Source organism: Streptomyces sp. NPDC004838, assembly GCF_053600955.1.
The window spans coordinates 453,346-505,166 of the sequence record NZ_JBSGAW010000002.1; the positions used below are offsets into that span (position 1 = coordinate 453,346).

Sequence of the window (51,821 nt, forward strand, 5' to 3'; positions counted from 1 at the left end):
CCGGCTGTGCGGTCGGACAGACGGGAACACACCCCGGCAGGTCTCGCGGCAGCTGTTTCCGCTTCTCCTTCTCCACCGGCACGGGCGTCGCGCAGACGGGGACGTCGCACGGCTTCTCCGCCACCAGCGCCGGGTCGGCCGGGTCGGTCGGCGGGCATCCGGAAGACCTCGCCGGACCGTGGTCCACCGCGGTCGCGCTCAGCATCCCCAGCGCCCGGTCCGCGGAGACCACGGGGTACTCGCCCCCCTTCCGCGGCTTCGTCAACTGCCCGCTGCCGCCGACCACCTGGCCGTCGGCCCCGACCTGTATGCCGGTCGTCCAGCCGTGCGTCGGCAGCCCGCCGACCACCGGCTCGGCGTTCACCACCCGGATCCCGCCCATCACCTGACCGGCGTCGAGCGCGGCGTCGCTCTGCCCGAGCGCCTTCAGCACCGGCGCGGCGGCCCTTTTCGCGGCCGCCTCGCTCACCGGAGGGAGAAGGGGTTCGGCGTCGGGCGCGCTCCCGGTCGCGGTCGAGGCGCAGACATCGGCCTTCCGGCAGTCGTCACCCCGAGGCGAGGGGCCGAACCTGCTGTACGTCCACGTTCCCGGCGCGTCGGCGTTCACCCGAAGCGTCTCGCCCGAGCCGTCCCGGTCGGCCCCGGCCCTCCACACCGATCCGGCCGGCCGCACCGGGCCGGGCAGCCCGAGCGCCTTCGCCAGCCGGGCCACCTGACCTTCGGTGACCCTGCCCTCCGCATGGTGCACGGCGGCCCTGTCCGGGCCGTCCGGCAGCTCGCCCACGGCCCGGTACCGCGTCCCCCCGGCGGGGTCCAGCTCACCGGGCGCGACCCCCGGACCGTCGCCGGGCACGCCGCTGACCGAGATCAGGGGCAGCTTCGCGTCCCGCGCCCCGCTCCCGGCGTCCGCGCCGTCGTCGCCTCCGAAGCCGGCCGTCACGAAGTACGCGCCGCCCGCGCCCACGACCAGCACCGCCGCCACCACGGAGGCGACGAGCGGGGCGCGCCGACGGCGTCCGCTGTCCTCGTTGGTCTGGTTGCCGCTCACCGCACCGCTCCCTGCTGTCGCGTACCCCGCCCCGGATGCGGGGTCGCGGATGGGACGGAACGAGGGAGCACATGGTTCCCCGGCGCGGACCGGCGCATGCCGGGAGTCCGGGCCGGGGAACGGGCCGGGGGCCGGGCCGTGGGGGTTGAACGCCCGGCCGTCAGCCGCCGTATCCGTAGTCGGGCATCGCGTCGACCAGCCGGGCCGAGGCGGCCGACACGACGACGCCATGAATACGGGACGGCGGAACGGGCACGGAGACGGTCCGCGCGGGCACCGACCACTGCGGAGCCATCCGGGCGCAGTCGCCTCGCAGCTGAGCCAGGGTGAATTCCTGGTCGCGGGAGGCTCGAGAGGCGCTGGGGTTCGTCATATCCGCACCGTACGCATCGAGGAGCAACGGAAAGAAGACCTGCTATGAGATATTTTCTACCGTTTGGTCGTCGCTCTCAACCGGGTAGCGTTAAGGGTCATCGCCCCCTCCGCCACAGGAGCGCATCGCCGTGCGAATCGCAGTCACCGGCTCCATCGCCACCGACCACCTCATGACCTTCCCCGGCCGCTTCGCCGACCAGTTGGTCGCGGACCAGCTGCACACGGTCTCCCTCTCCTTCCTGGTCGACGGTCTCAATGTGCGCAGAGGCGGTGTCGCGGCCAACATCTGCTTCGGCATGGGCCAGCTGGGCACCGGCCCCGTACTCGTCGGCGCGGCCGGAGCGGACTTCGACGAGTACCGCGCCTGGCTCGACCGCCACGGTGTGGACACCGGTTCCGTACGGATCTCCGAGGTCCTGCACACCGCCCGCTTCGTCTGCACCACCGACGCCGACCACAACCAGATCGGCTCCTTCTACACGGGAGCGATGAGCGAGGCCCGCCTCATCGAGCTGAAGTCCGTCGCCGACCGGGTGGGCGGCCTCGACCTCGTCCTCATCGGCGCGGACGATCCGGAGGCGATGCTGCGCCATACGGAGGAGTGCCGCTCGCGGAAGATCCCCTTCGCCGCGGACTTCTCCCAGCAGATCGCGCGGATGACCGGCGACGAGATCCGGATACTGCTGGACGGTGCCACGTACCTCTTCTCCAACGAGTACGAGAAGGGCCTCATCGAGTCGAAGACCGGCTGGACGGAGCAGGAGATCCTCGGCCGCGTCGGCCACCGCGTCACCACACTGGGCTCCCGCGGCGTCCGGATCGAGCACGCCGGCGGGGACCCCATCGAGGTCGGCTGCCCCGAGGAAGAGGCCAAGGTCGACCCCACAGGCGTCGGCGACGCCTTCCGCGCGGGCTTCCTCTCCGGCCTCTCCTGGGGCGTCGGCCACGAGCGCGCGGCGCAGGTCGGCTGCATGCTGGCGACCCTGGTGATCGAGACGCTCGGCACCCAGGAGTACACGCTCCGGCGCGCCCACTTCATGGACCGCTTCACCAAGGCGTACGGCCACGAGGCGGCCTCCGAGGTCCAGGCCCGTCTCCCCTGAACCGGCCCGGTCGGGCCCGTCGGGCCCCGCCGGAGTCCGGAACGCCGTGACCGGGCGGGGTCACGCCCGACGGGGGACACACGGGAGAGGCGGGGCGGGGGACACACGGGAGAGGCGGGGCGAGGCGGGGGAGTGCAGCCCGTCTCACACCACGCGCCGCACCACATAGCGCACCCCGCCCCGCTCGCCCCCCTCCTCCTCTCCCACGAACTCCTGCCCCCGCATCACGCACCACGCCGGAATGTCCAGCCGTGCCGCCTCGTCGTCCGAGAGGACGGTCACGGTGCCGCCCACCGGCACATCCCCGATGACCTTCGCCAGCTCGATCACCGGAACCGGGCAGAGCTTGCCCAGGGCGTCGACCACCAGCGCCCCCGCCGAGGCCGCCGGGGCCGCCTGCGCGGAGACCGGCGCGACGGCGAGCCGCTCACGGACCGAGGCCACGACCCGAGGCAGGACCTCCAGAAAGCGGTCCACCTCCTCGGCCGGCGCGCCGGCGGGAAGCGACACCCGCACATTCCCCTCGCTCAGCACCCCCATCGCCCGCAGCACATGGCTCGGCGTCAGCGTGCTCGACGTGCACGAGGAACCCGACGACACCGAGAAGCCCTCCCGGTCCAGCTCGTGCAGCAGCGTCTCTCCGTCGACATAGAGACAGGAGAAGGTGACGAGATGGGGGAGCCGCCGTACGGGATCGCCCACCACGTCCACATCCGCCACCAGCTCCGGCACCCGCGCCCGGATCCGGTCCACCAGTTCCCGAAGCCGTGCCGCCTCCGACGCGGCCTCGGCCCGCACCGCCCGCAGCGACGCCGCCGCCGCCACGATCCCCGGAATGTTCTCGAAACCGGCCGACCGGCCCGACTCCCGCTCGTCCGACGGTTCCTGGGGCGAGAACCGGACACCTTTCCGCACCGCGAGAAGACCGACGCCTCCCGGTCCGCCCCACTTGTGAGCGCTCGCCGTCAGCAGCGACCAGCCCTCGCCCACGGGTCCCCACGACAGCGACTGCGCCGCGTCCACCAGCAGCGGAACCCCGGCCGCCCGGCACGCCTCGGCCACCTCCGCCACCGGCTGCTCCGTCCCGACCTCATGGTTGGCCGATTGCAGACACGCCAGCGCGGTGTCCGTCCGCAGCGCCGCCGTGAACGCGGACACGTCGACCCGCCCGAGCCGGTCCACCCCGATCTCGGCCGTCTCCTGCCCGTACCGGGAGGCGGCGTGCAGTACGGAGGAGTGCTCGACGGCCGAGACGACCACCCGGCGCCCGACGCGCCGGCGTGCCGCGACCGCCCCCGACACCCCGAGGTGAACCGCGCGAGTCCCCGAAGGAGTGAAGACCAGCTCGTCAGGGCGGCACCCGACCGCCTCCGCCGCCGCCTCGCGCGCCGCGTCCAGGAGCAGCCTGGCGCGCCGCCCCTCGCGATAGAGCCTGGCGGGGTCGGCCCATCCCTCGTCGAGTGCCGCCTGCAGGGCCTGGCGTGCGACGGGGTGCAGGGGAGCGGAGGAAGCGGCGTCGAAGTAGGACATCCGGCCACGCTACGACCCCGCCGGGAGCACCGCCCGAAGGGGGCGTCAGATGCCCGCCGGAAGGCGGTACTCCGGGGCCCGGGGGCCGGCGGTGAAGGAGGCGTTCCAGGAGTGTGAGATACACCGGAACCCGAGGTGTTTCGGGTGGAAATCCTGTGAAATTTCGGGGTGATTCCACCCCTTCGGGGAGTCGGACGGCGCGTTGGGCACCCTCCCCGCGCGACCCCAAATAGCGTCCAGTAGGGTTTGGTCCGCATAAACATCCAAACCCCTGCCCGCGTCAGGGCCGGCGACCGACCAGCGAGACGGCCGCACACCCCCCGCGCGGGCCGAGACTCTCGGGAAGGCGCTACGTGAGTCCCAACGGCTCCGACCGCTCGTCGCGGCGCCCGATGCGGCGGAAGCTGCCGCAGGTGCTGACTGCGGGCCTGATCCTGGTTACCGCCACCGGTTGCGAATACACCTGGGAAGACTTTCCCCGGCTCGGCATGCCCACTCCGGTCACGGAAGAGGCGCCCATCATCCTCTCCCTCTGGCAGGGCTCGTGGGCGGCGGCGCTCGTCACGGGCGTCCTGGTGTGGGGTCTGATCCTGTGGAGCGTCTTCTTCCACCGGCGTACCCGCACCAAGGTGGAGGTCCCCCCGCAGACCAGGTACAACCTGCCCATCGAGGCGCTGTACACCGTGGTCCCCCTCATCGTCGTGTCGGTGTTCTTCTACTTCACGGCGCGTGACGAGACCAAGCTCGTCTCCCTCTCCCCGAAGCCCGCGCACACGATCAACGTGGTCGGCTACCAGTGGAGCTGGGGCTTCAACTACATCGAGGACGTCCCCGGTGTGACGGGCGACGCCAAGAAGGACAAGAACCTCAAGGCCATCCCCGACAAGTGGCTGGACGACCTTCCGGCCAACGCGGGCGGCGTCTACGACGCCGGCATCCCCGGCACCCGGAACCCCCAGAACGGCAACCCCGGCCCCACGCTGTGGCTGCCGAAGGGGGAGAAGGTCCGCTTCGTGCTGACCTCCCGTGATGTGATCCACTCCTTCTGGGTGGTTCCCTTCCTCCACAAGCTGGACGTCATCCCCGGGCACACCAACGCCTTCGAAGTGACTCCCAACAAGGAGGGCACCTTCATGGGCAAGTGCGCGGAACTCTGTGGCGTGGACCACTCGCGGATGCTCTTCAACGTCAAGGTCGTCTCCCCGGAGCGCTACCAGCAGCACCTCAAGGAGCTGGCGGACAAGGGTCAGACCGGGTACATCCCGGCGGGCATTGAGCAGACGACCCCGGCCAAAAACGCGGAGAAGAACCAACTGTGAGCATCCTCAACCAATCCCAGGGTGCCGCCGCGGCTGACGACTCGTACGAGAACGAGCTGCCCGTCCGGCGCAAGCAGCCCGGCAACGTCGTGGTGAAGTGGCTGACCACCACCGACCACAAGACCATCGGTACGCTCTACCTGGTCACCTCGTTCGTGTTCTTCGTGATCGGCGGAGTGATGGCGCTCGTCATGCGCGCCGAACTGGCCCGTCCGGGCACGCAGATCATGTCGAACGAGCAGTTCAACCAGGCGTTCACGATGCACGGCACGATCATGCTGCTGATGTTCGCGACGCCGCTGTTCGCCGGATTCGCGAACTGGATCATGCCGCTGCAGATCGGCGCGCCCGATGTGGCGTTCCCGCGGCTGAACATGTTCGCCTACTGGCTGTACCTCTTCGGCTCCATCATCGCGGTCGCGGGCTTCCTGACCCCGCAGGGTGCGGCCGACTTCGGCTGGTTCGCCTACTCCCCGCTGTCGGACGCGGTCCGTTCGCCGGGTGTCGGCGCCGATATGTGGATCATGGGTCTGGCCTTCTCCGGCTTCGGCACGATCCTCGGCTCGGTCAACTTCATCACCACGATCATCTGCATGCGCGCTCCCGGCATGACGATGTTCCGGATGCCGATCTTCACCTGGAACGTGCTGCTGACCGGTGTGCTGGTCCTGCTCGCGTTCCCGGTGCTCGCCGCGGCGCTCTTCGCGCTGGAGGCGGACCGCAAGTTCGGCGCTCATATCTTCGACGCGGCCAACGGCGGCGCGTTGCTCTGGCAACACCTCTTCTGGTTCTTCGGCCATCCAGAGGTGTACATCATCGCCTTGCCGTTCTTCGGCATCGTCTCCGAGATCATCCCGGTCTTCAGCCGTAAGCCGATGTTCGGCTACATGGGCCTGGTGGCGGCGACGATCGCGATCGCCGGTCTGTCGGTGACGGTGTGGGCGCACCACATGTATGTGACGGGCGGCGTGCTCCTGCCGTTCTTCTCCTTCATGACCTTCCTGATCGCGGTACCGACCGGTGTGAAGTTCTTCAACTGGATCGGCACCATGTGGAGAGGATCGCTGTCCTTCGAGACACCGATGCTCTGGACCATCGGCTTCCTGATCACCTTCACCTTCGGTGGTCTGACCGGTGTCATCCTGGCCTCGCCGCCGCTGGACTTCCACGTGTCGGACTCGTACTTCGTCGTCGCGCACTTCCACTACGTCGTCTTCGGCACCGTGGTCTTCGCGATGTTCGCCGGATTCCATTTCTGGTGGCCGAAGTTCACGGGCAAGATGCTGGACGAACGGCTCGGGAAGATGACCTTCTGGACGCTGTTCTTCGGTTTCCACGGGACATTCCTGGTGCAGCACTGGCTGGGTGCGGAAGGTATGCCGCGGCGTTACGCGGACTATCTCGCCGCCGACGGCTTCACCGCGCTGAACACCATCTCCACGATCAGCTCGTTCGTTCTCGGCGCTTCGCTCCTGCCGTTCTTCTACAACGTCTGGAAGACCGCCAAGTACGGCAAGAAGGTCGAGGTCGACGACCCGTGGGGCTACGGCCGTTCGCTTGAATGGGCGACGTCCTGCCCGCCGCCGCGGCACAACTTCCTCACCCTTCCGCGGATCCGGTCCGAATCCCCGGCGTTCGATCTGCATCACCCCGAGTTCGCGGCTGTGGACCAGCTGGAGAACAAGGGTGACCACGCCCTCACCACCGGGAAGGACGCCGACAAGTGAAGATCCAGGGAAGGATGTTCCTCTGGCTGAGCGTCTTCATCCTCGCCGTCGCCATCCTGTACGGCGTGTGGTCGAAGGAGCCGGCCGGTACCACCGCGCTCTTCCTGGCGTTCGGCCTGAGCATCATGGTCGGCTTCTACCTGGCCTTCACGGCCAGGCGGGTCGACGCCATGGCCCAGGACGACAAGGAGGCCGGCGTAGCGGACGAGGCCGGCGAGGTGGGGTTCTTCGCCCCGCACAGCTGGCAGCCGCTCTTCCTGGCCACCGGCGGGGCGCTCGCCTTTCTCTCCGTGGCGGTGGGATGGTGGCTGATGTACTTCTCGGCGCCGATCATCCTCCTCGGAATCTTCGGCTGGGTGTTCGAGTACTACCGCGGTGAGAACCAGAACCAGTAGCACCCGCGCGGCCTGAGCGTCCCGCCCGACCGGCGGGGCGCTCAGGCCCGTCGATCCGGAGTCAACGAGGCGCGACACAGGCCCGGATCCCCTTCACTCGCGAGGGGGATCCGGGCCTCGCCCGTTTGCACGCACTCAGCGCGCCGTAGAGTGATGATCTTCATACCGTGTGCTTATGAACCAGAAGCCGCGCATTCACACCGTGCTCCGCTGCTGCGTGCTGGTCGTGTCCCTGGGGATGGTCGCGACCGCTTGCGGCGACTCCGATTCCCATCCGCTCTCCACGAAGCCGTTCGACGCGGCCGAGCAGGTCGCCTTCAACACCCCCAAGGACGGACGGGTCGATCCCGGCAAACCCCTCGAAGTTACGGTCAAGGGCGACGAGGGCCGCATCACCGATGTGACGGTCGTCTCCGACTCGGGGCATCACCTCGCGGGCGAGCTCACGGCCGACGGCAGCCGCTGGCGCTCCACCGGATCACTGTCCGCGGGCGCGAAGTACACCGCCAAGGTCTCCACGGAGGACGAGGACGGCTCTCCCGGCACCCGTAAGGTCACCTTCGAGACCTCCCCCGCCAAGCGGCTCCTCACGGTCAAGTTCGGCCCCAAGGCGGGCACCTACGGCGTCGGCCAGCCCGTCGTCGCGGAACTCAGCCTCCCCGTGAAGGACCAGGAGACGAGAGCGGTCGTCGAACGCGGGCTCAGGGTCGAGTCCACGCCCTCCGCCGAGGGCTCCTGGTACTGGGTCGACGACAAGAAGCTCCACTACCGGCCCAAGGAGTACTGGCCCGCGGGCGCGACCGTCAACGCCACCAGCAACCTCCAGGGCGTCAAGGTCTCCGACCAGCTCTACGGCGGCCCGTCCAAGCCGCTGAAGCTCACCATCGGGGACCGTATCGAGGCCGTCACGGACGCCGCGGCGCACACCATGACGGTCAAGCGCAACGGAGAAGTGATCAACACCATTCCGGTGACCACGGGCAAGCCCGGCTTCTCCACCCGCAACGGCGTCAAGGTGATCCTCGGCAAGGAGTACAACGTCCGTATGCGCGGTACCAGCATCGGCATCGCCGCGGACAGCTCGGAGGGGTACGACCTCACGGTGTACTACGCCGCACGGGTCACCTGGAGCGGCGAGTACGTCCACGCCGCGCCCTGGTCGGTCGACTCGCAGGGGTCGGCCAACGTCAGCCACGGCTGTGTCGGCATGTCGACCGGCAACGCCGCCTGGTTCTTCAAGACCGTGCGCGAGGGCGACCTCGTCGAGGTCGTCAACAGCTACGGCGAGGACATGGCCGCGTTCGGCAACGGCTTCGGCGACTGGAACATGCCCTGGGACAAGTGGCGCCAGGGCAGTGCCCTCGCCGCCGGGACGCGGGAAGGCAGCAGCCCCGCGGACACGGCGCGACTGCGCCCCCAGATCTGATGGGTGCCGCCCCTGCCGCTGTTCGCCGGGCCGTGGCACGAGAAGCCGTGGCACCAGATGGGGGAGAGGCACGAGAAGAGGTCCGGAGCCCCGCCCCGGACCTCCTGAAACCCCGCTCAGACCTCCAGGGCCAGCCTCGCGCGCAGCAGCGAGGCCAGTGCGGCCGCGAACTCCACCGGGTCCACGGGATGTGTCACGGCGGACTCCGCGCGGCTCCAGGTGGCCAGCCAGGCGTCCTGGGGACGGCCGATCAGGAGCAGCACGGGCGGGCAGTCGAAGATCTCGTCCTTGATCTGCCGGCAGACGCCCATGCCGCCCGCGGGCACGGTCTCCCCGTCCAGCACGCAGACGTCGACGCCACCGCGGTCGAGCTGGGCCAGCACGGCCGGCAGGGTGGCGCACTCGATGAACTCGACCTGGGGGACGTCGGCGGCCGGCCTGCGGCCTGCGGCCAGCCGCACCTGCTCACGGGTGTTGGCGTCATCGCTGTAGACCAGCACGGTGGCGGTCGGCTGCATGGTTCCTCCGCGTCGTTGGACCGGCCGGTGGATCCGAACCGGGATCCTTCGTTGGGTCAGGCGCCTCCGCCGGGGGTCTCCCCGGCGGAGCCAGGCCCTGAACGATGGATGCTACTCCGTCCCCCAGCGCGTCAACAGCGCTTCCGGCTGAGCCGCGATGGGCCGTTGGAGCTGGGAGGGAAGCACTGACACACCGAACGGCACCCCCCGGAGTGAGGGCGGGATAAGCGACCGACATAATGTCGGTCGTGGCGACAGCAACGACAGTAGAAATCGGGCACGCGCACCCGTCGGTCAATCGACCGAACCTCACCAGCGTCGGAACCATCATCTGGTTGAGTTCCGAGCTGATGTTCTTCGCGGCCCTCTTCGCGATGTACTTCACTCTGCGATCGGTGACGGGTGCCGACTTCTGGAGCGGGAGGGCAGACCTTCTCAACTTCCCCTTCTCGGCGACCAACACCACGATCCTGGTGCTCTCTTCCCTCACCTGCCAGCTCGGCGTTTTCGCCGCCGAGCGCGGTGATGTGAAGAAGCTGCGGACGTGGTTCATCATCACCTTCGTCATGGGCGCGATCTTCATCGGCGGCCAGGTGTACGAGTACACCGAGCTGGTCCAGCACGGGCTCTCGCTCTCCTCGGACCCGTACGGCTCGGTCTTCTACCTGACCACCGGTTTCCACGGACTGCACGTGGCGGGCGGACTGATCGCCTTCCTCCTGGTCCTCGGCCGCACCTACGCGGCCCGGAGATTCACCCATGAGCAGGCAACCGCCGCCATCGTCGTGTCCTACTACTGGCACTTCGTCGATGTCGTCTGGATCGGCCTTTTCCTCACGATCTACATGATCAAGTAAATGGGGGCAGGCGTTCACTGCCGAAGCGCACGCTTCGCGCAGACGCCGCCCGGAACAGACACAGTCCAGAAGCATCGACGCAGAAAATCCTGACACCGGGGTAATCCGTGAAAAAGCTCTCCGCACGACGACGCCATCCGCTGGCGGCGGTCGTCGTCCTACTCCTCGCGCTGGCGGCCACCGGGGGGCTGTACGCCGCGTTCGCACCCGCGGACAAGGCACAGGCTGATGACACCGCCCAGTCCCTCGCCATCGAGGAGGGCAAGAAGCTCTACACCGTCGGCTGCGCCAGCTGCCACGGAACCGGCGGTCAGGGCACCACTGACGGCCCGAGCCTGGTCGGCGTGGGCTCCGCCGCCGTCGACTTCCAGGTCGGCACCGGCCGGATGCCGGCCCAGCAGCCCGGCGCCCAGGTGCCGAAGAAGAAGGTCATCTACACCCAGGCCGAGATCGACCAGCTCGCGGCGTACGTCGCTTCGCTGGGCGCCGGCCCGATCACGCCCACAGCGAAGCAGTACAGCCCCTCGGGCGCGGACGTCGCCAGGGGTGGCGACCTCTTCCGTACCAACTGCGCGCAGTGCCACAACTTCACGGGCAAGGGCGGTGCCCTGACCAACGGCAAGTACGCCCCCACCCTGGAGGGCGTCAGCAACAAGCACATCTACGAGGCCATGCAGACCGGCCCGCAGAACATGCCTTCCTTCCCCGACGGGATCATGCCGGAGAAGGAGAAGCAGAACATCATCGCCTACGTCCAAGAGATGAACGACACCGAGGCCGAGAGCCCCGGTGGCCTGTCGCTCGGCGGCCTCGGCCCCGTCAGTGAGGGACTGTTCGCCTGGATCTTCGGACTGGGTGGGCTCATCGCAGTTGCCGTCTGGGTTGCGGCCCACACCGCTAAGGCCAAGAGGTCATGAGTAGCCAAGACATTCCAGAAGAGAACCTGCCCGAAGAGCAGGGAGCCGCGCACGGCGCGGCCGGCCACGGTGACGCCGTGGCCCGGCACGGAGAGGACTCGGCCGATCCCTTCGCCGATCCGGGGATGCCGGAGCACAAGCCGCGTATCCAGGACATCGACGAGCAGGCCGCCAGGCGGTCCGAGCGGGCGGTCGCGTTCCTCTTCACGCTGTCGATGCTGGCGACGGTCGGGTTCATCGCCTGTTACGTCATCTTCCCGGTCGACAAGATCGTCTACATCTGGCCGTTCGGTCATGTGAGCGCGCTGAACTTCTCGCTCGGTCTGACGCTCGGCGTCGCCCTCTTCGCCATCGGCGCGGGCGCGGTCCACTGGGCCCGTACCCTGATGTCCGATGTGGAGATCGCCGACCAGAGGCACCCCATCGAGGCGTCGCCCGAGGTCAAGGCCCAGGTCATGGCCGACTGGGCGGCGGGCAACGAGGAGTCCGGCTTCGGCCGGCGCAAGCTGATCCGCAACACCATGTTCGGCGCGATGGCGCTGGTGCCGCTCGCCGGCGTGGTCCTGCTGCGTGACCTCGGTCCGCTGCCGGAGAAGAAGCTCCGCTCCACGCTGTGGGCCAAGGGCAAGCAGCTCATCAACATGAACACGCACGAGCCGCTCCGTCCCGAGGACATCACCGTGGGATCGCTCGTCTTCGCCCAGCCCGAGGGCTTGGCGGAGGACGCCCACGACTGGCAGATCCAGATGGGCAAGGCGGCCCTGATGCTCGTCCGGATCCGTCCGGAGGACATCAAGGACAAGCGCGAACTGGACTGGTCGCACGAGGGCATCGTCGCCTTCTCCAAGACCTGCACCCACGTCGGCTGCCCGATCAGCCTGTACGAGCAGCAGACGCACCACGTGCTCTGCCCGTGCCACCAATCCACCTTCGATCTCTCCGACGGCGCCAAGGTCATCTTCGGCCCTGCTGGTCACCCCCTTCCGCAGCTGCGGATCGGCGTGAACGCCGAGGGCAACCTCGAAGCGCTCGGCGACTTCGAAGAGCCCGTCGGTGCCGCCTTCTGGGAGCGCGGATGAGTACTACGACTGACACCAAGCAGACCGCCCGCAAGGCGCCCGCCGGCGAGAAGGTCGCCGACTGGGCGGACTCGCGGCTGGGGATCTACTCCCTGGCCAAGGCCAACATGCGGAAGATCTTCCCGGACCACTGGTCCTTCATGCTGGGCGAGATCTGCCTCTACAGCTTCATCATCATCATCCTCACGGGTGTGTATCTGACGCTGTTCTTCAACCCGTCGATGAACGAGATCGTCTACCACGGCAGCTACGTCCCGATGCAGGGCGTGAGGGTGTCGGAGGCGTACGCCTCGACGATGGACATCAGCTTCGACGTACGCGGTGGCCTGCTCATCCGGCAGATCCACCACTGGGCCGCGCTGATCTTCGTCGCCGCGATGATGGTCCACATGATGCGCGTCTTCTTCACCGGCGCGTTCCGCAAGCCGCGCGAGGTCAACTGGCTGTTCGGCTTCCTGCTGCTCGTCCTGGGCATGTTCACCGGTTTCACCGGCTACTCGCTCCCGGACGACCTGCTCTCCGGCACCGGCGTCCGCTTCGTGCAGGGCGCGATCCTGTCCGTGCCGGTCGTCGGCACGTACATCTCGATGTTCCTGTTCGGCGGAGAGTTCCCCGGCCACGACTTCGTGCCCCGGTTCTACTCGATCCACATCCTGCTGCTGCCGGGCATCATGCTCGCCCTGCTGGTGGGCCATCTGATCCTGGTCATCTACCACAAGCACACGCAGTACGCGGGCCCCGGCCGCACCCAGACGAACGTCGTCGGCATGCCGCTGCTGCCGGTCTACATGGCCAAGGCGGGAGGCTTCTTCTTCCTGGTCTTCGGTGTGATCTCGGTGGTCGCCGCGATCGCGACCCTGAACCCGATCTGGGCGGTCGGTCCCTACCGCATCGACCAGGTCTCCACCGGCGCGCAACCAGACTGGTACATGGGCTTCGCCGAGGGTCTGGTCCGAGTGATGCCAGGCTGGGAGATCAACATCTGGGGCCACACCCTGGTGCTGGGCGTCTTCATCCCGCTGGTCGTCTTCCCGCTGGTCCTGGCCGCGATCGCCGTCTACCCGTTCATCGAGTCCTGGGTCACCGGCGACAAGCGCGAGCACCACATCCTGGACCGCCCGCGCAACGCCCCGACCCGTACCGCCTTCGGTGTGGCGTGGCTGGTCGCGTACTTCATCATGCTGGTCGGCGGAGGCAACGACATCTGGGCCACGCACTTCCATCTGTCGATCAACGCGATCACCTGGTTCGTCCGGATCTTCTTCTTCGCCGGACCGGTCCTCGCGTTCATCCTCACGAAGCGGATCTGCTTGGGTCTCCAGCGCCGTGACCGGGACAAGGTGCTGCACGGACGGGAGTCCGGCATCATCAAGCGCCTGCCGCACGGTGAGTTCATCGAGGTCCACGAGCCGATCAGCCAGGCGGATCTGCACACGCTCACCGCCCATGTGCAGCACAAGCCCATCGAGGTCGGCCCGGCGGTCGACGAGAACGGCGTCCGCCGCAAGATCGGCGTCGTCGAGAAGCTCAGGGCGAAGCTCAGCAAGGGCTACTACGGCGAGGGGAACCAGATCGTCAAGCCGACGAGCGAGGAGTACAAGGAGATCGCCGCGGCCCACGGTCACGGCGAGCACGAGGAGCTCCCCAGCGGGCAGGCGCGCCACTGACCGGCTGAGGTGATCCGACCCGATTCGACCGGCTGACCGGTCGCCACGGCAAGAGCCCCGTCCATTCGCTGGACGGGGCTCTTCGCCGTCCCCGGCGCTGGATAGGGTGGGACCATCCCTATTCGCATGTGGACCCGGGAGCGGACCATGAACGTTGTGACCCCGGCAGGCGGCGACAGCGTGGCGGACCACTCCTGGCCCGGCGTGCTCGAGTCCCTGCTGAACCATCGTGACCAGAGCGCCGACGCGACCGCCTGGGCGATGGACCGCATTCTCAGCGGCGAGGCGACGAACGCGCAGATCGCCGGGTTCGCCGTCGCCCTGCGGGCCAAGGGCGTGACCGTCGAGGAGTTCACCGGCCTCGTACGGACGATGTACGCGCACGCCAATCTGATCGAGGTGCCCGGCCCCAGCGTCGACATCGTCGGCACGGGCGGCGACGGCGCGAAGACCGTGAACATCTCCACGATGTCCGCGATCGTCGTCGCCGGAACGGGAGCGAAGGTCGTCAAGCACGGCAATCGGGCCGCGTCCAGCGCGTCGGGCGCGTCCGACGTCCTGGAGAAGCTGGGCGTCAATCTGGAGCTGACCCCGCGGCGGGTCGCGGAGGTCGCCGAGGAAGCGGGCATCACCTTCTGCTTCGCCGTGAAGTTCCATCCCGCGCTGCGGCACGTGGCGACGGCGCGGGCGGAACTGGGCATCCGGACGATGTTCAACTTCCTGGGGCCGGTGACCAACCCGGCGCGGGTGAAGGCGCAGGCCACAGGGGTCGCGGACGCCGCTATGGCACCCGTGCTGGCCGGTGTCCTGGCCGAGCGCGGCTCCTCCGCGCTGGTCTTCCGCGGTGACGACGGACTGGACGAGCTGACGACGACGGCGCCGTCGCACGTCTGGATCGTCCGCGACGGAACCGTACGCGAGGAGACCTTCGACCCGCGTGACGTCGGCATCGACCTGGTCCCGGTAGAGGCCCTCCGCGGCGCGGACGCCTCGTACAACGCGGACGTCGCCCGCCGCCTTCTCTCCGGCGAGGGCGGCCCCGTCCGCGACGCGGTCCTCCTGAACGCGGCGGCGGCGCTGGTGGCCCTCACGCCCGGCGACGGCCCCCTGGCGGAGCAGCTCTCCGCCGCGATGGCACGAGCGGCCCACTCCATCGACTCGGGCGCGGCCGGATCCGTGCTCGACCGCTGGATCACCGCGAGCAACACCCCGCCCACCGCCTGAGCCCGGACCCCGGCGTGCCCCCTCGCGGCTCGCCGGGTCCGCCGCCCCGGCCGCCCCGGTCCGGTCCGTGCGCCTCGGCCGCCGGCGGCTTCCCGCTGCCGTTGGCCGCCCGTGGCTCCTTCCTGCCCCGTTGCCGGAGGCCGGGCGGCGGAGCGCGTCCGCCGGGGGCCCGCCCTTCGACGGAGGGCGGCCCCGGAGACGCGGAGCGACGGCCCGTACACCGCGGTCCGTCCGGCGTACGAGGACGGCTCCTTGGGCCGGGCGGAGGCGGCCGGGGAGTGCGCGCACTCCGGCGCGGCGACCCTGCCCCGTCCGGCGTACGAGGGCGCACGGCCACCCCGGAAGCCGACGCTGAACAAGCACCCCGCACCGACCCCGAGTTGCGGCACACCGCACCCTTGCCATAACGTTCGCCCAGGTCATGAGTGACAGCGACTACGGCCCCGGCCCGCTGTCCGGCAACCCTCCGTCCGTGGCGGGGTGCCCCGGGTGAAGACCAGGCCGTGGGCAGCGAGGCCCACGGCAAGCGCGGACCCCTGCGAAACCCTGGGGTCCTGGTCCCGAGGGAGCAGTCTCGTGAGCAAGCGAATGCGATAGGGCGCGACAGCCCCTTCTTCCGCACACCCTCCACGCGAGCCCCTGAGCCGCCTGGAGCAGAGAAGCCATTCCGCCTTGTCCCACCGGGAGCATCCGCCATGTCCGCACGCCTGAACACCCTCGTCGACACCACCCCGCTGCCCGTCCTCGGCCGGGACGTGACCGTTCCGCTCGTCACCGGCGGCGAAGTCGCCTACGCCGCACTCGACTACGCGGCCAGCGCCCCCGCCCTCCAGCGCGTCTGGGACGACGTGGCCGCGTACGCCCCGTACTACGGCAGCGTCCACCGGGGCGCGGGCTACCTCTCCCAGCTCTCCACCGACCTGTTCGAGAACAGCCGGCGGACCGTCGCCGAGTTCCTCGGCTGCCGCGAGGGCGACCAGGTCGTCTTCACCCGTTCCACGACCGACTCCCTCAATCTGCTCGCCGCCGCGCTCCCCGCCGACTGCGAGGTCTTCGTCTTCGAGACCGAGCACCACGCCGCGCTGCTGCCGTGGTCCTCCCACGCCGCGGGGCGCGGGGGGAGGGACGCCAAGGTGACGTATCTGGACGCCCCCCGCACCCCCGCCGAGGCCGTCCGCACCCTGGAGCACGCGCTCGCCGTCCGCGACCCGCACGGACCCGCGCTGGTCTGTGTGACGGGCGCGTCCAATGTGACGGGTGAGCTGTGGCCGGTGCGGGAGCTCGCCGCCGCGGCCCATGCGCACGGTGCCAGGATCGTGCTCGACGCGGCGCAGCTCGCGCCGCATCACCCCGTCTCCGTACGGGAACTGGACGTCGACTGGGTCGCCTTCTCCGGGCACAAGCTGTACGCGCCCTTCGGCTCGGGCGTGCTCGCCGGACGGGCCGACTGGCTCTCGCGGGCGGAGCCGTATCTCGCGGGCGGCGGCGCCTCGCGCAAGGTCGCCCGGCGGACCGGCGGCGGTGTGGACGTCGAGTGGCACACCACCGCCGCCCGCCACGAGGCCGGCTCCCCGAACGTGATCGGCGCGTACGCCATCGCCTCCGCCTGCAAGGCGCTCACGGAGGCGGGCTTCGACGACCTCGTCGCCCGCGAGCAGCGCCTCGTCACACGGATCCGCGAGGGACTGGCCTCGGTGCCCGAGGTGAGGGTGCTGTCGCTGTTCGGCGACGACGCGCCCCGCGTGGGCGTGATCTCCTTCGTCGTCGACGGCTGGAACAGCTCGCACTTCGCCGCCGCGCTCTCCGCCGAGTACGGCATCGGCGTACGCGACGGCCTCTTCTGCGCCCACCCCCTCGTCCGGACCCTGCTGGACAGCGCTCTCCAGGATCCGGGCGAGTGCGGCTCGCCGGAGGCCGGACCGGGGGAGAAGTCCCTCAACGCGATCCGGGTCAGCTTCGGGGCCGGCACCCCCGACGAGCATGTGGAGCGGTTCGTACGGGCCGTGCGGGAACTGGTCACCGAGGGCGCGCGCTGGAGCTACCGCACCGAGGACGGCCGCTGCGTCCCGGACACCACCTCCTGAACCGGCAGCCGGGTCCCGATCAGGACCATCCGCAGGGCGCGCTCGGTCGCGTCGGCGAGGAACTCCCCGCCGCGACCGAGCGCCTCCGTGAGGCTGACCGGCGCGGGCAGGATCGCGCTGTACGCGTCCACCCCGGCCGACCGCACCTGGTGCGCGCCCTCGCCGATCGTGCCCGCCAGCGCGAGCACCGGCCGGCCGAACCGCTTGGCGCGCCGGGCCACCTCGGCGGGGACCTTGCCGCGCGGGGTCTGGTGGTCGAGCGCGCCCTCCGCGGTCAGGACGAGATCGGCGCGGGCCAGGCGCGCGTCCAGATCCAGATGGTCCAGCAGCACCTCGAACCGGGGCAGCAGCAGACCGCCGAGCGCGGCCAGCCCCGCGCCCAGGCCACCGGACGCGCCCGTGCCGGGACCGCCATACAGATCGGCCCGTACGTCCAGATCGCGCGTGAGGATGTACGCCCAGTGCTCCAGCGCGGCCGACAACTGCTCCACCTGCGCCGGCGTGGCGCCCTTCTGGGGGCCGAAGACGCGGGCGACCCCGCGCTCGCCGCACAGGATGTTGAACGGGTTGCAGGCGACGCGGATCTCGGTCCTGGCGAGCCGCGGGTCGAGCCCCGAGGCGTCGATACGCCTCAGCCGCGCCAGCTCCCGTCCGCCGTACGGCAGTTCGTCTCCGTCCGCGTCGAGGAGCCGAGCGCCGAGCGCCTGAAGGGCCCCGGCCCCGCCGTCGGACGTGCCGGAGTCGCCGCAGCCGACGAGGATCCGGCGCGCGCCCGCGTCGAGGGCCGCGCGGATGAGTTCGCCGACGCCGTACGTCGTCGTCGCGGCCGGGTCGCGCGCGTCGCGGGGCACGAGGGAGAGCCCCGCGACCGCCGCCATCTCCACGACGGCCGTGTACCTGTCGAGGAGCGCGAAGTGCGTCTCGACCGGCGCCCCCGTGGGACCGGTGGCGGGCATGGCGACCACCCGGCCGCCGGACGCGGCCGCCAGGGCCCTCGCCGTACCTTCGCCGCCGTCCACCAGGGGGATCAGGTCGATCTCGGCGTCCGGTACGACACGGCGCACCCCCTCGGCGATGGCCTTCGCGGCGGACTGGGCGGACAGGGATTCCTTGAAGCCGCTCGGGGCGACGGCGAATCGGGTCAGCATCACGGACTCCTGGTGCTCATGAGGGATTCGAGGTTCAGCGGACGGGCACGCCGAGCAGCGGCCAGACGCCCACGGCGAAGAGCAGGACGAGCGCGGCGATCAGCGGTGCCAGGAAGACGGAGAGCCGCAGGAGGTCGCCGGGGGTGTAGGTAGGGGTGCCGGGGATGTCGGCGTAGAGGGCGACCGGCTTGGCGGAGGCGGGCAGTGTGTGGCAGAACCCCGCGGCGGCGGTGGAGGCGAGGGCCGCCGCGACCGGATTGACCCCGGCCCCGACGGCCGCCGCGACCACCAGCGGCACCAGCACCGACGACCGGGCCGACCGCGACTGGAGCACCAGATGCGCGGCGGTGGACACGGCGACGACGATCGCCAGGAACAGCCAGGGCGGCAGATCCAGCGGAACCCCGCCCACCAGCCACTTCGCCGCGCCCGAATCGGTCAGCGCCAGTCCCATCGCCATCGTCGCGGCCATGAACAGCAGCAGCGACCACGGCACGGTCTTCAGCGCGTCCTTCAGCCGTACGGTGCCGAGCGCGGGCGAGGCCGCGACCACCGCGCCGATCAGGGCGACGACGGCGGGCGGCACCCGGTGGAGAGGTTCGCTGCACCACAGGGCGACGACCGTGGCGAGCAGCAGCGCGCACCGCGCCTCGGCGGGCGACCAGGGGCCGGTGACGGGCTGTTCGCTGTGCTCCTGGATCTGCGCGGCGGTGATCTCGACGGGTCCCTTCCGGTCCGCCCGCCGGGTGGTCGTGAGCAGGACGACCTCGGCGGCGAGATGGGAGGAGACGACGGCGAGCGGCAGCCCGAGCAGCAGCCACTGGGCGAAGCCGACGCGTTCCCCGGCCGCCTCCCAGAGCACGGACACCGTGATGAGATGCGCGCCGGCGCCGATCAGGGTCGCCACCGCGGACAGCAGGATGACGGTCGGGAACAGCAGCGCCAGCATCACCACCAGCCGGCCGCGCCCCGCGAGCGCCTTCGCCAGCGCCAGGAACACCGGCAGCGCGAGCGCGGCCCGCCCGGAGGTCGCGGGCACCGCGAAGGCGGTGACGACCAGTGCGGCGGTCGTCAGATGCGTCAACTGCCGTACGGTCCGGGCCCCGCCCACGAGGAACGCCGCGGCCCGCCCGGCGAGTCCGGTCCGCGCCACCGCCGCCGCCAGGACGAACGCGCAGATCAGCAGCCACACCGTGTCGTCCCCGAGCGTGCCGAAGAGGGTGTCGCTGCTGATCACACCCGTCACGGTGAGGGCCAGGCCCGCGCCCAGGGCGATGTACGTGTCGTCGATCGGCGTGCCGATCCAGGCGCAGGTGGCGAGGGCGAAGACGGCGAGGGTGATCCGCGCGTCACCGCCGAGCGCGGGGAAGTTCCCCGGCACGGCGAGGAGTGCGCAGACGCTCAGCGCCACGCAGAGGGTGACGGTTTGTCGCAGGTTCAGGCTCACATGATCGAGGGTTCATCCGCCCGGTGAGGGCTCCATGAGCCGATGATGAAAGGAACTTCACGAGGCCGGTGGGCGGGAGGACGTCCCGCCCCTCCCGAAAAACCGCCCTATGCCTGCGCCGACTCCGGCAGCCGGTACCCCATGCCCCGTACGGTCTCCACCCGGTCGGCTCCCAGCTTCTTCCGCAGCGCGCGGACGTACACGTCCACGATGTTCGAGCCCGGATCGAAGTCGTAGCCCCATACATGGGACAGGATCTGCTCCCGCGACAGCACCTGTCCCGGATGGCGCAGGAACAGTTCCAGCAGCACGAACTCACGCGCGGTCAGATCCACCGTGCGCCCGTCCGAGCGGGCCCTGCGGGTGCGCAGATCCAGGGTCAGTCCGCCGCTGCGCAGGACCGTGACCTCCGGTGCCCTCGCGGCCGTACGGAGCCGGAGCCGCACCCGCGCGAGCAGTTCCTCGAAGCGGAAGGGCTTGGTCATCCAGTCGTCCGCGCCGCCTTCCAGGCCGGCGACCGTGTCCCTTACGGAGTCCCGTGCGGTGAGGACGATGACCGGCATCGACACCCGGGCCTCGCGCAGTTGGCGCAGCACGGTGAAGCCGTCCCTGCCCGGCAGTCCGATGTCGAGGACGACCAGATCGAAGCCGCCGGTCATGGCGTAGTCATAGGCCGCGTCGCCGTCGCCGACGACGGTCGTGGTGAAGCCGTTGGCCCGCAGGCCCTTCTCGACGAACGAGGCGATGCGTTCCTCGTCCTCGACGATGAGTATCCGGTTCACGGCTTCGCTGCTTCCTGCTGGAGTATGAGGACGAAGGTGGCGCCGCCGCCTTCGGTCGGGCGCAGTTCCACCCGTCCACCGTGCCCTTCGGCGATGGCCTTCACAATGGCGAGGCCGAGTCCCGCGCCCGTGGCCCGCGAGCCCCGGCGCGCGGTTCCGCGGCGGAAGCGTTCGAAGATCACTCCGGCGTCCTGCGGCTGGACGCCGGGTCCGCTGTCGGCGACGTACAGCTCGATGCAGCCGTCGCTCCCACGAGCGCCGGAAGCGCCGGGGCCCCCGTCACCGTCGCCGCCACCGCCGCCTGCGCCGCCTTCAACGCCGTCGGCGGGCCCGGCGGCGAGGCGCGAGCCTATGCTGACGCGCTGGCCGGGAGCGGTGTGCTGGACGGCGTTCTGCGCGAGCTGGACCATGGCCTGCGTGATGCGCTGGGGATCGAGCCGCACCTCCGCGTCGGCGGCTCCGGCGAAGTGCCAGTCCCGCTCGCCCAGCGCCCGCGCCTTGACGAAGACGTCCGCGGTCAGCTCCCCGAGCTGTACGGCCTCCGGGGCGACGAAGTCGGGCCGCTCGGCCTTGGCGAGCAGGAGAAGGTCCTCCACGATCCGGCTCATCCGGTCCAGCTCCTCCATCACGAGCCGGACCGTCTCCTCGCGCTCCGCCGGATCGTCGCCCATCAGCTCCAGATGGCCGCGGACGATGGTGATGGGGGTGCGCAGCTCATGGCCCGCGTCGTCGACGAACTCCCGCTGGGCCGCGAACGCTCTCTCCAGCCGGTCGAGCATCGCGTTGAACGTCTTGGCGAGGGCGGCGATGTCGTCACGGCCCTGCACGGGGATGCGGCGGGTCAGATCCTGCTCGGTGAGCTGCGCGGCGGTGATCCGGACCAGGCGTACGGGCCTGAGTATGCGGCCCGCGACGACCCAGCCGATACCGGTCGTCATCAGCAGAGCCACCCCGGAGACGGCGAGGAGCATATGGAAGACGTCGCCCGCCTCGGCCTGCTCGCTCTCCGGGTGGATGGCGACGACGAAGGCCGCGGGCGCGCGGCCGTCGCCCTGCTCGATCGCGACCTTGGCCCAGCGGATCTCCCCTTCGGGCCGCTTGAGCGTGCCGATCGACTCGGGGGAGTCGAACACCGCGGCCAGGGAACGGGGATCGTCGGTCAGGGGGTGGCTGGTCCGCAGCTCACGGGATTGCACCATCTTCCGCGGAGTGGGTCCGGGCTGTTCGAAGAGACCCAGCAGCTCCTCGTCCGGGTCGGCGTACTGCCGCTGAAGGAACAGCCGCAGCAGCGGATCGGGGTCGGTGAACTTCTCGCCCGTCCGCGGGTCCATGCCGTGCTGGACGAAGTTGGCGAACTCGCTGGTCTCCTGGACGAGGAGGCCGTCGATGCGGTTGTTCACGTCGTGCAGCAGCACCGAGCGCGTGACGGCGGCGACCGCGGTCAGTGCCACGGCCATCACGATGAGCAGCCACAGAAGGATACGGGTGCGCGCGGAGACGCTGCGCAGACCGGCGGTGACCCATCCGCGTACGGGATCAGCCGTCGTCACCGTAGTCGTCGCCCCCCGGGCCATCGTCGTCCAGTCCACCGGTTCCGGAGCCGGACGGGCTCGCACCGGTGCCGCCGCCGGGTCCGGTGCCAGGTCCGGTGCCGTCGTCGTCGCCCGGTGAATTCTCGCTCACCGGTGGCGCCACCGTCTCATCGGTCGGTGCGGCCGATGAAGGGCTCAGTGTGCCCGACGGCGTGCCGGTGGAGCCGGACGGTCCCGCTGATGAACCGGTCTCCAGTTGCACCTTGGGCACGACCTTGGGCGAGTCGGGGCTGTCGGTGAGGGCATAGCTGGTCACCGCGATCCCCAGGGGTATCGCGACGACGGCCGCCAGGGCCGCGATGCGGTGGGAGAAGACCATGACGGTGATGGTGGCGGCCCCACCGGGGTGGCCGGATGAGGACAAGATGAAGACTTCTTCATCCGGACATGTCATCCGGTCGTTTCATCCGGCGGCGGCCTCATCCCGCGACCGTGATCAGGAATCGAGGCCGATCGCGAACGCGGCTTCGAGGTCGTGCTGGGAGTAGGTCCGGAAGGCGACGTGCGTGTCGGTTCCGAGGACGCCCTCGATCTTGCTGATGCTGCCGGGGATCACATCCGCCAGGTCGTCGTGCCGGGCCACCCGCACCATGGCGATCAGGTCGTAGGTGCCGGTCACGGAGAAGACCTCGCTGACGCTCTCGAGCGCCGCGATCGACTCGGCGATCTCGGGAATCCGGTCCACGCTGGTCTTGATGAGCACGATCGCGGTGATCACGGCTGACGTTCTCCCTCGGTGGCCGCTGCTGGGACCCTCACTCTAGTGCGGTGACCGGAAACGTTCACCGGCCCGCCTGTTCCACCGCGGCACCGGCCGGACGCCGGAATCGTCCCCACGCGTAGAGGAAGCCCACTCCGAACCCCACCAGATGTGCCAGATAGGCCACCCGGGGGCCGTCGACGGTGCCCGCGCCGGAGGCCGCCAGCCACTGGAGGACGAACCAGAAGAGCAGCACGATCCAGGCGGGAAAGCGCAGCGGCAGGAAGAACAGAAAGGGAAAGAGACTGGTGACGCGGGCCTTCGGAAAGAGGAAGAGAAACGCCCCGAGCACGCCCGAGATCGCTCCGGAGGCCCCCACGAGGGCCTGCTCGGAGCCCGCGTTGGCGGCGGCGAACGCGACCAGCGCGGTATAGCCGACGCCCAGATAGAACAGGGTGAACTCCACATGCCCCAGACGTTCCTCGGCCATCGCGCCGAAGACATGGAGGAAGAGCACGTTCCCGAGCAGATGCAGCCAGTTGCCGTGGACGAAGAGTGCGGTGAGCGGGGTGAGCAGGGTGCCGGACCGCCCGCTCATCAGATCGGCGGGGATCACCCCCCACCGTTCGAAGTACGCGCTCTGCGCCGCGAGCAGCGCGTCACCGGTTCCGTAGCCGGGATTGAGCCCCGACGCGGGGCCGACGAGGAAGACCGCGCAGCAGACCGCGATCAGGCCGTATGTCACCGCGGGACGGGTCGCCGGACCCCGGAGCGCCCCACGCGCCGCACCCCGCCAATCGATCACGGACAGATCATGACGTAACCGATCCGAACGGTACAGGGTGCCTCGCCGTGCTTCTGGGTACCCGCAAGGCCATAGAGTTACGAGGAGTACACCCGCAGTCCGATGGCGCACCGCGGAACCCGCACCCGGTACGGCCATGTCGTACGGATCCGCACGGCGGATCCGCAGGACAGGCCCGTACGACGAAAGAGGACGGAACGATGACAACGGTTCCTTCGCCGACGGCGGAAACCCGCTGGCGCTGCGCGCTCTGCGGCAATCTCACCCGCTTCGACGTCACCCGCTCTTCCAAGGTCGTCGAATACGTCCATCTGGACCTCGCGGGAGAGCCGACGGTCGAGGAGCGCGAGGTGCTCAGTGAGACCATCGAGTCGGTGCGCTGCCGCTGGTGCAACGCCGTGGACAAGATCGAGCTGGTGGCCAGGCCGGGCGCGGACTCCTGAGAGAACGCCCGCGACGGTGGCGACGGGTAGTGGGGTGACGGAACGTGGAGCAGCCTGACAGCGGCGCCGAACCGGCCGGTTCGGCCGCCGGCGACGCCGCGGAGGCGCTCGACCGGCCGTTGCCGGAGGGCGTGCGCCGACGGGTCATGATTCTGGTCGCGGATGCCTTCGGGGGCCTCACGATGGCCGAGCTCCCCTCTCAGCTGCGCCAGTACGCCCGTTTCACCCCCTCCCGCCGGGCCAAGCTCGCCGGCAACGCGATGGCCGCGGCCCTGGAGAGCGACTCCGTCTTCCGGCAGCGGATCGCCGAGCGGCTCACCTCGGCGCAGCCCGAGCTGTGCGCCGCCCTGACGGCCGGATCGCCGCCCGCCGCGGCCGATCCGCTCGATGTGGCTGCGGCGGCGTATGTCCTGCGGCCCACCGGATGGGTGAAACTCGTCGCCGCCGCAGGAGAGGAGGCCCTGCGGGCCGACGCCGAACGCGCCGACGCGGCGGGCCGGCGCGAACTGGAACGGCTGCGCCGGGAGCTGTCCGAGGCGCGCGGGCTGATCAAGAGCGAGACCGAGCGGCTCCGCACCGAGCTGGAGACGGTCCGCAAGGAAGCCGAATCGCTTCGCCGGAAGCTGCGGAGCGCCCAGAGCGACGTCAAGCGCCGTGAGGCCGCCGTCCGCCGGGCGACCGCGGAGATCGAGACCGCTCGGTCGGAGGCGGCCGGGCAGGTGTCGGCGGCCGAGAGCGAGAGCCGGCGGCTCAAGGCACGCCTCGGGGAGGCGGAGGCGGCCGTCGAGGCGGGCCGCAAGGCCGCCCGCGAGGGCCGCTCGATCGAGGGCATGCGGATGCGGCTGCTGCTGGACACCGTCCTGGACGCGGCCCAGGGCCTCCGCCGTGAGCTGGCTCTGCCGCCCACGACCCTCCATCCCGCCGACACGGTCGACGCGGTGGAACCCGGCCGGATGTCACCCAAGGACATCGCCGCCCGCGCCCTGTCCGAGACCGACCCGGCCCTGCTCGACCAGTTGCTCGCGCTGCCCCAGGTCCATCTGGTGGTCGACGGCTACAACGTCACCAAGACCGGCTATCCCACGATGCCGCTGGAGAAACAGCGGCTGCGGATCCTCGGCGGGCTCTCGGTGCTCGCCGCGCAGACCGGGGCCGAGATCACCTGTGTCTTCGACGGGGCCGAACTGGCGGCCCCCGTGCTGCTCGCGCCACCGCGCGGGGTCAGGGTGCTGTTCTCCAAGCCGGGCGTCACGGCCGATGAGCTGATTCGCCAGCTTGTCCGGGCGGAGCCGCCCGGCCGGCCCGTCGTGGTCGTCTCCACCGATCGCGAAGTCGCCGACGGCGTCGCCAAGGCCGGGGCCAGGCCCGTCGCGTCGGCGCTGCTGCTGAAACGGCTCTCGCGCGTCTGATTCGCCCCGCGCGGCCGCACGGCGTTGCGCGTGCCCTCCGTACGCACCTCCGCTGTACGTACCTCCGGTCCGCCCCGATCCCCGGTCGGCGTGTCCGTGCCGACACGCGCGACACAGGCGACACAGACGGCACAGGCGGCGTGTCTCTTGTACCCATCTCAGAGAAAATCGGAGTTACGGGTAACTTGCGTACGCAATGCCCGCATTGGTGCCTGATCTGGCGGGACGGTCTGTCAGATACCCATCACCGGGTGTGTGATGCGGGTAAATAATGCCCCAGGGCCGTGAGATTTTTCGCACCAGGATTTGAAGTGATCACAAGAAGGTCACTAAGGTCGGGCCTCGAACCTTCGCGCGGTCGATCGCCCATCCGGGGTGACAGCGGAGGAGCCGCCGAGTCCGCGTACGTCGGCCAGTTCCCGGGGGAGCCGAGCGCGCGGAGCCGGGGATCACGTCCCCCACCCGGCAGGCGGTCATGAGGAAGAAGGAGCCCGCCTTCGTGGCGTCTCACCGTCGTGCCAAGCAGCCGGGCCGCACCCGTGTGACCGTTCTGACCGCCACCGCCGCGGCGGCTGTCGCTCTGACCTCCCAGGCCGCCAACGCGGCCCCGCAGCCGAACAAGAACGAGGTCAAGGAGAAGGTCGACAAGCTCTACGAGGAGGCCGAGAAGGCCACCGAGAAGTACAACGGCGCCAAGGAGCAGCAGGACAAGCTCCAGAAGCAGGTGGACGGGATCCAGGACAGGGTCGCCCGCGGCCAGGACGAGCTGAACACCCTGCGCGGCAAGCTCGGCACGGTCGCCAGCGCCCAGTACCGCACCGGCGGCATGGACCCGGCCATCCAGCTCTTCCTCTCCTCCGACCCGGACACCTATCTCGACCAGGCGTCCGCCCTCGACCAGCTCGGCTCCAAGCAGTCCGCCGCGCTCACCGAGATCCAGTCCAAGCAGCGCACCCTCGCCCAGCAGCGCAAGGAGGCCCAGTCGAAGCTGGGCGACCTCGCCGACACGCGCAAGCTCCTCGGCGAGAAGAAGCGCGAGGTCCAGTCGAAGCTCGGTGCGGCGCAGAAGCTCCTGAACTCGCTCAGCGCGAAGGAGCGCGCGGCCGTCACCGCCGACGACACCCGCGCCAACCGCGCCAGCGCCCGCGCGGACCTCGGCAAGTCCGTCCCCGCCTCGCAGCGCGCCGCCGCGGCCTTCGCGGCCGGCCAGAGCAAGATCGGCACGCCCTACGTGTTCGGCGCGTCCGGCCCGAACTCCTTCGACTGCTCCGGCTTCACCTCCTGGGCCTTCGCGCAGGCCGGCGTCGCCATCCCGCGCACCTCGCAGGCGCAGGCCAGCGCCGGCACCCGGATCTACTCGCAGAGCCAGCTCAAGCAGGGCGACCTCGTGATCTTCTACGGGGACATGCACCACGTCGGCTTCTACGCGGGCAACGGCCAGGTCCTGCATTCGCCCCGGACCGGTGCGGTCGTGCGGTACGAGTCGATCAACAACATGCCCTTCCAGTTCGGCGTCCGTATCTGACCGGTTCGGCGTCCGAGCGGCCCGGCGCGGCCACGGCCGACGGCTCTCCGCGGATCGGCGGGCCCGGCACGCACCGCCGGGCCCGGCGCGCGGGACGGAGCACCTCCCGGACGCGCCACGGACACGGGACAGACGCCCGAACGGGCGAATTCCCCTCCCTCGCGCTGACACCCCGCCCCGCCGGTGACCTGTGGTCTCCCGGCGGGGCGTCACTGTGCGTGCCCGGCGAGGTCGTTGGCCGCCGTGTGGTCGCCCGGCTACTGTCTGCCGCGCAACATCCCCGTACAGCGGAAGGGAGCGCGGCCCGTGGCGTCCCATCGACGGTCCTCACAGCCCGGTCTCACTCACAGTGCCCGGGTCACCGTCCTGTCGGCCGCCGCGGCGACGGCCGCGGCGGCGTTCGGGGCCGCACCGGCGAGCGCCGACCCCCACGACTCCCCGGACGCGGCGCGGGCCCGTGTGGACCGGCTCCTCGAAGAGGCCGAGAAGGCGACCGAGGCGTACAACAAGGCGGGGGAGCGGGCCGGGAAGCTCCGCGAACAGGTCGCCGCGGCACAGGACAGCGTGGCGCGCGGCCAGGAACGCGTCAACCGGATGCGCGAAGCCCTCGGAACCGCCGCGGGTGCCCAGTACCGCTCGGGCGGCATCGACCCCGCGCTCTCCCTGCTGCTCTCCGCCGACCCGGACAACTATCTGGAGAAGGCCGAGCTGCTGGAACGCGTCAGCGAGCGCCAGGCCGTCGCGCTCCATGACTTCGGGCACGCACAGCGCGAACTCGGCCGAGAGCGCGAGGAGACCACACGTCACCTCGCCGAGCTGGAGCGCAGCCGGAACGCCGTCGCCCGCCACAAACGCACCGTCGAGCGCAAGCTCGCCGAGGCGCGGCGGCTCCTCAACTCCCTGCCGTCGGCGGACCGCGAGGCGTACGACCGGTCCTCCCGCTCCGGCCGGGACGCCTTGCCGGGACCGTCCGGCGAGGCGGCCGCCTCCTCCCGCGCCGCCGCGGCGGCCGCGGCGGCCCGCAGCGCCGTCGGCCGCCCCTATGTGTGGGGCGCCAACGGTCCCTCCGGCTTCGACTGCTCCGGCCTCATGCAGTGGGCCTACGCCCGGGCCGGCGTCGCGCTGCCGCGCACCTCGCAGGCGCAGCGGTACGCGGGACGGCAGGTTCCGCTGTCCCAGGCGCGCCCCGGAGATCTCGTCGCCTACCGCGACGACGCCAGCCATATCGGGATGTACATGGGCAACGGCCAGGTCGTGCACGCGCCCTATCCCGGAGCCTCGGTGCGGTACGACCCGGTCGGCATGATGCCCGTCTCCTCGGTCACACGGGTCTGAGCGGGGCCGCGTTCCGTACCATCGGCGGATGACGGATCGCGGGAGCAACGGGCGCGGGGTGACACGGAGAGCGGCGGGACTCGGTCTCGCCGCCGCCCTGCTGGGCCCCGTGCCGCTCTCCGGCTGCTCGACGACCCCCAAGGCGTCCGACCGTACGGTCGACTCCATCCAGCGCGCCCTGAACGCCCGCGCCGCCGCCGTGCTCGACCGCGACGAGTACGCCTACCTCGCCGCGATCGCCCCCGAACCGGCCGAACTGCGGGCGGCCGAGCGCCGCCAGTTCCGCAATCTCGCGAATGTGCCGATCGGGTCCTGGGAGTACCGGGTCCGCGAGGTGGAGCGCGACGGCGACAAGGCGGTCGCCGAGGCCGCACTCCGGTACCGGATCTCCGGCTACGACACCGCCCCGGTCATCGTCCCCCGCCGGCTGGAACTGGAACTGCGCGGCGACCACTGGTACGTGACGGCCGACCGGCCGGGCGAGGGAGCCGCCGAGCAACTCTGGCAGCAGGGCCCCGTCTCGGTGGTCCGGGGTAAACGGAGCCTGGTCCTCGCGGTCGGCCAGGACCAGGCCCGCCTCAAGGTCCTCGCGGCCACCGCCGACCGCGCCGTCCCCGCGGTCTCGGCGGCCTGGCCGTCCCGGTGGGCCGAGCGGGTCGTCATCCTCGTCCCCGGCTCCGTCGACGCGATGGGGGCCCTTCTGGGCACCCCGTCGGCCGGATACCGGGGCATCGCCGCCGTCACCACGGGCGAGACCGGCACGAAGGCGGCGGTGCCCGCCGACCGTGTGATCGTCAACCCGGCGGCCTACGGAATGCTCGGCGACTTCGGCCGGGAGGCGGTCATCACCCACGAGACCACCCATGTCGCGACCCGCGCCCACACGTCCGCCGCCACACCCATGTGGCTCTCCGAGGGTTTCGCCGACTGGGTCGCCTACCGCGTCACCAACCGCACGACGGGCCAGATAGCCCCCGAACTCCAGCGCGCCGTCCGCCGAGGCGAGTCCCTCCCCGGCCTCCCGTCCGACGAGGACTTCTCCTTCGGCGGTGACCCGGACGCCCTCGCCCGCGCCTACGAGGGAGGCTGGCTCGCCTGCGAACTGATCGCGGAACACTGGGGCGAGGCCGAGCTGACGAGCTTCTACCAGGCGGTGGGCAGGGGCAAGGACCGCTCCACGGCGACGCAGAGGGCGATGTCGGACATCCTCGGCACGACCCGCGACGACTTCACCGTGCGATGGCGCGCGTACGTACGCACCCGGTTGGCGTAGGGCCCGCGATTGCAGCCTCGCCGGCGTTTGAGGCGCGGGGTCCGGGGCGGAGCCCTGGGGGTGCGTACGGGCGGGTTTCGCGCTGAGGGTGGTGCGTCCCTGGCTGGGACGCATGGTGCCGGGGTGGAGATCGGCGGGCTTCGCCGGGCCGGTTCGTTTGAATCGCCTCGGTCTCCCGTGGCCTATGGGGTGGGTGTTTTTCAGCCTCGCCGGCGTTTGAGGCGCGGGGTCCGGGGCGGAGCCCCGGGGGTGCGTACCGGCGGCCTCCACGCCGAACGCGGTGCGCCCTCGCATCAGGAACGCTGAAGTTCGGGCACAGGTCGGCGCATCGCGCCCCGCGTCGGGACCGTCGCGCGCCACAGCCGTGCCCCCGCCGTCAGCGTCGCCGCCACCAGCAGCCCGTTCCGTACCACCAGCAGCGTCAGCCCCACCGCGTCGCTCGCGACCACGTGCGCGAACCAGATCGGGAACTCCAGCACCGTCACCCCGGTCGCCGCCAGCACCAGTCCGGCGGGCAGTGTCATCCGGCTCCCCCGGAAGACCAGACAGCAGGCCGCCAGGCCCACGAGCCAGAGCATGTACTGGGGGCTGATGACCCGGCTCGTCGTCGTGAAGAGCAGCACCGCCGCGAACGCCGCGTCGCACGGCGTACCGGGACCGAACTCCCGCGCCCTGACCCGCCACCACGCCAGCCATCCGAGCGCCGCGACGGCCAGCGCGAGAGCCAGGGCCGACACCAGGGGCACGTACGGGCCGACGAATTCGACCGAGCCGTAGTTCAGCAGCACCTGTCCCTCCCAGCCGGCCCGGCGCGCGACATGGAAGACGAGCGCGCCGAGCGACTCGACCTCCGTACCCCGGTCGCGCTGATACGTGAGGAAGGCCAGTGAGCCCGGCATCGTCACCAGGAACAGCAGCGTCAGCCCGCCGGCCGTGACCGCCGCCGCGGCCCACGCGCGCCGGGTGGCCCGCCCCCGCGCCACCCCCACGAGCAGCAGGACCGGCCAGACCTTGAGCAGCGCTCCGATTCCGGCCAGCGTCCCCAGGAGACGGGGACGCCGTGCGCCCGCGATCAGCGCGGCGACCGCGACGGCCGTGACCATCAGGTCGTAGCGCGCGTACGCGGTGGGTCCGAGGAGCGGTACGCCGCAGGTCCACACCCAGGCCCCTCGCCGGGACGCTCCGGGCCGCCCGCCCGCGTACAGCAGCATGCCGAGCACCGCGGCGTCACAGACCAGGATCAGGACGAAGAACGCGGAGGCGTAGCCGAGGAACGGCAGCACCGAGGGCGACAGGATCGCGAGCGCGGCGGCGGGCGGATACTGCCAGGTCACATCGTCCAGCGGAAAGGAGCCGGTCCGCAGGACCTCGTACCAGCCCCGGTAGATCACCGACACATCGGAGGTGACGTCCGGACCGGGGAAGGGGACGGCCTTGAAGACGAGCAGCAGCAGCGCCGTCCTGGTGAGAAACCAGACCGCGAGGATCCCCGCAGTGCCGCCGCGCCTGTTCTCCCCCATGGGTGCCTCATCCACTTTCATGCCGATTTGTGAACTGCCCATGATGCCGGGCGGAACCGAGGCCGGGCGATGAGGCGGGGCCGGGCGATGAGGCGCGGCCGGACCGCGCCTGCCCGGCTTCGGCCGCTTCCCGGGATTTCGGTACTGTCGGCGGACGATGCACAAGACCTTGATCGTGACCAACGACTTTCCGCCCCGGCCCGGCGGCATCCAGGCGTTCCTGCACAACATGGCGCTGCGGCTCGACCCCGACCGGCTCGTCGTCTACGCCTCGACCTGGAAGCGCGGCCACGAGGGCGCCGAGGCCACCGCCGCGTTCGACGCCGAGCAGCCGTTCACCGTCGTACGCGATCGCACGACGATGCTGCTGCCCACCCCGCGCGTCACCCGGAAGGCGACCGCGCTGCTGCGCGAACACGGCTGTGAGTCCGTGTGGTTCGGAGCGGCGGCCCCGCTCGGGCTGATGGCCCCCGCCCTGCGCGCCGCCGGCGCGCGCCGGATCGTCGCCACCTCGCACGGCCATGAGGCCGGCTGGGCCCAGCTGCCCGCCTCCCGTCGGCTGCTGCGCCGGATCGGCGAAGGCACGGACACGATCACCTATCTGGGTGAGTACACCCGTTCGCGTATCGCCTCCGCGCTGACGCCGGACGCGGCCGGGCGCATGGTCCGGCTGCCGCCCGGTGTGGACGAGAAGACCTTCCACCCGGATTCGGGCGGCGACGCCGTACGGGAGAGCCTCGGGCTGACGGACCGTCCGGTGGTCGTCTGTGTGTCACGCCTGGTGCCCCGCAAGGGCCAGGACACCCTGATCCTGGCGATGCCGACCATCCTCGCGAAGATCCCGGAAACCGTTCTGCTGATCGTCGGCGGCGGACCGTACGAGAAGGACCTGCGCCGACTGGCGCACGAGACGGGGGTGGCCGACTCGGTGCGGTTCACCGGCGCCGTCCCGTGGGCGCGGCTGCCCGCTCACTTCGGCGCGGGCGACGTGTTCGCCATGCCCTGCCGTACCCGCAGGGGCGGTCTCGACGTCGAAGGGCTCGGCATCGTCTATCTGGAGGCGTCGGCGACCGGTCTGCCGGTCGTGGCGGGCGACTCCGGCGGTGCGCCCGACGCCGTGCTCGACGGGGAGACCGGCTGGGTGGTCCACGGCGGCACCGGTCAGGGGCCGGTGGGGGAGTCCGCCGAGCGGATCGTGGCCCTCCTCGAAGACCCGGAGCTGCGGCGGCGGATGGGAGAGCGGGGACGCCGCTGGGTCGAGGACCGATGGCGCTGGGATCTGCTGGCCGAAAAACTGCGCGACCTGCTCTGAACCCTCGCCCGACCGGTCCCGGATGCCGGCGCGAGCCCCGTACACGACACTTCACCGAGCTACGTAATGACGACCTATTGACGGCGTATCAGTTCCGGTCCTGTCCGGCATATGAGCGAGGAGGCGGGATCTCACTCACGCTCGGGCCGGGACTCCACAGCCGACGCGCCGTCACATGCTGGGCGCGGCGGCCCTCCAGACCACGACCGCCCTCGGACTCACCTGTATCGACCTCTCCCCGGCCGCCGCCGCGTCAGGTCGGTCACGCGCCAGGTCCCGCGCCAGGGCGCGCGAGTCGGATCAGGTGCGCGTCGGATCAGGTGCGGTAGATCCCCTCGATCTCATCGGCGAAGTCCTTCGCCACCACATTGCGCTTGAGCTTCAGCGACGGCGTGATGTGACCGGCCTCCTCGGTGAACTGGGAACCGAGGACACGGAACTTCCGTACCGACTCCGCCTTGGAGACGGCCGCGTTGCCGTCGTCGATCGCCCGCTGGATCTCGGCCAGCAACTCCGCGTCGTCGCGCAGCGAAGCCGCCGTCGAACCGGCCGGCTTGCCGTGGTCCGAGGCCCAGCGGTCGAGGAACTCCGGGTCGAGGGTGACCAGCGCGCCCACGAAGGGCCGCCCGTCGCCCACCACCATGCACTCCGCGACCAGCGCATGCGCGCGGATGCGGTCCTCGATCACCGCGGGAGCGACGTTCTTGCCGCCCGCGGTGACCAGGATCTCCTTCTTACGGCCCGTGATCGCGAGATAGCCGTCCTCGTCGAGGGTGCCGATGTCGCCCGTGTGGAACCAGCCGTCCGTCAGCGCCTCCGCCGTCGCGGCCTCGTTCCGCCAGTAGCCGTCGAAGAGATGCTCGCCGTGCAGCAGCACCTCGCCGTCGTCCGCGATCCGCACCACCGAACCCGGCAGCGGCTGGCCGACCGTGCCGATCTTCTGCCGGTCCCACGGGTTGAACGCGGTCGCCGCGCACGACTCGGTGAGTCCGTACCCCTCCAGCACCGTGAAGCCGATACCGCGGAAGAAGTGACCCAGCCGCTCGCCCAGCGGCGCGCCGCCGGAGATCGCGTACTCGCCGCGTCCGCCCAGCACCGCGCGCAGCTTGGCGTAGACGAGCCGGTCGAACACCTTGTGCTTGATCCTCAGACCCAGCGACGGGCCCTGCGGGGTGCCCAGCGCACGGCTGTAGGCGATCGCGGTCCGCGCGGCGCTGTCGAAGATCCCGCCCTTGCCGTCGGCCCGCGCCTTGGCACGCGCCCCGTTGTAGACCTTCTCGAAGACGCGCGGCACTCCGAGGACGAGCGTCGGCCGGAAGGCGGCCAGTTCGGCGGTGAGTTCCTTGACGTCGGGGAGACAGCCCAACTTGATCGGGGCCATCACGGCGGCCACCTCGACCATGCGCCCGAAGACATGAGCGGTCGGCAGGAAGAGCAGTACGGAACTCTCACCCGTGCGGAACAGCGGCCTCAGCCGCTCCACCACATTGCCGCACTCGGCGAAGAAGCTGCGGTGGGTCAGCACACAGCCCTTGGGGCGGCCGGTGGTGCCCGAGGTGTAGACGATCGTCGCGGGATCGTCGGCCCTGGCGCGCGCGCCGCGTTCCTCCACGGTCGCGTCGGAGACCTCCGCACCCGCGGCGACCAGGGACTCCAGCCCGCCCCCGTCGATCCGCCAGATCTCGCGCAGACCCGGCAGCCCGCCCCGGACGGACTCCACCTCGGCCGCGTGCTCCCCGGTCTCCACGATGATCGCGACCGCGCCCGAGTCGGCGAGGATCCAGGAGACCTGCTCGGCCGAACTGGTCTCGTACACCGGGACGCTCACCGCCCCGGCACTCCAGATCGCGAAGTCCAGCAGCACCCACTCGTACCGGGTACGCGACATCAGGGCCACCCGGTCGCCCGGTTCCACACCCCCGGCGATCAGGCCCTTGGCGGCGGACCGGACCTCGGCGAGGAACTGCGTGGCGGTGACGTCGGCCCAGGCGCCCGCGATCTTGCGGCCCATCACCGCGACTTCGGGGTGCTGCGTGGCGTTGCGGCGGATGAGATCCGTCAGATTGCCGTCGGAGGGGACCTCGTAGAGGGCCGGAAGGCTGAACTCGCGCAAGACTGCTGCTCCTCATCGGGCGCCGGTGCCACGGCTCTGTGTGACGCACCGGTTGCGGTCCAAGATCGGGCAGAGTGCTCATGGGGGGTGAGCACGACCGGACTGCCCGGACGTTACCCACCAGTACTCGGTTCGGGGTAGGGGGTTCCCGCCAGATGTTCCCTGCGTCACACGCGCCGTCATATGCGCACGGCAGTGCCTTACGGACGATAGTCCCACGTTAGACCACCCGCACGGCCGCCCGGAAGCACGACCGGGCCGTCCCTCTGTCCAGCGGTGCGAACGCGTCCTAGGGTGATCGTCATGGGCGGCACGGGAGGCACGGGAGTGAAGACGCGGATGGGCTCGCGGCCGGGCACACGGGTGAACGTGGTCAGCGATGTGCACGGCAACGCCAAGGACCTCGCCCTGGCCGGCGACGGCGCGGACGCGTTGATCTGCCTCGGAGACCTCGTCCTCTTCCTCGACTACGCCGACCACTCGCGCGGAATCTTCCCCGATCTCTTCGGCGTCGAGAACGCCGATCTGATCGTGGCGCTGCGCACGGCCCGCCGCTTCGACGAAGCCCGCGAACTGGGCCGCAGGCTCTGGGCCGAACTGGACGTGGACCGCGACAGCTCCATCGAGTCCGCCGTACGCCGCCAGTACGCCGAGTTGTTCGCGGCCTTCCCCACACCGACGTACGCCACCTACGGCAATGTCGACATCCCGACGCTCTGGCCCGAGTACGCCCGGCCGGGCGTCACCGTCCTGGACGGCGAGCGTGCCGAGATCGGCGGCCTCGTCTTCGGCTTCGTCGGCGGCGGGCTCCGCACCGAGATGCACACCCCCTACGAGATCTCCGACGAGGACTACGCGGCGAAGGTCGAGGCGCTCGGCGACGTCGACGTGCTCTGCTCGCACATCCCGCCCGAGGTGCCCGAGCTGACCTACGACACGGTCGCCCGCCGTTTCGAGCGCGGCAGCCCCGCGCTGCTGGACGCCATCCGCCGCACCAGACCCCGGTACTCCCTCTTCGGCCATGTACACCAGCCGCTCGTCTCCCGGATGCGGGTGGGCGCGACCGAGTGCGTCAACGTCGGGCACTTCGCGTCGACCGGCCGCCCCTTCACCCTGGAGTGGTGACGGGCCCGTCCGGAATGTCGGCGGAATGCCGACGGAATGCCGGCGGACCCGGACCTGTGACCGCCGGGACCGGGGGGCGCATACTGCGGATCGCCGGGCCTTCCGCTCGCGATAACCTGCACACCACACAGTCACCCCCGGTCGGTACCGCACCCGAGGAGCCGCAGCGATGGCGGAACACACCAGCTCTAGCATCACCATCGAGGCGGCGCCGGCCGAAGTCATGGGAGTGATCTCCGACTTCGACCGCTACCCCGAGTGGACCGGCGAGGTGAAGCAGGCGGAGGTCGTCTCCCGCGACGGCACGGGCCGCGCCGAGCAGGTCCGCCTCGTCCTCGACGCCGGAGCGATCAAGGACGACCACACCCTGGCGTACAGCTGGAACGGCGAGAACCAGGTCAGCTGGACGCTGGTGAAGTCCCAGATGCTGCGCGCCATCGACGGTTCCTACACCCTCAGGCCCGTCGGCGGCGGCGACCGTACCGAGGTCACTTACCAGCTCACCGTGGACGTCAAGATCCCCATGCTCGGGATGATCAAGCGCAAGGCCGAGAAGGTCATCATCGACCGCGCCCTCGACGGTCTGAAGAAGCGCGTCGAGAGCAGGGACCCCGGGAGCGGAGACACTGGGAGCGGAAACGCCGCGAGCGGGCAGAAAGCCTGATGCGCAGGGTCCTCGTCACCGGCCTCGGCGGCGCGGGCCGCACCACGATCGCCGCGGCGACCGCGCTCGCCGCGGCCGGACGCGGGAACCGGCGCATCCTCTTCCTGTCCACGGCCCCCGGCGAGATCTTCGGCACCGCTCCCTCCGGCACCGCTCCCTCCGGCGCGGCCCGGCCGGACGCGGCCCCCTCCGGCACACCGTCGCGGATCACGGACGGCCTGTGGGCCGCCCGCATCGACCCGGCCGCCGACTTCCGGGCCGAGTTCCTCTCCCTCCAGGAGCGCGCGGCGACCGCGCTCGACCTCCTCGGCGCGGCACGGCTCGCGGACGAGGAACTGACCGAACTCCCCGGCAGCGAGCAGTTCGCCCTGCTCAGGGCCCTGACGACCCTCGCCCCCGGAGAGTGGGACACGGTCATCGTGGACATGCCCCCGCTACGCGAGACGATCGCCCTCCTTGCCCTGCCCGAGCAGCTCCGCCGCTATCTACGCCGGCTGCTGCCCCCCGAACGGCAGGCCGCCCGCGCACTGCGCCCGGTCCTCGCCCAGCTCGCCGGGGTCCCCATGCCCGCGCAGTGGCTGTACGAGACGGCCGCGCGCTGGGACGAGGAACTCACCGCCGTCCAGACCGTCGTCCGGTCCCCGGACACCACCCTGCGCCTGGTCGCCGAGCCGGGACCGGCCGCCGCCGACGCCCTGCGCACCGCCCACAGCGGACTCGCCCTGCACGAACTGCGCGTCGACACCCTCGTCGCCAACCGGATCCTGCCCCGCCACTCCGCCGACACCTGGCTCGCCGGCCTCGCGGCGCAGCAGGAGAAGTGCCTGCACGAGTGGTACGAGGAGTGGACGCCCGGAGTGTCCCTCGTCGAAACCGCCCACGCCGGGCGCGACCCACGCGGCCTCGACGACCTCGTCCGGCTCGCCGCGACCGCCACCGGCCGGGAGACCGACACCGGCGACACGGCCGGGCACGACGGACTCACCGACGGTCCCCTCACTGACGGACTCACCGACGGTCCCCTCACTGACGGACTCACCGACGGCCCCCTCGCCGCCGGACTCGACCGCGCCGACGAGGACCGTCCGGCCGTGGCCACCCGCTCCGGGGACACCTCCGCCGAGGACGCCTTTTCCCAGGTCGAGGACCGGCGGGAGGACGACGGCATCCTCGTCTGGAAGATCTCGCTGCCCGGAGCCGTCAAGGAGGACGTCGGCCTGGTGCGCCGCGGCGATGAACTGCTGCTCACCGTCGGCCCGTTCCGCAGGATCGTTCCCCTGCCATCCGTGCTCCGCCGCTGCACCGTCTCCGGCGCGGCCCTGACGGACGGAGAACTCGCCGTCCGTTTCACCCCCGACCCCGGCCTGTGGCCACGCGGACACTGAACGGCCCGCGCCCGTTCGGGTACCGTCGAGCGTACGAGAGCCACTGCCGACCAATGCCCTTGTGCAGGAGTACGCCATGAGCGATGCCACCGAGCGTCCCGCCGTCGACGCCGACGCCTGGGCCGACGCGTGCGCCGAGGACCTCGCGGAGGAGAAGGCCCGCCGCCGGGCTCAGTACGGGACACCGCCCGGCTCCGCCGCCGAGGAACTCCGCAAGCTGTTCGGCGCGGTCGCCGAGAAGGTCACCGAGTTCCAGAGCTCGCTGCCGGGGATGGCCGCGCAGACCGCCGTACAGCAGCTCATGAACCAGGCCAAATCCGTGGTCGAGCCGGTCATCGAGCGCAACCCCCAGGTCTTCGACCACCTCGCCGCGGCGGGCGGCGAACTGCTCGCCGCCTACCGCTCCGCCGTCGAGCGCCACGAGCGAGACTGGACCCAGGGCCCCGCCGAACCGTCCGCCCCCTCCGGGAAATCCGGTGATCCACGCGACGAAGAACCTGGTCCGGGCGAGCAGATCGATCTCGACTGATCATTCTCGACCGATCGATCGGAGAGCCTCCCTCCGGTACGGTTGGCCTTAGTAGTGCTACATCGGATCCCCGTGACCTGCGGTGATCCGACGGGCCAGTGGATCGGTCGGCGGGTCGCCCGAGTCGGCGACCGCGGGAGTCAAGGCTTCCGCGGGATCCGGGCCCTGTCCGGGGCCGGAGACCGGCACAGCGCTACGAGCGGAGCTCGACCGGAACTGAGGGGCACATGGGACTCACCATCGGCGTCGACATCGGCGGTACGAAGATCGCGGCGGGCGTGGTCGACGAGGAGGGCGGCATCCTCGAAACGCACACCGTGCCCACCCCGTCGACCCCCGAAGGCATCATCGACGCGATCTGCGCGGCCGTCGCCGGAGCGGGCCGCGGACACGACATCGAGGCCGTCGGCATCGGGGCCGCCGGTTACGTGGACGACAAGCGCGCCACCGTCCTCTTCGCGCCCAACATCGACTGGCGCCACGAGCCCCTCAAGGACAAGGTCGAACAACGAGCCGGCCTGCCGGTCGTCGTCGAGAACGACGCCAACGCGGCGGCCTGGGGCGAGTACCGCTTCGGCGCGGGCCAGGGCCACCACGACGTCATCTGCATCACCCTCGGCACCGGCCTCGGCGGCGGCATCATCATCGGCAACAAGCTGCGCCGGGGACGGTTCGGCGTCGCCGCGGAGTTCGGCCATATCCGCGTCGTCCCGGACGGTCTGCTCTGCGGCTGCGGCAGCCAGGGCTGCTGGGAGCAGTACGCCTCCGGCCGCGCCCTCGTCCGCTACGCCCGCCAGCGCGCCAACGCCACCCCCGAGAACGCGAAGATCCTCCTCGGCCTCGGCGACGGCACCCTCGACGGCATCCAGGGCAAGCACATCAGCGCGGCGGCCCGCCAGGGCGACCCGGTCGCGGTCGACTCCTTCCGTGAACTCGCCCGCTGGGCCGGCGCGGGCCTCGCCGACCTGGCCTCGCTCTTCGACCCCTCCGCCTTCATCATCGGCGGCGGTGTCTCCGACGAGGGCGAACTCGTCCTCGACCCCATCCGCAAGTCCTTCCGCCGCTGGCTCATCGGCGGCCAGTGGCGTCCCCACGCCCAGGTCCTCGCCGCCCAACTCGGCAACAGAGCGGGCCTGGTGGGCGCGGCGGACCTCGCCCGTCAGGGCTAGCGTCTTCCGTTCGGATCAGGCCGAGTCCGCGTGCCCTCGGCGCCGCGTGTTGCCGGGGGCAGGGAGGTGCCCTCGCGCTCTGCCCGAGGGCATGGGCCCCATCTGATGAGTTCCCTCCTCCCCCCCCGCGATCTACGGGCAGCAGGCACCGGGGCCGCTCTGATCAGGCCCGAGCCATCACGGGGCGATATGCGCGGGGCCGCTCGCCGGCCTGCCCCGGCGCGTATCCGCACCGGGGCGCATCACCCCGGACTCCGCCTTTCCGACCATCACGCGTCCGCGGGACCTGATCCGTTCCCGTGTCCCGTGAATCCCGGCCTCGTCGGCGTTCGAGGCACGGGGTCCGGGCCGAGCGCCCCCACAGGAATCCCCGGCCTACGTGTGGGGGCCACCCATCGGCGGACTCCACCGCCGCCCCGCGCCGAGCGCTCCGCCGAAACCGTAAAGTGCACGCATGCTGACCCCGCTCCCCAGCTCCCGTACCGAAAGCGACGGCTCCGCCGTCATTCGCGTACTCAGCTACAACATCCGTTCCCTCCGGGACGACGAAGACGCCCTCGCCCGCGTCATCCGCGCCTGCGAGGCCGACCTCGTCTTCATCCAGGAAGCGCCCCGCTTCTTCCGCTGGCGCAAACACGCCGCCCGCCTCGCCTCCAAGGCGGATCTCGTCACCCTGACGGGCGGGGCGACCGCCGCCGGCCCGCTTCTGCTCTGTTCCCTGCGCGCCACGGTCGAGCGCACGCAGGACGTGCTGCTGCCCCGCACGCCCGGACTGCCCCGCCGCGGTTTCGCCACGGCGGTCGTACGGTTCGGGCGCGCGCGGATCGGCGTACTCAGCTGCCATCTGAGCCTGCGGGCGGATGAGCGATACACCCAGGCCGGAATGCTCCTCGACCGTCTCGCCGCCATGGACGTACCGCATACCGTCGCGGCGGGCGACCTCAACGACCGGCCCACCGGGCGGAGTTTCCAGCGGATCGCCTCCCGCCTCCAGGACTGCCGGGAGACCGCGCCCTGGGGCGGTGAGCACACCTTCCCGCCGGTCGACCCGGACCAGCGGATCGACGCGGTCTTCGCGAGCGCGGGCGTCGAAGTCCTGGGCTGTGGCGTGCCGTCGGGGCTCCCCGGCGTCACGCGGGCCGATCTGAGCGCGGCCACCGACCATCTTCCGGTCCTGGCCGCGCTCAGGGTTCCGGCACCGTAGAGCAGCCGGCGAACGCCTGGTCAGGCAGCAGGCGAACGCGGCGCGGAAGCGTGGCCCGCGCCGCTCGCTCGCCCGGCGAGCGGCCCGCTGCCGCCGGCGTGGACGCTCAGACCACAGCGCCCCGGCCCGGGTCGTCGTTCTCCTCGTCGTCGCCGTGCGCCATCCGGGCCACCAGCGTCGCGAAACCGCCGAGGAAGCCGCCCACGCAGAGCGTGGTCAGCCACCAGGACATGTCCCACCCCACGAGCACCGCGACCAGCATCAGCACCGGCCCGCCGACCACCGCGAGCCAGGCGAACTTGGCCGTCACATCGGCCTCCGGCAGCGGCGGTGGCTCCGGCGGGATGAAGTGCCCCTCGTCGCTCTCGTCGAGGTCCTCTTCCTTGGGTTCGGCGATCGAATAGTCGCGCGGGCCCGCTCCGCCGACACCCGGCGCGAAGACGACCGAGCTGCCGAGCGCGGGCTTGTCCGCGTCGGAATCCGGGTCGGATCCGGAGCCCGGTCCGCGCTCACCCGGACTCTGGTTCAGATCGCCTTCGAGCAGGGCGAGATCCTCCACCGACTTGAACGGCTTGGCGCCCGGCGGATCCACCGGCTCGTCGCCGTACGCCGCGACGATGGCGGCCCAGGCGGCTTCCTCGTCGATGGGCTGCGGCTCAGGGTCCGCGTCGTGCTGCTCAGCCACCAGTCGTGGTCCCTTTCTTCTCCGCACTCGGAGTGAGCCGACCGATCAACGCGTGACTCTCTTCGAAGATCCGCTCCGCGTCATGGTCCAACGTCGCGACGTGGTAGCTCTGTTCCAGCAGGATCTCGGTGATGTCCGTGGAGGATACCCGGCTGAGGATACGAGCGGAGTCGACCGGCTTCACCACATGGTCCTGCGGGCTGTGCAGCAGCACCATCGGCTGGGTGACCTGCGGCAGCTCGCCGTCGACGATCCGCAGGAAATTCCGCAGCGAGTGAGCCGCGTGCAGCGGGACCCGGTCGTACCCCAACTCCACCGCGTCCTCCTTCGCGATGTCACTGGCCACACCGGGCGTCGACCGCACGAAGTGGCGGACGACCGGGAGCACGAGCGCGGCGGGCCCGTGCAGCTTGTTCACCGGGTTGACCACGACGATGCCGCTGATCGCGTCGCCGTGCTTCGCTGCCAGCCGGAGGGTGAGCGCGCCTCCCATGGAGAGCCCGAAGACGAAGACCTGACGGCACCGCCCGATCAGCTCACGCGCCTCGCGGTCCACCTCCGCGTACCAGTCCTGCCAGCCCGTGAGCCGCATGTCCTCCCAACGGGTCCCGTGCCCGGGGAGCAACGGCAGGGACACGGTCAGCCCGCGCTCCGCCAGATACTCCGCCCACGGGCGCAGCGACTGCGGTGAACCGGTGAATCCGTGGCAGAGGAGCACGCCGACTTCTCCGCCCTCGTGGCGGTAGGGCTCGGCTCCGGGAAGGACCGGCACCGGGGGTCTCCTTACGTCGATGGCTGGGGGCGGGGCCCGCGGCGGAGCCGCTGACGGACAGCCCCGTCGAGCGGCGGGGCACAGCTAGGGAGCTAGGAAGGCAGTACCTCACGGTACGCGACGGGACTGACACCGACCAGGTCCGCAGGTCCTCCGCATGCCCCTGACAGCGCAGCCCTGTGGACGCCGTACTCCGGGCCCACCTGCCGGGTCCGGCACCGGCCGGGTAAGGGGACCCGGGGCCCACCTCGGGTTAAGGTCTGTCCCACAGCGACAGGAGGCATTCGAGTTGATCTACGGCGCAATGAAGTTCTCCCTCGGAAGCGGCTTGAAGCTCGCTTTCAGGCCCTGGGTGGAGGGGCTGGAGAACATTCCCGCCGATGGGCCGGCGATCCTCGCGAGCAACCATCTCTCCTTCTCCGACTCGTTCTTCCTCCCGGCGGTGCTCGACCGCAAGGTCACGTTCATCGCCAAGGCGGAGTACTTCACCTCTCCGGGGGTCAAGGGCAAGCTGACCGCCGCCTTCTTCAAGGGCGTGGGACAGCTCCCGGTCGACCGCTCGGGCGCGCGGGGCGCGGGCGAGGCGGCGATCAGGGCCGGAATCCAGGTGCTGGAGGACGGGGGGCTGTTCGGCATCTACCCGGAGGGCACCCGCTCTCCCGACGGCCGGCTCTACCGGGGGAAGCCCGGCGGCCTCGCGCGCGTGGCACTCGCGACCGGGGCTCCGGTGATCCCCGTGGCCATGATCGACACCGAGAAGATCCAGCCGCCCGGCAAAGTCGTCCCCAAGCTGATGCGGCCGGGCATCCGGATCGGCAAGCCCCTCGATTTCAGCCGCTACCGGGGCATGGAGGGGGACCGCTTCATCCTGCGCTCGGTGACCGACGAGGTCATGTACGAGATCATGAGGCTCTCCGGCCAGGAGTACGTCGACATCTACGCGACGGCGGCGAAACGACAGCTCGCGGACCAGAAGAAGGCGGAGCAGAGGAAGCCGCCCGCCAAGGAAAGCGGCACCGGGGAAGACGGGGGCGGCACGAAGAGCACGGACGGCACGAAGAGCACGAACGGCACGGAAGTCGACCGAGGCGGCACGCGCGCGTAGGGCGCGCGGTTCGTTCCGGGGGGGGTGGGGGGGCATGGTCAAGCGCGAGCGAGTCGTGCGGATGTCGGTGGAGCTGCCGCTGTGGCGCGCGCTCGTCGGCTACCGCGTCCTGACCATGATCTACGCGGTCGCCATCTTCGCCTTCGGCCCCGCCGAGTACGAGCGCCCCTGGGTGGGGATCGCGTTTCTCGCCGTGATGTCCGTATGGACGCTCGCCACCCTGCCCAGGGTGATGAACGCCGGCCGCTGCACCAGAACGTTTCTCGCCGCCGATCTGACCATCGCGCTCGCCGGCATCCTGCTCACCCCGCTCGCCGACGCACAAGCACGGGAGATCGACGGCCCCACTCTGCCGTCGATATGGACGGCGGGCGCCGTCCTCGCGTTCGCGCTCAAAGGCGGCTGGCGCTGGGCCGGCTTCGCGTCCTCTCTGGTCGCCGTCGCCAACATCGTCGAGCGCGGCCGGCCCAGCGGCGACACCCTGCACAACGTACTGCTCGTCTGGGTCGCCTCCATCGCCATCGGCTACGTCGTCGAGGTCGCCCGCGCCTCCGAGCGCACCCTCGCCCGCGCTCTGGAGATCGAGGCGGCGACCCGCGAACGGGAGCGGCTGGCCCGTGACATCCACGACAGCGTGCTGCAGGTGCTGGCGATGGTGCAGCGGCGCGGCACGGCTCTCGGCGGTGAGGCCGCCGAGCTGGGACGGATGGCGGGGGAGCAGGAGATCGCCCTGCGCACCCTGGTCTCCAGCGGTCTGGTGCCCACCACGCGTACCTCGGAGGACGCCTCGATGGGCGCCGTGGTCCGTACCGTCGAGGACGACGACGAACCGTCCGCCGGGTCCCGGCAGTGCGATCTGCGGTCGCTCCTCGCCCACCACACCGGCCCGAAGGTGACCCTCTCCGAGCCCGGCGCCCCCGTGATGCTCCCGGCCGCCGCCGCGAACGAACTCGCCGCCGCTGTCAGTGCCGCACTGGACAATGTGGAACAGCACGCGGGGGAGGACGCCCACGCCTGGATCCTGGTCGAGGACTGGACGGACGAGGTCGTCGTCACGGTCCGGGACGACGGCCCGGGAATCCCGGCGGGCCGGCTGAACCAGGCGGAGGGGGAGGGGCGGCTCGGCGTCGCCCTCTCGATCCGCGGCCGGCTGCGGGATCTGGGCGGCACCGCCGAGCTGATCTCCGTTCCGGGCCAGGGCACAGAAGTCGAATTGAAGGTTCCGCGGGCTCCCATGGCTCCACGGGGGAAGGACACGGCATGACAGAGCAGGACCGGGATCAGGGCGCGGACCAGGGCCGCGATGAGCGGCCGACCAGAGTGATGGTCGTCGACGACCACCCCATGTGGCGCGACGCGGTCGCCCGCGATCTGACCGCGGCCGGTTTCGACGTGGTGGCGACGGCGGGAGACGGCGGGCAGGCGGTCCGCCGTGCCAAGGCCGCCACGCCCGACGTGCTCGTTCTCGATCTGAATCTCCCGGAGAAGCCGGGCGTCCAGGTCTGCAAGGAACTGGTCGGCGCGCTGCCCGGACTGCGGGTTCTGGTCCTCTCCGCGAGCGGTGAGCACGCGGATGTGCTGGAAGCGGTGAAGTCCGGCGCGACCGGATATCTGCTGAAGTCGGCGAGCACGGAGGAACTGACCGACGCCGTACGGCGGACCGCGGCCGGCGATCCCGTCTTCACGCCCGGCCTCGCCGGGCTCGTCCTCGGGGAGTACCGCAGGCTCGCCACCGACCCCGCGCCCGCCGCGGGTCCCGACGCCCCGGGAACACCCCGGCTGACCGAGCGCGAGACCGAGGTACTGAGGCTGGTCGCCAAGGGACTGTCGTACAAGCAGATCGCCGAGCGGCTCGTCATCTCCCACCGCACCGTCCAGAACCATGTGCAGAACACCCTCGGCAAGCTCCAGCTGCACAATCGCGTGGAACTGGTCCGCTACGCGATAGAGCGCGGCCTCGACGACATCGAGAGCTGAGCCGTCCCTTCCGGCAGTCGGCCCCGATCCGTCCGGCTAGGCCGCGCGCCGTGAGCCGTGCGCCCCGGCTCACCGCATGCGTGGGCGCCCCGGTTCACCACAGTCGTACGCCCCAGGGCCACCGGATGCCTTCCCGTGATACCCCACCGCTCGTACGAGTGAAAACCGCAGGCCGGACCGAGCCCGGACCAGCCCGTCCGCAACGTGTTCCGCAGGGGGGATTGACCTTCGCCGCCATCTCGTAGTGACCTGAATCACCATTAGCGTGACGGTCCTAGGGCTCATCAGGCGAAGGGAAGTCTTTCCATGCGCGTAGGAGTACTGACCGGGGGCGGCGACTGCCCCGGCCTCAACGCGGTCATCCGCGGTGTTGTCCGCAAGGGTGTACAGGAGTACGCGTACGAGTTCGTCGGCTACCGCGACGGCTGGCGCGGTCCTCTCGAAGGCGACACGATCCCGCTCGACATCCCGGCCGTACGGGGAATCCTGCCCCGCGGCGGCACCATCCTCGGCTCCTCGCGCACCAATCCACTCAACGCGGAGAACGGCATCCGCCGCATCAAGGAGAATCTGGCCAAGGCGGAGGTCGACGCGCTGATCGCGATCGGCGGTGAGGACACCCTGGGCGTCGCCGGCCGCCTCCATGACGAGTACGGCGTCCCATGCGTCGGCGTCCCCAAGACGATCGACAACGATCTGTCCGCCACCGACTACACCTTCGGCTTCGACACGGCCGTCGGCATCGCCACCGAGGCGATCGACCGGCTGCACACCACCGCCGAGTCCCATATGCGGGTCCTCGTCGTGGAGGTGATGGGACGGCACGCGGGTTGGATCGCCCTGCACTCCGGTCTGGCCGGCGGCGCCAATGTCATCCTCATCCCCGAACAGCGCTTCGACGTCGGCCAGGTCTGCGCCTGGGTGACCTCGCGTTTCAAGGCCACCTACGCCCCCATCGTCGTCGTCGCCGAGGGGGCCATGCCCAAGAACGGCGACGCGGTGCTGAAGGACGGCACACTCGACTCCTTCGGGCATGTGCGGCTCTCCGGCGTCGGCGAATGGCTGGCCAAGGAGATCGAGAGGCGGACCGGCAAGGAGGCCCGTACCACCGTGCTCGGCCATGTACAGCGCGGTGGCACCCCGAGCGCCTTCGACCGCTGGCTCGCCACGCGCTTCGGTCTGCACGCCATCGACGCGGTGCGCGACGGCGACTTCGGCAAGATGGTCTCGCTGAAGGGCACGGACATCGTGCGCGTGCCGATCTCCGACGCGACGGCCAGGCTCAAGACCGTCGACCCCGCCCTGTACGAAGAGGTCGGCGTCTTCTTCGGCTGACCCCCCGCCACCGACCGGCGGCGCCGCCGGCCCCTCCGCGCGGCGGTCTTCACCCCTGACTGCCCCCGTAACCGGCCTCCGCCACCGTGGCGAGGCGTCCGACAGGCACCGCCGAGTTGTGGGCCGTAACGTACGGACTGTCACGGCCCACAACCCGGATACCGGGAACCGAACTCCGGGAGATCCGACTCCGGAAGGCCGGACCCCGGAATACTGGATCGACGGGAAACGGGAACCGGAAACGGGAGACATCGTGGAGATCCTCGCCTTCGGCGTGCAGACCGACGAGAAGCCACTGATCGAGAAGGCATTCCGACAAGCCCACGGCTATGACGGCATTCGCTGTCTGGACGTCTTCCTCACCGAGGACACCGCTCCGATCGCGTCGGGCTACGAGGTCATCTCCACCAGCGTCAACGCCGACCTCGGCGCGCGCGTCCTCCAGACCCTGGCCGTCGGCGGCACACAGATGATCGCCCAGCGCTCCACCGGCTTCAACAACATCGATCTGGAGGTCGCCGAGAGGCTCGGCTTCACGATCGCCAGGGTCTCGTACTACTCGCCGTACTCCGTCGCGGAGTTCGCCTGGACCCTGGCGATGGCCGTCAACCGCCGTGTCGTCCGGGCCGCCGGCCGCACCCGTGAGTTCGACTTCCGGCTCGACGGACTGATGGGCCGGGATTTCCGCGGCCGTACGGTCGGAGTCGTGGGCACCGGGAAGATCGGCGAGGCGTTCACCCGGATCGCGCACGGCTTCGGCATGAGACTCCTCGGCTGGGATCTCGTCCGCAACCCCGCCTGCGTCGAACTGGGCATGACCTACGTCGACAAGGACGAACTCCTCGCCTCCTCCGACCTCGTCAGCCTCCATGTGCCGCTGCTGCCCGATACCCACCACCTCATCGACGGGCAGGCGCTGCGGACGATGAAGGACGACGCGATCCTGGTGAACTCCAGCCGCGGCGGGCTGGTCGACACGGACGCACTCGTCGGGGAGCTGCGCGGCGGCCGGTTCACCGGTGTGGGACTCGATGTGTACGAGGCCGAGGCAGGGCTCTTCTTCCTCGACAAGTCGCTCGAGCCGATCGAGGACGACACCCTCGCCCGGCTGGTCACCTTCCCGAATGTGCTGGTCACCTCGCACCAGGCGTACTACACCACGGACGCGGTCGGTCAGATCATCGAGGCGACCGTACGGAACGTGGAGGACTACGCGGCCGGCCGCCGGTCCGAGAACGTGCTCGTACCGGCGGCCGCGGGCTGACGTCCCGTCCGCTGCCCCGGAGCCTTCGGCCCCTGCCCCGGAGCCTTCGGCCCCTGCCCCGGAGCCTTCGGCCCCTGCCCCGGAGCCCCGGCCCTCAGCCGCCCTGTCCCTGGAGCACCGAGCCCGTCAGCAGACCGGCGACGACGGCCGGGCCGTCGAGCGTCAGCACCGACTCCGGATGGAACTGCACCGAGGCGAAGCGCGGCGCGCGCAGGGCGTGGACCTCGTCGAGCGACGGGTCGCGCGCCACCTCCACACCGCGGGCCGCCAGCCGCTGTGCGGTGTCACCGTCGCAGCGCGCCGTGAAACTGTTGTAGAAGCCGACCGTCTCCTCCCGCCCGAAGAAGTCGATCCGCTCCTGCGCCCCCTGGCACGGCGTGGCCTTCCGTACGATCTCCAGCCCCAGCTCGGCGGCGATCAGCTCATGCCCGAGGCAGACGCCCAGCAGACCGTGGCGGTGGCCGCGCAGCAGTTCGGCGGTGAGTCCGCGCAGCAGGCGCATCTTCGGGTCGGCGGTGTCGGACGGATCGCCGGGGCCGGGGCCCAGTACCACCGGGCCCTGGTGCGCCAGCACCGTCTCCCGCAGTCCGGGCTCGGTCGGATCGTCGTATCGGCGCACGGTCACCTCCAGACCCGTGGAGCGCAGCAGATGCGCCAGCATCGCCGTGAAGGTGTCCTCGCCGTCCACCACCAGCGCATGCCCCGACAGTCCGGCGCCGCGTTCCTGCATCCGCAGCCAGAAGGGAGCGAGCGACGCCCGGCGGGCGTCGAGAGCGGCGCGCACGCGGGGGTCGTCGGCGAGCCGGGGCCGCTCGCCGTGCTCGCGCGGCCGACCGGGACGCACCCCCAGCGCGGCCAGCACACCGGCGGCCTTGGCATGGGTCTCGGCGACCTCGCTCTCGGGATCGGAGTGCCGCACCAGCGTCGCCCCGACCGGTACCCGCAGTCCGCCGTCGGCGTCGATGTCGGCGGTACGGATCAGAATGGGGGAGTCCAGCGTCTGCGTACCGCCGGCGTCCTTCCCGATCAGCGCGAGCGCGCCCGCGTAGTAGCCGCGGCCCCCGGCTTCATGGCGTTCGATGACCCGGCACGCGTTCTGCACCGGCGACCCGGTGACCGTGGCCGCGAACATGGTCTCCTTGAGCACCTCCCGGACGTCGAGCGACGAGCGGCCGCGCAACTCGTACTCGGTGTGCGCGAGATGGGCCATCTCCTTGAGCCGGGGCCCCACGACGACCCCGCCCCTGTCGCCGACGGTGCACATCATCTTCAGTTCTTCGTCGACGACCATCGACAGCTCGTCGCGCTCCTTGGCGTCGTCCAGGAAGCGGAGCAGGGACTCCGTGTCGGGGCCCTCGGGCGGATAGCGGAAGGTGCCGCTGATCGGATTCATTACGACCGTCCCTCCGCTCATCCGCACATGGACCTCGGGACTCGCGCCGACCAGGGTCCGGTCCCCGGTGTGGACGACGAACGTCCAGTACGCTCCCCGCTCGCCTTCCAGCAGCCGGCGGAACAGCGCCAGCGCGTCGGTCCGGCCGAACCCCGGGATCCGGCCGGTGTAGGTGCGCCGGATGACGAAGTTCGCGCCCTCGCCCCGGCCGATCTCGTCCTCGACGACCCGCCGGACGACGTCCGCGTACCGACCGTCCGGGACGTCGAACGCCCCGTCCTCGACCGTCACCCGGTGGGAGGGGAGCTTCGCGAGCGCTTCGGCCAGCGGAAGCTCGTACGACTCGTCCACGATCAGCACGCTCAGCGGGGTGCCGTCGTCGCGGACGTCGAAGCCGCGCTCCCTGATCTGGCGGAAGGGCACCAGGGCGAGGGAGGGGCGGCCGGTGAGGACGGGCAGTTCGGCGAGGGTCCCGGTCTCGTGGATCGAGCCGGTCAGAATCTCGACCATGTCGTGGTCACGGCCCGGTGTCCGCCTGCGGAGCAGGGCGAAGGGGCGGTCGCCGTGGACGATCCTGGCGATGGGGCAGTCGTCGCGGTCGTCGAGGGGGTGGGTGCCGGGCATCCGGTGGGTTCCTTCCAGACGGGGAGCGCGGGAGGAACGGCCGGCCGGAGTCCGGATGAGCCCGGAAACACTGAAGGCCGCCCCTCGGGCGGCCTTGGCGGATCTCGTCGATCGAGTACGCGCAGTCAGTGGGCCGCCGGATGAGCGGTCCACCACCAGTTCTGGTTCGAGTGCGCGAGCATGCGGCGAACTGTAGCGCACCACCGTCTCGGGGAGAAACGGAGCGAACGGCAGGAGCGGCGGTGGCCGCGCCCGGGGCCGGACCCGGTGCCGGGCGGGGCGCGGCCGTGGCGGCGAGATGCCGGAGCCGGACATCACGTCTCACCCACTGGGCGCTCGAATATGTGCCCGGCGCGACCCCGTACTGTTGGCGTTGTGACCGTGAACGCTAAGACCGCCCCCGCCGGTGGCAACACCTGGCGAGACCTGCCCGCGGCGCAGCAGCCCGAGTACCCGGATGCCCAGGCTCTGCGCGATGTCGTCGCCGAGCTCGAAAGCTATCCCCCGCTCGTCTTCGCCGGTGAGTGCGACCAGCTGCGCGCCCGGATGGCGGCCGTCGCCAAGGGGGAGGCGTTCCTGCTCCAGGGCGGCGACTGCGCCGAGTCCTTCGACGCCGTCGGCGCCGATGACATCCGCGCCAAGCTGAAGACCCTGCTCCAGATGGGCGCGGTGCTCACCTACGCGGCCTCCGTACCCGTGGTGAAGGTCGGCCGTATCGCCGGCCAGTACTCCAAGCCGCGCTCCAAGCCGACCGAGACCCGCGACGGCGTGACGCTCCCCACCTACCGGGGCGACTCCGTCAACGGCTTCGACTTCACCGAGGCGGCCCGCGTCCCGGACCCCGAGCGCCTCAAGCGGATGTACCACGCCTCCGCCGCGACGCTCAACCTGGTGCGCGCCTTCACCACCGGCGGATACGCCGATCTGCGCCAGGTGCACGCCTGGAACCAGGACTTCGTGAAGTCGTCGCCGTCCGGTCAGCGCTATGAGCAGCTCGCCCGCGAGATCGACAACGCGCTGAGCTTCATGAAAGCGTGCGGCACCGACCCCGCCGAGTTCCGTACGGTCGAGTTCTTCGCCTCCCACGAGGCGCTGCTGCTCGACTACGAGTCGGCGCTGACCCGCACCGACTCCCGTACCGGGCATCTGTACGACGTCTCGGGCCATATGGTCTGGATCGGCGAGCGCACCAGGCAGCTGGACGGGGCGCACATCGAGTTCGCGTCGAGGATCCACAACCCGATCGGCATCAAGCTCGGTCCGACGACGTCCGTCGACGAGGCCCTGACGTACGTCGACCGGCTGGACCCGAACCGCGAGCCCGGCCGGCTGACGTTCATCGTCCGGATGGGCGCCGACAAGGTCCGCGACAAGCTCCCCAAGCTGGTCGAGAAGGTCACCGCGTCCGGTGCCACCGTGGCCTGGGTGACCGACCCGATGCACGGCAACACCTTCGAGGCGGCCTCCGGCCACAAGACCCGCCGCTTCGACGACGTCCTCGACGAGGTGAAGGGCTTCTTCGAGGTCCACAAGGCCCTCGGCACGCATCCGGGCGGCATCCATGTGGAGCTGACCGGTGACGATGTCACGGAGTGCGTGGGCGGCGGCGACGAGATCTTCGTCGACGATCTGCACCAGCGTTACGAGACCGCCTGCGATCCCCGTCTGAACCGCAGCCAGTCCCTGGACCTGGCCTTCCTGGTGGCCGAGATGTACCGCGACCAGTGAGCCGGCCGGACCGGTGGTCGGATCAAGTGATCTGATCCGACCGGTGGTCACCAGTGGTCACCAGTGGTTTCAGGGAAAGCGGCGTGGGGCGCGGATCGACCCAGACCATGGTGCCGCCGAGACCCTTGTTCACCACGTAGTCGGCCTTCGCGCCGACCGATACCTCGTCCTCGGTGGAGAGGAAGACCT

General features: G+C 70.6%; 45 protein-coding genes, 1 pseudogene and 1 riboswitch (1 of these 47 running past the window's edge). Of the genes and pseudogenes, 29 read left to right on the plus strand and 17 right to left on the minus strand.

The genetic code is table 11. The features are described from left to right. Together ACWEFL_RS04330 and ACWEFL_RS04335 are read right to left on the minus strand one after the other, a co-directional pair. On the minus strand, nt 1-1,048 hold the 5' portion of the coding sequence (locus ACWEFL_RS04330) for a hypothetical protein (RefSeq protein ID WP_451707172.1). It extends 572 nt beyond the left edge of the window; the window shows 1,048 of its 1,620 coding nt (coding positions 1-1,048); its start codon is at nt 1,046-1,048; its stop codon lies off the left edge, out of view. Nucleotides 1,049-1,208: 160 nt separating this feature from the next. Then, complete coding sequence (locus tag ACWEFL_RS04335; RefSeq protein WP_451707175.1) at nt 1,209-1,421, minus strand: hypothetical protein; 213 nt, start codon at nt 1,419-1,421, stop codon at nt 1,209-1,211. Between the two features lie 130 nt (nt 1,422-1,551). Between ACWEFL_RS04335 and ACWEFL_RS04340 the strand changes: the two genes are divergently transcribed. Then, the gene (locus ACWEFL_RS04340; protein ID WP_451707177.1) at nt 1,552-2,526 is read left to right on the plus strand and encodes a carbohydrate kinase family protein; all 975 of its coding nucleotides are present in this window, start codon (nt 1,552-1,554) and stop codon (nt 2,524-2,526) included. 144 nt (nt 2,527-2,670) lie between these two features. Here ACWEFL_RS04340 and ACWEFL_RS04345 read toward each other — a convergent pair whose 3' ends face one another. Beyond that, nucleotides 2,671-4,056, minus strand: coding sequence for an aminotransferase class V-fold PLP-dependent enzyme (locus ACWEFL_RS04345; RefSeq protein WP_451707180.1), 1,386 nt, complete (start codon nt 4,054-4,056; stop codon nt 2,671-2,673). A 353-nt stretch (nt 4,057-4,409) separates the two neighbouring features. Here ACWEFL_RS04345 and ctaC point away from each other — a divergent pair, with 353 nt between their 5' ends. The 4 genes from ctaC (at nt 4,410) to ACWEFL_RS04365 (ending at nt 8,923) form a co-directional block, all read left to right on the plus strand. Then, entirely contained in the window at nt 4,410-5,375 is a 966-nt protein-coding gene (ctaC, locus tag ACWEFL_RS04350; RefSeq protein WP_451707182.1) for an aa3-type cytochrome oxidase subunit II, read from the plus strand. Then, nucleotides 5,372-7,102 (plus strand): aa3-type cytochrome oxidase subunit I, encoded by a 1,731-nt coding sequence (gene ctaD / locus ACWEFL_RS04355; RefSeq protein WP_451707185.1) that lies wholly within the window; start codon nt 5,372-5,374, stop codon nt 7,100-7,102. The genes ctaC and ctaD overlap by 4 nt, the downstream gene beginning before the upstream one ends. Next, on the plus strand, nt 7,099-7,497 hold the full coding sequence (locus tag ACWEFL_RS04360; RefSeq protein ID WP_451707188.1) for a cytochrome c oxidase subunit 4: 399 nt from the start codon (nt 7,099-7,101) through the stop codon (nt 7,495-7,497). Before ctaD ends, ACWEFL_RS04360 begins: the two co-directional genes overlap by 4 nt. Nucleotides 7,498-7,672: 175 nt before the next feature. Further along, complete coding sequence (locus ACWEFL_RS04365; protein WP_451707191.1) at nt 7,673-8,923, plus strand: Ig-like domain-containing protein; 1,251 nt, start codon at nt 7,673-7,675, stop codon at nt 8,921-8,923. Nucleotides 8,924-9,039: 116 nt separating this feature from the next. On the opposite strand, the gene ACWEFL_RS04370 is transcribed toward ACWEFL_RS04365, so the two are convergent. Beyond that, on the minus strand, nt 9,040-9,441 hold the full coding sequence (locus ACWEFL_RS04370; RefSeq protein ID WP_451707194.1) for a hypothetical protein: 402 nt from the start codon (nt 9,439-9,441) through the stop codon (nt 9,040-9,042). A 239-nt stretch (nt 9,442-9,680) separates the two neighbouring features. Between ACWEFL_RS04370 and ctaE the strand changes: the two genes are divergently transcribed. From ctaE to ACWEFL_RS04400, 6 genes are all read left to right on the plus strand, one after another. Further along, nucleotides 9,681-10,298 (plus strand): aa3-type cytochrome oxidase subunit III, encoded by a 618-nt coding sequence (ctaE, locus tag ACWEFL_RS04375; protein WP_451707197.1) that lies wholly within the window; start codon nt 9,681-9,683, stop codon nt 10,296-10,298. Nucleotides 10,299-10,405: 107 nt separating this feature from the next. Then, nucleotides 10,406-11,215 (plus strand): cytochrome bc1 complex diheme cytochrome c subunit, encoded by an 810-nt coding sequence (gene qcrC, locus ACWEFL_RS04380; protein WP_451707200.1) that lies wholly within the window; start codon nt 10,406-10,408, stop codon nt 11,213-11,215. Next, nucleotides 11,212-12,294, plus strand: coding sequence for a cytochrome bc1 complex Rieske iron-sulfur subunit (gene qcrA / locus ACWEFL_RS04385; protein WP_451707203.1), 1,083 nt, complete (start codon nt 11,212-11,214; stop codon nt 12,292-12,294). The genes qcrC and qcrA overlap by 4 nt, the downstream gene beginning before the upstream one ends. Further along, the gene (qcrB, locus tag ACWEFL_RS04390) at nt 12,291-13,961 is read left to right on the plus strand and encodes a cytochrome bc1 complex cytochrome b subunit (RefSeq protein WP_451707206.1); all 1,671 of its coding nucleotides are present in this window, start codon (nt 12,291-12,293) and stop codon (nt 13,959-13,961) included. The genes qcrA and qcrB overlap by 4 nt, the downstream gene beginning before the upstream one ends. A 147-nt stretch (nt 13,962-14,108) precedes the next feature. After that, nucleotides 14,109-15,185, plus strand: a complete 1,077-nt coding sequence (trpD, locus tag ACWEFL_RS04395; protein WP_451707209.1) for an anthranilate phosphoribosyltransferase — start codon at nt 14,109-14,111, stop codon at nt 15,183-15,185. Between the two features lie 417 nt (nt 15,186-15,602). Continuing rightward, a riboswitch (SAM riboswitch) is annotated at nt 15,603-15,720 on the plus strand. A 160-nt stretch (nt 15,721-15,880) separates the two neighbouring features. Then, the gene (locus ACWEFL_RS04400) at nt 15,881-17,269 is read left to right on the plus strand and encodes an aminotransferase class V-fold PLP-dependent enzyme (RefSeq protein ID WP_451707212.1); all 1,389 of its coding nucleotides are present in this window, start codon (nt 15,881-15,883) and stop codon (nt 17,267-17,269) included. Here ACWEFL_RS04400 and ACWEFL_RS04405 read toward each other — a convergent pair. The 7 genes and pseudogenes from ACWEFL_RS04405 to ACWEFL_RS04435 form a co-directional block, all read right to left on the minus strand. After that, nucleotides 17,224-18,417, minus strand: a complete 1,194-nt coding sequence (locus ACWEFL_RS04405; protein ID WP_451707214.1) for a glycerate kinase family protein — start codon at nt 18,415-18,417, stop codon at nt 17,224-17,226. The genes ACWEFL_RS04400 and ACWEFL_RS04405 overlap by 46 nt on opposite strands. Before the next feature lie 34 nt (nt 18,418-18,451). Then, nucleotides 18,452-19,864, minus strand: coding sequence for an SLC13 family permease (locus ACWEFL_RS04410; RefSeq protein ID WP_451707217.1), 1,413 nt, complete (start codon nt 19,862-19,864; stop codon nt 18,452-18,454). Between the two features lie 107 nt (nt 19,865-19,971). Continuing rightward, entirely contained in the window at nt 19,972-20,646 is a 675-nt protein-coding gene (locus ACWEFL_RS04415) for a response regulator transcription factor (RefSeq protein ID WP_451707220.1), read from the minus strand. Further along, complete coding sequence (locus ACWEFL_RS04420) at nt 20,643-22,220, minus strand: sensor histidine kinase (RefSeq protein WP_451707222.1); 1,578 nt, start codon at nt 22,218-22,220, stop codon at nt 20,643-20,645. The genes ACWEFL_RS04415 and ACWEFL_RS04420 overlap by 4 nt, the downstream gene beginning before the upstream one ends. Beyond that, complete coding sequence (locus ACWEFL_RS04425) at nt 22,183-22,557, minus strand: small secreted hydrophilic protein (protein ID WP_451707329.1); 375 nt, start codon at nt 22,555-22,557, stop codon at nt 22,183-22,185. Before ACWEFL_RS04425 ends, ACWEFL_RS04420 begins: the two co-directional genes overlap by 38 nt. 117 nt (nt 22,558-22,674) lie before the next feature. Next, on the minus strand, nt 22,675-22,956 hold the full coding sequence (locus ACWEFL_RS04430) for an Lrp/AsnC family transcriptional regulator (RefSeq protein WP_451707225.1): 282 nt from the start codon (nt 22,954-22,956) through the stop codon (nt 22,675-22,677). After that, nucleotides 22,953-23,743, minus strand: a pseudogene (locus ACWEFL_RS04435) (rhomboid family intramembrane serine protease). Before ACWEFL_RS04435 ends, ACWEFL_RS04430 begins: the two are co-directional and overlap by 4 nt. Before the next feature lie 200 nt (nt 23,744-23,943). Between ACWEFL_RS04435 and ACWEFL_RS04440 the strand changes: the two are divergent. From ACWEFL_RS04440 to ACWEFL_RS04460, 5 genes are all read left to right on the plus strand, one after another. Next, complete coding sequence (locus ACWEFL_RS04440) at nt 23,944-24,186, plus strand: hypothetical protein (protein WP_451707228.1); 243 nt, start codon at nt 23,944-23,946, stop codon at nt 24,184-24,186. 44 nt (nt 24,187-24,230) lie between these two features. After that, complete coding sequence (locus tag ACWEFL_RS04445; RefSeq protein WP_451707230.1) at nt 24,231-25,595, plus strand: NYN domain-containing protein; 1,365 nt, start codon at nt 24,231-24,233, stop codon at nt 25,593-25,595. Nucleotides 25,596-26,094: 499 nt separating this feature from the next. After that, nucleotides 26,095-27,120, plus strand: coding sequence for an NlpC/P60 family protein (locus ACWEFL_RS04450; RefSeq protein ID WP_451707231.1), 1,026 nt, complete (start codon nt 26,095-26,097; stop codon nt 27,118-27,120). A gap of 306 nt (nt 27,121-27,426) precedes the next feature. Then, nucleotides 27,427-28,455, plus strand: a complete 1,029-nt coding sequence (locus ACWEFL_RS04455) for an NlpC/P60 family protein (protein WP_451707233.1) — start codon at nt 27,427-27,429, stop codon at nt 28,453-28,455. A gap of 28 nt (nt 28,456-28,483) precedes the next feature. Beyond that, the gene (locus tag ACWEFL_RS04460; RefSeq protein ID WP_451707236.1) at nt 28,484-29,728 is read left to right on the plus strand and encodes a hypothetical protein; all 1,245 of its coding nucleotides are present in this window, start codon (nt 28,484-28,486) and stop codon (nt 29,726-29,728) included. A 293-nt stretch (nt 29,729-30,021) separates the two neighbouring features. On the opposite strand, the gene ACWEFL_RS04465 is transcribed toward ACWEFL_RS04460, so the two are convergent. Continuing rightward, nucleotides 30,022-31,248 (minus strand): glycosyltransferase 87 family protein, encoded by a 1,227-nt coding sequence (locus tag ACWEFL_RS04465; protein WP_451707239.1) that lies wholly within the window; start codon nt 31,246-31,248, stop codon nt 30,022-30,024. 157 nt (nt 31,249-31,405) lie between these two features. Here ACWEFL_RS04465 and ACWEFL_RS04470 point away from each other — a divergent pair, with 157 nt between their 5' ends. Continuing rightward, entirely contained in the window at nt 31,406-32,560 is a 1,155-nt protein-coding gene (locus ACWEFL_RS04470) for a glycosyltransferase family 4 protein (protein WP_451707241.1), read from the plus strand. A gap of 316 nt (nt 32,561-32,876) precedes the next feature. Here the strand turns inward: ACWEFL_RS04470 and ACWEFL_RS04475 are convergent, their stop codons facing one another. Further along, nucleotides 32,877-34,673, minus strand: a complete 1,797-nt coding sequence (locus ACWEFL_RS04475; RefSeq protein ID WP_451707244.1) for an AMP-dependent synthetase/ligase — start codon at nt 34,671-34,673, stop codon at nt 32,877-32,879. A gap of 303 nt (nt 34,674-34,976) precedes the next feature. Between ACWEFL_RS04475 and ACWEFL_RS04480 the strand changes: the two genes are divergently transcribed. From ACWEFL_RS04480 to ACWEFL_RS04505, 6 genes are all read left to right on the plus strand, one after another. Beyond that, nucleotides 34,977-35,798: a metallophosphoesterase family protein gene (locus ACWEFL_RS04480; RefSeq protein ID WP_451707246.1), complete on the plus strand. Its 822-nt coding sequence runs from the start codon at nt 34,977-34,979 to the stop codon at nt 35,796-35,798. A gap of 169 nt (nt 35,799-35,967) precedes the next feature. Further along, nucleotides 35,968-36,462 (plus strand): SRPBCC family protein, encoded by a 495-nt coding sequence (locus ACWEFL_RS04485; protein ID WP_451707249.1) that lies wholly within the window; start codon nt 35,968-35,970, stop codon nt 36,460-36,462. Beyond that, nucleotides 36,462-37,847, plus strand: coding sequence for an ArsA family ATPase (locus ACWEFL_RS04490; protein ID WP_451707252.1), 1,386 nt, complete (start codon nt 36,462-36,464; stop codon nt 37,845-37,847). The genes ACWEFL_RS04485 and ACWEFL_RS04490 overlap by 1 nt, the downstream gene beginning before the upstream one ends. A gap of 76 nt (nt 37,848-37,923) precedes the next feature. Beyond that, a complete protein-coding gene (locus tag ACWEFL_RS04495) occupies nt 37,924-38,376 on the plus strand; it encodes a DUF5304 domain-containing protein (protein ID WP_451707255.1) in 453 nt (150 codons plus the stop codon). Nucleotides 38,377-38,603: 227 nt separating this feature from the next. Continuing rightward, complete coding sequence (locus ACWEFL_RS04500; protein WP_451707258.1) at nt 38,604-39,545, plus strand: ROK family glucokinase; 942 nt, start codon at nt 38,604-38,606, stop codon at nt 39,543-39,545. 454 nt (nt 39,546-39,999) lie between these two features. Continuing rightward, a complete protein-coding gene (locus tag ACWEFL_RS04505; RefSeq protein WP_451707261.1) occupies nt 40,000-40,749 on the plus strand; it encodes an endonuclease/exonuclease/phosphatase family protein in 750 nt (249 codons plus the stop codon). A gap of 106 nt (nt 40,750-40,855) precedes the next feature. On the opposite strand, the gene ACWEFL_RS04510 is transcribed toward ACWEFL_RS04505, so the two are convergent. Both ACWEFL_RS04510 and ACWEFL_RS04515 read right to left on the minus strand, forming a co-directional pair. Next, nucleotides 40,856-41,434, minus strand: a complete 579-nt coding sequence (locus tag ACWEFL_RS04510) for a hypothetical protein (RefSeq protein WP_451707264.1) — start codon at nt 41,432-41,434, stop codon at nt 40,856-40,858. Beyond that, nucleotides 41,427-42,206, minus strand: coding sequence for an alpha/beta hydrolase (locus ACWEFL_RS04515; RefSeq protein WP_451707267.1), 780 nt, complete (start codon nt 42,204-42,206; stop codon nt 41,427-41,429). The genes ACWEFL_RS04510 and ACWEFL_RS04515 overlap by 8 nt, the downstream gene beginning before the upstream one ends. 289 nt (nt 42,207-42,495) lie before the next feature. On the opposite strand from ACWEFL_RS04515, the gene ACWEFL_RS04520 reads away from it, so the two are divergent. From ACWEFL_RS04520 to ACWEFL_RS04540, 5 genes are all read left to right on the plus strand, one after another. After that, on the plus strand, nt 42,496-43,311 hold the full coding sequence (locus ACWEFL_RS04520; RefSeq protein ID WP_451707270.1) for a lysophospholipid acyltransferase family protein: 816 nt from the start codon (nt 42,496-42,498) through the stop codon (nt 43,309-43,311). A gap of 34 nt (nt 43,312-43,345) precedes the next feature. Further along, nucleotides 43,346-44,575, plus strand: a complete 1,230-nt coding sequence (gene macS, locus ACWEFL_RS04525) for a MacS family sensor histidine kinase (RefSeq protein WP_451707273.1) — start codon at nt 43,346-43,348, stop codon at nt 44,573-44,575. Beyond that, the gene (locus tag ACWEFL_RS04530; protein ID WP_451707276.1) at nt 44,572-45,288 is read left to right on the plus strand and encodes a response regulator; all 717 of its coding nucleotides are present in this window, start codon (nt 44,572-44,574) and stop codon (nt 45,286-45,288) included. The genes macS and ACWEFL_RS04530 overlap by 4 nt, the downstream gene beginning before the upstream one ends. 306 nt (nt 45,289-45,594) lie before the next feature. Continuing rightward, entirely contained in the window at nt 45,595-46,623 is a 1,029-nt protein-coding gene (locus ACWEFL_RS04535; protein WP_451707278.1) for a 6-phosphofructokinase, read from the plus strand. A gap of 253 nt (nt 46,624-46,876) precedes the next feature. After that, nucleotides 46,877-47,887: a 2-hydroxyacid dehydrogenase gene (locus tag ACWEFL_RS04540; protein ID WP_451707281.1), complete on the plus strand. Its 1,011-nt coding sequence runs from the start codon at nt 46,877-46,879 to the stop codon at nt 47,885-47,887. Between the two features lie 94 nt (nt 47,888-47,981). Here the strand turns inward: ACWEFL_RS04540 and ACWEFL_RS04545 are convergent, their stop codons facing one another. After that, complete coding sequence (locus ACWEFL_RS04545; RefSeq protein WP_451707284.1) at nt 47,982-49,904, minus strand: anthranilate synthase family protein; 1,923 nt, start codon at nt 49,902-49,904, stop codon at nt 47,982-47,984. Nucleotides 49,905-50,029: 125 nt separating this feature from the next. Further along, the gene (locus tag ACWEFL_RS04550) at nt 50,030-50,086 is read right to left on the minus strand and encodes a trp operon leader peptide (RefSeq protein WP_093609986.1); all 57 of its coding nucleotides are present in this window, start codon (nt 50,084-50,086) and stop codon (nt 50,030-50,032) included. A 193-nt stretch (nt 50,087-50,279) separates the two neighbouring features. Between ACWEFL_RS04550 and ACWEFL_RS04555 the strand changes: the two genes are divergently transcribed. Next, complete coding sequence (locus ACWEFL_RS04555) at nt 50,280-51,632, plus strand: class II 3-deoxy-7-phosphoheptulonate synthase (protein WP_451707286.1); 1,353 nt, start codon at nt 50,280-50,282, stop codon at nt 51,630-51,632. Nucleotides 51,633-51,821: the final 189 nt, after the last annotated feature.

Excerpts from the sequence above, each read along its gene's own strand:
- ACWEFL_RS04335 (WP_451707175.1), bottom strand. The coding sequence starts at position 1,421 with ATGACGAACCCCAGCGCCTCTCGAGCCTCCCGCGACCAGGAATTCACC.
- ACWEFL_RS04345 (WP_451707180.1), bottom strand. The coding sequence starts at position 4,056 with ATGTCCTACTTCGACGCCGCTTCCTCCGCTCCCCTGCACCCCGTCGCA.
- ACWEFL_RS04365 (WP_451707191.1), top strand. The coding sequence starts at position 7,673 with ATGAACCAGAAGCCGCGCATTCACACCGTGCTCCGCTGCTGCGTGCTG.
- ACWEFL_RS04370 (WP_451707194.1), bottom strand. The coding sequence starts at position 9,441 with ATGCAGCCGACCGCCACCGTGCTGGTCTACAGCGATGACGCCAACACC.
- ctaE (WP_451707197.1), top strand. The coding sequence starts at position 9,681 with ATGTCGGTCGTGGCGACAGCAACGACAGTAGAAATCGGGCACGCGCAC.
- qcrA (WP_451707203.1), top strand. The coding sequence starts at position 11,212 with ATGAGTAGCCAAGACATTCCAGAAGAGAACCTGCCCGAAGAGCAGGGA.
- qcrB (WP_451707206.1), top strand. The coding sequence starts at position 12,291 with ATGAGTACTACGACTGACACCAAGCAGACCGCCCGCAAGGCGCCCGCC.
- trpD (WP_451707209.1), top strand. The coding sequence starts at position 14,109 with ATGAACGTTGTGACCCCGGCAGGCGGCGACAGCGTGGCGGACCACTCC.
- ACWEFL_RS04400 (WP_451707212.1), top strand. The coding sequence starts at position 15,881 with ATGTCCGCACGCCTGAACACCCTCGTCGACACCACCCCGCTGCCCGTC.
- ACWEFL_RS04405 (WP_451707214.1), bottom strand. The coding sequence starts at position 18,417 with ATGCTGACCCGATTCGCCGTCGCCCCGAGCGGCTTCAAGGAATCCCTG.
- ACWEFL_RS04420 (WP_451707222.1), bottom strand. The coding sequence starts at position 22,220 with ATGGCCCGGGGGGCGACGACTACGGTGACGACGGCTGATCCCGTACGC.
- ACWEFL_RS04425 (WP_451707329.1), bottom strand. The coding sequence starts at position 22,557 with ATGGTCTTCTCCCACCGCATCGCGGCCCTGGCGGCCGTCGTCGCGATA.
- ACWEFL_RS04440 (WP_451707228.1), top strand. The coding sequence starts at position 23,944 with ATGACAACGGTTCCTTCGCCGACGGCGGAAACCCGCTGGCGCTGCGCG.
- ACWEFL_RS04460 (WP_451707236.1), top strand. The coding sequence starts at position 28,484 with ATGACGGATCGCGGGAGCAACGGGCGCGGGGTGACACGGAGAGCGGCG.
- ACWEFL_RS04465 (WP_451707239.1), bottom strand. The coding sequence starts at position 31,248 with ATGGGGGAGAACAGGCGCGGCGGCACTGCGGGGATCCTCGCGGTCTGG.
- ACWEFL_RS04470 (WP_451707241.1), top strand. The coding sequence starts at position 31,406 with ATGCACAAGACCTTGATCGTGACCAACGACTTTCCGCCCCGGCCCGGC.
- ACWEFL_RS04480 (WP_451707246.1), top strand. The coding sequence starts at position 34,977 with ATGGGCGGCACGGGAGGCACGGGAGTGAAGACGCGGATGGGCTCGCGG.
- ACWEFL_RS04485 (WP_451707249.1), top strand. The coding sequence starts at position 35,968 with ATGGCGGAACACACCAGCTCTAGCATCACCATCGAGGCGGCGCCGGCC.
- ACWEFL_RS04490 (WP_451707252.1), top strand. The coding sequence starts at position 36,462 with ATGCGCAGGGTCCTCGTCACCGGCCTCGGCGGCGCGGGCCGCACCACG.
- ACWEFL_RS04495 (WP_451707255.1), top strand. The coding sequence starts at position 37,924 with ATGAGCGATGCCACCGAGCGTCCCGCCGTCGACGCCGACGCCTGGGCC.
- ACWEFL_RS04500 (WP_451707258.1), top strand. The coding sequence starts at position 38,604 with ATGGGACTCACCATCGGCGTCGACATCGGCGGTACGAAGATCGCGGCG.
- ACWEFL_RS04505 (WP_451707261.1), top strand. The coding sequence starts at position 40,000 with ATGCTGACCCCGCTCCCCAGCTCCCGTACCGAAAGCGACGGCTCCGCC.
- macS (WP_451707273.1), top strand. The coding sequence starts at position 43,346 with ATGGTCAAGCGCGAGCGAGTCGTGCGGATGTCGGTGGAGCTGCCGCTG.
- ACWEFL_RS04530 (WP_451707276.1), top strand. The coding sequence starts at position 44,572 with ATGACAGAGCAGGACCGGGATCAGGGCGCGGACCAGGGCCGCGATGAG.
- ACWEFL_RS04535 (WP_451707278.1), top strand. The coding sequence starts at position 45,595 with ATGCGCGTAGGAGTACTGACCGGGGGCGGCGACTGCCCCGGCCTCAAC.
- ACWEFL_RS04545 (WP_451707284.1), bottom strand. The coding sequence starts at position 49,904 with ATGCCCGGCACCCACCCCCTCGACGACCGCGACGACTGCCCCATCGCC.